Origin of the sequence: Streptomyces sp. NPDC006510 (assembly GCF_040611955.1) — a bacterium.
In the GTDB taxonomy this organism is placed as follows: domain Bacteria; phylum Actinomycetota; class Actinomycetes; order Streptomycetales; family Streptomycetaceae; genus Streptomyces.
Window position 1 is genome coordinate 1 of sequence record NZ_JBEXPH010000037.1, and the last position, 52352, is coordinate 52352.

Sequence of the window (52352 nt, forward strand, 5' to 3'; positions counted from 1 at the left end):
CGCCGACCTGCCGCCCGGCACCCGGGTCGGAACCAGCGCACCCCGGCGAGCAGCCCTCCTCCACGCGCTCTACCCCGAGCTGGTGCCGGTTCCGGTCAGAGGGAACGCGGACTCGCGGCTCTCCGGCCTTGATGCCGGAACTCTGGGTGTGGACGTCATGATTGCCGCGCTTGCCGGGCTGTGCCGGCTGGGGCTTGACGAGCGGGCCTCACAGATCCTCGACCCGGCCCAGTGGCTGCCTGCATCGGGCGCGGGAATCGTGGCCATCGAGCACCGTGCCGACGACCGTGACACCGGAAGTCTGCTGGCCACGCTCACCCACGGTCCGACCCGCATCGTGCTGGACGCCGAACGGGCCGCGCTCGCCACCCTGCACGGCAGCTGCTTGACCGCCGCGTCCGTCCACGCCGTCCACGACCCAGTGGCCGAGAGCGTGACCGTGCATGCCGTCCTCCTGGATCCGGACGGCGGCCCCCCGATCCGCACCACCACCTCGAGCCCCGCCACCCAGGCAACCCATACCGGACAACGCGCGGGCCACCAGCTCCTCGACGCGGGCGCAGCCGCCCTCCTGGGTGAATCGTCATGACAGGGCACACAGCCCCGCGGGAGCGCCGGTCGGTGTTCGCTCCACCTCAGGATCCAGCCGGCCAGGGCCCCGGATTACTCACCGGCGCCACCGTTGCTTCGCCCGCCAGCCTCATGCCCCATCAGGAGCAAGACAACGTGCCAGCACGCCTCCCTGTCGTACAGGTAGTCCTCCTGTCAATGAATGACAGGCCCGACCAAGAGCGCGCGGCTCAGGCCACGTTGATGGCCCAGCAAGGCGTCGATCTGCAGATCTGCGTTGTCGGCAACGGCTGCGCCCCCGACATCGTCCCTGCCGGGGCCCGCTCGGTGGCTCTGGAGACCAACGTGGGTATTCCCGGGGGCCGCAACACCGGAGCCCGCGCACTCGCCGATACAAGCCGGCCCGACGACTACCTGTTCTTCCTGGACAACGACGCGACCTTCCCCGCCGCCGATGTGCTCGCCCGGCTGGTCGCTGAAGCGGACCAGCACCCCGAAGCCGCCTACGTCCAGCCGCGGCTGACCGGACCGGACGATGTGACCACACCGCGCCGCTGGGTGCCCCGGCTACGGACCGGTGATCCGGGCAGGTCCGGAACGATCACCACGATGACCGAGGGCGTCGTCCTCGTCCGCCGAAACGTCTTCGACGCCCTCGGAGGGTGGGAGGCAAGCCTGTTTCTCTACCACGAGGGCCTCGATCTGGCCTATCGATGCTGGGCAGCGGGGTACACCGGCTTCTACGCGGCCGACATCCGCATGCACCACCCGGTGACCAGCCCGGCGCGGCACGCCCTGTTCCACCGGCTCGCGGCCCGCAACCGGATCACGGTCGCCTACCGCAACCTTCCCGGCTCGCTCATCCCTCTCTACCTGTCCGTCTGGACCGTCATCACCCTGGTGCGCTGCCTGCGCGGCGGCGGAACGCGCGAGTGCCTCGCCGGCATGCGGGAAGGCTGGGCCGGCCGCCGCGACCAGGTGCGCCGCCCGATGTCCTGGCGCACCGTGGTCCGGCTCACCAGAGCCGGCCGCCCGCCTGCCATCTGAACCACCCTGACGACAAGGAGCACACCCGTGACATCCCCTCCCCCTGTTGTGCCATCCCTGCTCGGTGTGTTCGGTCATCCGGACGACGAGAGCCTTCTCGCCGGCGGCGTGCTCGCCCGGCACGCCGCCGGACATGCGCGTACCGCTGTGGTCACCATGACGTGGGCGCCCGAGAGCCCGCGGGCCACCGAACTCGCCGACGCTCTGCACGTGCTCGGCGCAGGCGTACCGCGGATGCTCGGATACGGCGACGCCCGCAACCCGCATGCAGCACCCGGCCAGCCCCGGCTCGTCGACGCACCCTTGGATGAGGTGACCGCTGCCCTGGTACGCCAGATCCGGTCCTTTCGTCCCGATATCGTCGTAACGCATGACGCCGTGGGCCAGCTGACCGGTCATCCGGACCACCGCCGCACCCACCAGGCCACCCTCCTCGCCGTCCACGCGGCGGGACTCTCATGCTTGTACCCGGAAGCGGGTGATCCCTGGCAGCCGAGCGACCTGTACTGCGCCACACACCCGGAGTCGGGGGTCGGCGGCCTGGGGCCGCTGCTGAAGAGCGTGGGCAAGCAGGTGCTCGCGGTCCCGGACACGTACGCCACCACCGCGATCGACGTCACCCCCTGGCTGGAGCAGAAGGAAGCTGCAATCTTCGCCCACCGCGGGGAGGCCGCCCGTGAGCGGTCGCTGCCCGGGCTCCTCGCCCGCCTCGGGGAAGATACTCGCCGAACGGTGATCGCGACCGAGTACTTCACCCGGCTCACGCCCGGCCCCGTTCCAGGCATGCCGCATCAACTCACTTGACCCACACCTCCCTTGGCCCGAGCGGACACTTCTGATCGGAGAGACATGACGCCGACTACCCCTCCGGGCGAGCAGCCCCGCAGGCCGATGAGCGACGAGGAGTACGCAGTTCTGCGGGCTCGGGCCGCGCTGTGGGCCGGTGCGTCCGCGCTGATCACCAATCGGCTGGGAAAAGTGCTCATCCAACATGTCGACTACCGCGACACGTGCCTGCTGCCAGGTGGGTGCGTCGACAAGGGAGAGTCACCCGCCCACGCCGCCGCGCGCGAAGTGATGGAGGAACTGGGCATCGTCACCGTGGCCGATCGGGGCCTTGCCGTCGACTGGGTCTCCGCCGAGGGCTTCGGCGCGCGCCCGTCTGTGCGGTTTCCCGGCGAGATCGTGCACGTCTTCGACGGCGGCACCTGGGACGAGACCCGGATTGCGAAGATCCGCCTGCCCGATCACGAGATCACCGGTATCGAGTTCGTCGAGCCGGCCCAGCTCCCCGACAGGCTCTCCCCCAGCGATGCACGGCGGGCTCTGTCCGCGCTGCGCGCCCGGATCAACGCCGCCGGGACCGTGCTCCTGGAGAACGGCCTCCCGATCGCCCCCACCATCCTGGACCGCCTCGCCGTCCTGCGCACCGCCCGCACCGAGCTCCACTACCCGTGGCACGAAGGCCCATCCCCGCACGAGCGGACGGTGACCAAGGTCCAGGGATGGCTGTTCGCACCGGACGGACGCGTACTCGTCCTCCTCGAACCCGAAACCGGCACCGCCCATCTACCTGGAGGTGTGCCCGAGCCCCAGGACCAGGGCAACCCCGCGTCGGCACTGTGCCGCGAGGCCGCTAAGCACGCTGCAGCCCTGCTCAGAACACCGTTGCTCCTCGGACACCTCACCAATCCCCGCACGCGACACACCCACCTGCGCTACGCCGCGAGGTTCACCGACACCGGTGCCCCACCCGCCACCGGTCCGAACACGGGTCGCAGCCACACCCGGATCCTGGCCACCCCGGAACAGGCCACGCAACTCTTCGACTGGGGCGAGCAGACCACCACCCAGCTTGCCGCCGTCCACCGGGGCCGCCGACGCCTCGGCCTCCCCAGGGCCGCTCCCCAGCCCGTCACCGAACTCCCCCGGCCTTACCAGCAGTCCGCTGTGGCGTCGCCTCTGTGAACAGCCGTCCCGTCCGCGCGCTCAGTGCCATCAACGCAAACCCTGACCATCCGCACCAGATGCCCGGACCACGCGGTCACAGGCACCTACCAGCACGCCCCGCCCCCTGGAGGTCACCCCGCCATGACCGCTCTGCTACTCGTCGACGGCCACTACCTCCTGCACCGCGCCTGGTACGGGTTCGCCGCCCGCATCACCAGCCGGGACAAGTCCGTCGACCGTACGGGCGTCTTCGGGTTCACCGCACTCCTGCGCAAGGCCCAGGCCCAGCACGCCACGGACTTCGAGATCTTCGTGGTCTTCGACGCCGAGGACGGCTCACAGGCACGCGCCGGACAGGACGGCGCCTACAAGGCACAGCGGCCCGCGCCGGAGCCCGGCCTGATCGAGTCCCTCGCCCTGGTCAAGAACGCCCTCGACCACAGTGGCGTCCGGTGGATCGAACTGGACGGCTGCGAGGCGGACGACGTCATCGCGACCCTGGCCACCCGCGCCCGCAACGACGGCCGCGCGGTCGACATCATGACTACCGACAAGGACTACATCCAGCTCCTGGCCGACCCGAGCGTGCGGTTGCTGAACACCGGCCTCGCCCAGAACCACCGCTACACCGCCGGTGAGCACATCCTTCCCCGCTACGGTGTTCTTGCAGAGCAGTGGCCGGACTTCCGCGCGCTGATGGGTGACCCCGCCGACAACATCGCCGGCGTCCGAGGTATCGGTCCCAAGACCGCCGCCCGCCTGCTGGCCGACGGCCGCCGGCTCGAGAACATCCCCGCCGACGAGATCCGCCCGGACTGGGCCGAACAGTGGCCGCAAGTCCTGCGCTGGCGCGAGATGATCAAACTCGACACGAAGACAGACCTTCCCGACAACCCGCTCACCGCTGTGCACACCGGCCCACTGCCGAGAGCCGCGCACGTCCTGGAAGCGCTGGACCTGTGGTGACCTGGGTCCGGTTGCTGGCCGTGGGTGCCTTGGGAGAACTTCGGCTTACCCGGGGTCCAGAATCGCTTCGCCGATGACGTCGTTGTCGTCGGCGGGCGAGACGGCCAGAGCTGGCCCGGCCAACACAGCAGCACGTCACAGATCTTTGCGAAGTGCTCGGTTGACGTCGGGATTCCTGTCGGGCCGGTATGAGGTGATCGGCGTGTATCCCTGAGCGCGGTAGAGAGCAAGGGCCGCGGTGTTGGCGACGCCGGTCTCCAGTTGCGCGCACGTGGCACCCCTGAGTTTCGCGTCGGCTTCCAGACGCAGCAGGATCTCCCGCCCCAAGGACTGGGCACGGGCTTCAGGGCGGACGTACATCCGTTTGATCTCTGCGGTCTGGGTATCCATGAACCACCATCCTCCGCAACCGAGCCCGATCCCTTGTTCGTCTTGTACCAGCAGGAACAACCCGTGCGGGGGCACGAACCGGGAGATGGGCGTGTCGGCGGGGTCATCAGCGAAGCCGTACATCGAGCGCTGTTCGTCGTAGAGGCCCAGCAGCAGTTGTTGGACTCCCGGCTCGTCGTACGGAGCGGGAGTCATCGCCCACGCGGGCGGGAGACCTGGATGGGCGGAAGGTGTCATGGACCTGATAGTGCCCGGTCCACGGTGTCCAGGACATCGCTTCGCCCGGCGGATCGCAGGGGCCGGGTCTCGCTGCGACGGTCCCGATGTCCGGGGTGAGGCGTCCGGGGTGTGCGAGATGGATACCGTGCAGGACGGCAGACACCGCCCAGATTCACCAGCTTCGTGGCGCCTCCGAGACGGGCCATCGTCGCCGCCAGCACGGACGGGTGACCGTCCGGAGCGTCGTTCGGTTCTACGGCGGTGCGCCAGGGCCGCCCGCTCTGTGGACGACTGTCCGATATCGTCGTCGGATGGATACACGCGTGACCGGCATCGTCATGCAGCATGGCAGGCTTCTGGTGCTGGACCAGGACACCGGAGGGCCCAGAAACTGGTCTTTGCCCGGAGGTAAAGCCGAGGACGGCGAAACGCTGGAGCAGGCAATGGTCAGGGAAATGCGTGAGGAGACCGGCGCCGACGTGGAAGTGGGCCGGCTGCTGTATGTGTGTGACAACACTGATGCTGGTGTCCTGCACATCACGTTCGAGGTCCGCCTCGTGGGCGGGGGGATCGGGTCAGTTAAGGAGAACGCGGACACACGGCCGATCCGAGGTGTCGAGTTCGTTGGGCTGGAGGACCTGCCGGCCCTCGGATTCAGCAACCGGTTCGTAGAGTTGTGCCGGAACGGGTTTCCCGGAGCCGGGGCGTATATGGGGCCGAAGTCCGCCATCGGGCTGTGAGCCGGCGGGCGGACCTGGCCGCATCCCGTGCTCCTTCGAAGCCTCGGCCGTCGCCACTGCAGAGGCCGATGGCCTCATCATCACCAGCCACCGTCCCCCTCAGCCTGGCTCGCCTCCCCCGCTCCCCGGGCCCGTCCACCACCGTCCCGTGTCCGCTTTCAGTTGGCTGGGAGCGCGGGCCGAGAACTTCCTCACCTGGTCCGTGCCATGCACCGCGCCGGGCACCGGCCTCCGCGAGCGCCAGCAGGAGGCGTCCGCGCGGCTTGGTGGGATTATGGCCCGATACTGGCTGATCCTGTGGACTCAACTGACCGCGTTGACCTGTGGCGAGTTCAGGCTGCCGCCCGAAACGCGTACAGGAGCTGCTGGACGTCCTGCATTTTCTGGTGCGGCTCGTATTGGGGCATGAGGGTGGTGATCTGCCGGGTGCAACGGGAGGCTCCGATGCGCTGTGCGAGCAGGAGGGCTGCGTGGGCGGTGGCGGCGCTTTGGTCGATCTCTCCCTGTTGAAGAAGGCTTTCGGCCTGGTAGGTGAGAAAGACCGCTCGGGTCTTGTCCCGGGCGGTTGGCAGCAAGGCCATGCCTTGGGTGATCTGGTGGAGGGCCGGCCCGGTCTCGCCGAGGTCGATGAGGCATCTGCCGGAGTCCACAGCGAGGTCGGCGTGGCCGTACCAGGAGGCCCAGGCGGGTGGTGCGGCTGTGGCGGTGTTGAGGGCGTGTTCGGCGGCGCTGAGCGCGCGGCGGCAGGCTCGGGCTTCGCCGTTCATGGCCAGCGCGCGGGCTTTGCGGAGGTGGAGCAGGGAGCAGGCGGTGGGGTCCTGTGTGCGTGTCAGGGCGTGGTCGAGGACGTTGACGGCTGCGGTCGCCTGGCCGAGCCAGATGCTCTGGTAGGCCAGGTCCGCGAGGATGCCGGCGCCGCGGTCGGTGTCGCAGGCCTGGTGGGCTGCGTGGAGAGCGGCGCTCCAGTAGTGGCCGGCGGTGGTGTGGTGCTCGTGGTCGAAGCGGTGCCAGCCGATGGTCTGGGCGAGGGAGGAGGCCAGGGTGTGCAGGCGGGTGCCGGTTTGAGGGGTGTAGCGAGAGGTTTCGAGCAGGCCGACGACGGTGTCGTAGTAGCTGTCGAGCAGTTGTGCGGTGTGCTGGCGGTCGGCGGTGGCCATGCTCGTGAGGTGCCGGGCACTCGTCTCCAGCCAGCTGATCATTTCGGGGGCGACGGCTCGTCCTTCGGCGGCCGACGCGGCCAGGGCGGGGTCGAGCGTGGCCCACTGCTGGGCGAGGGCCGTGAAGGTGGCGGGGGCAAGTCCTAGGAGGGTGCGTCGGTTGAGCATGGCGCGGCGTTGGGCCTCTCTGAGTGCGGTGACCGTGGCCCCGGTGCCCAGGGGGATGACGGGCGCTTCGGTTCCGGGCAGCCAGTACGGCCATCCCATCGTGGTCACGTGGTCGTGGTCGACGTCGAAGACGTCGGCGATGAGCAGCTGAAACCAGTGGTCCGGCACGCGGCCCCCCGGGCGTTCCCACCGGTCGACTTGCTGCCTCGTCGTGCCGGCCCTGCGGTCGCGGTGACGAGCTGCCTGCCTGATTGCTTCAGCGAGGGCGCTCTGGGAAAGCCCGTGCAGATGTCGGGCGACGGCCAGCGGGTGCAGGGGGCGCGTTTCCACGGTTCCATCTCACCATTCACCAACGGGGCGAGAAGTCGAAACGATGCTTTCCGGATGACAGCCGGATGACACTCGAACACTGTTTCCACTGGCGGGAGTTGGGTGTACTCGCCTCCCCGGCACCGACGGTGCCCCATCGGACCCGATCGGAGGCCCGACGTGGATATCAGGACGCTGAACACCCTCACGCACGAGCTGGACGGCGCGGCCAGAACGGCACAACGCGGCATGGTGCTGCCCCACGCGGTGTTGCCGCTGGACGCGAAGCTGTCTGAGCGCTGGGATCGCTTCTACGCCCGGCCGGGTGAGCGGCTGCGTCACGTGGAGGAAGGACTGTGGCGGCGGACGCAGGATCCGCGCAACGCCGATCAGTCCGGGTGGGCCGATCCCGGCCATGCCCGGCGACGGATCCTGCACTACCGATACGAGTTTGTCGCCGACCCCACGATGGGGCTGGTGCTCGCGCAGATGTACGTCTTCCACTCCTGCGCCTATCCCGTACCGGAGGCCGCGGTCCACCACGACCGGGTGAGCCAGGCCCTAGCCGCCGGCGGGTGGGCCGAACTGGGTGAGGCTACGTGGCGGCGCGGGTCGCTGCGGTGCACGGTGGCCGTCCACGATGTGCATCCGCAGGACGTGCGCGCCGGGCGGCGTATGCCGGACGGCTACCGGCACGTGGAGGTGACGGTCCGTTCTGTCGGCTACCGGCCGGCCGGGCCGCAGGAGACGGAGTTGCCGTGGAAGGTCCTGGCCGGCGGTATGCGGGTCAAGGACCGGCGCGGGGATCCGGAGATCGCCGCGGACCTGTCCGGCCTGGCCGACTTCCTGCCGTTCCAGGTCGAGGTCGGGTGCGGCATGTCCGTCGAGGCGGGGATACCCGCGCTGCACCGGCTGCACGAGGTGTACCGGGTGACCGACCGGGCCGACGGCTCGTTCGTCCTGTCCCCCGGGGCGGACACCTTCCTGACCGAGTTGCTGGGCACTCCGCAGGAGAAGCTGCCGGAGCTGGTGGAGATGTTCGGTGCGTGCCTGGTGGCAGAGCCGACGCCGGGACACCGTGTGCTGCGCGCGCTCGCACGGGCCGGGCACCTGGTCGGGCCGGTCATCACCAACAACTTCGACGGCCTGTTCACCCGGCTGGGCATGCAGGAGTGCTATGTCCGCCGCTACGACGAACAGGTCCCGGATGTGCCGTTTCGGCCCGAGGCCCGGGCCCTGCTGGTGATCGGCAGCCACGCCGACCGGCGGCGGGTCCAGGCCCGCGCCCGCGAGCGCGGGCTGAAGGTGTTCTTCCTCGACCCCGAGGGCTTCGAGGAGAGGGGCATCTTCCGCCCCTACCCGATCGAAGGCGCCCGCGAGGGCGACGTGCTGTGCCGGCGCGAAGCGACCCCCGCCCTGACGGAGCTGGCCACGCTGCTCGGCGTGGGCAACTGAGGAGGACACCCGTGACAAACCACCCTGACCTGATCTGGCTCAATGACCGTATCTGCCCGTGGGACCAGGCCCGCGTTCATGTGACCTCGGAGACGGCGCTGCGCGGCGTGAACGTGTTCGAGGGGATCCGCGGCTACTGGCAGGCCGGACACGGCCGGCTCGCTGTCGTCCGCCCGGCCGCGCACCTGGCCCGCCTGGAGCAGTCCGCCGCGCTGATGCGCATCCCCCATGCGGGGCTCGACGCACAGGTTCGGGAGGGCATGACGGCTCTGCTCGCCCGGCTTGCCCCGCGCCACGACGTGTACCTGCGGCCCACCCTGTATGTGGAGGACGGCCGTTACACCGACGACCCGGACTCCGTCGTGACCGGCCTGTACATCACATGTGTGCCCGCTCCGCCTCGGCCCGGGCGGGCGGCGGCCTGCCGGATCAGCACGTGGATGCGGATCCCCGACCGGGCCCTGCCGACGGCGGCGAAGACCGGCGCCGCGTACGCGGCGTTCCGGCTGGCCCGGCTTCAGGCGCAGCAGGACGGTGCGGACGAGGCAATCTTGCTGAACGAGCGGGGATTGGTGGCGGAGACGGGCGGGGCGGCGGTGTTCGCCGTCATGGGAGGCACGCTGGTCACCCCGCCGCTCGGTGACGGGCTGCTGGACTCCGTCACCCGCGGCGTCGTGCTCGCTCTGGCCGACCGGCTCGGTTTCCCCGCGCAGGTGCGCTCGCTGCCTCCGGACGAACTGATCGGTGCGGACGAGGTGTTCCTGACCGGCACCTTGGACGAGATCCGGCCGGTCGCCTCGATCGACGGGCAGGCCGTCGGCGACGGCACCACCGGTGCGGTGACCGGTGCGGTGCGCCGGGCCTATCTGGCGATGTGCACCGGGCAGGCGGCGCCGCTGGACGCGATGTTCACGGAGGTCCTCGCATGAGCGGGCCTGTTCCCCAGGCAGTTCTGCTGGATATCGGCATGACGCTGATCCACCCCTCGGGCACGGTGATGGCCGAGGAACTCTCCGCTCACGGCTGGCCCGGGACGGACCCGGCCACGGCAAAGGCGGCGCTCGCGGCGGCGGCCGAGGCCCACCACACCGACTTCCCCCGCGGCCTCCAGCGGCGCACGAAGCTCGGCCACGCCTGGGCCGACCTGCTGAACGTGGACCGGGAGTCAGGGCTGGCGGCGTGGACGGCGGCCGAGGCCCGGCCGGATCTGTACGGCGACCTCGATCCGGAGGCCATCGCCGTACTCACCGCGCTGAGGGGTGCAGGGATCACGACGGTGGCCGTGTCGAACTCCGACGGCACCCTCGACGAGGAGCTGGACCGGTTCGGTCTGCTGGGCCTGTTCGACGCAACGGTCGACTCCACCGCCTTCGGCCGGGCCAAACCCGACTCGTCGATCTTCACCTCGGGCCTGGAACGCGCCGGATGCACCCCGCAGGATGCGGTGTTCGTCGGGGACGGGCTGATCAACGACGTCTTCGGAGCCCTCGCGGCGGGCATCGGCCGCACCGTGCTCTACGACCGGCACCGCGTGTGGCGCGCGCTGCCGGTACCGGTGATCCACCGGCTCGGGGACCTGCTGCCGCTGGTGGGCTGCTGATGCGTATCTGCCTGGTGTCCACGACCTACCGTCCCCGGACCGGAGGGATGGAGACCCACGTGACGAACCTCGCCGAACAGCTGGCCGGGCTCGGCCACCAGGTGACCGTCCTGACCAACAGGGACCACCACAGCCAGCCGCCCACCGCCACGGAGCACGGTGTCGACGTGATCCGGGCAAGTGCGCTGCTCAACGCCTTCACCGAGCACGGTGTGCCGTGGGAAGAGGCGATGTTCGGCCTGCTGTCCGACGTCGCTCCGCTCCTGGCGGACCGGCCGTTCGATGTCGTGCACACCCACACCCAAGCAAGCCTGCTACTGGCGTGCCTGTCGGGGCTGGCCGCGCGCAGCCGCTCGCTGGTGGCTTCCTTTCACGAGACCCGGCCCGAGACCGAGCCCTGTGGTGCCGAACGATCGCGGTTCATCGCCCATGCCTGCCAGCCCGACCTTGTGCTCGCCGGCAGCCGGCGCTTCGCCGACCAGGCCCTCTCCTTCGGCTACCCCGAAGGCCGTATCCGCACCGTGCTCATGGGCACCCCGGCCACCCCGGTGCCCGAGCCTCGCCGGCGGGCGGGAGCCCGCACGGAACTGGAGCAGCGGTCCGGCGTCCCCGCCGACGGCACGCTCGTGGTGTGCGTCAGCCGCTACACCCCGCGCAAGGCCCAGCACCGCCTTCTCGACGCTCTCCCCCACCTCGCGGGCGCGGGCGCGGGCCTGGTGCGGGTGCTGTTGATCGGTTCACGCAACGGCTCCGACCCCGGTTGTCTTGACCTGCTCCAGCAGCGGGCCGCCGAGGCCGGCGACGCCGTCACGATGCTGCACGACTGCCCCGACCCGCTGCGCGACCTCGCGTTCCGGGCCGGTGACATTCTCACCCAGCCCAGCACCCACGAGGGTCTCGGCCTGGCCGTCGTCGAAGGCATGCATCACGGCCTGCCGGTCGTCGCCACCGACACCCACGGCCTGAGAGAAGTCGTCACCGAACAGACCGGCATCCTCACCGATACCGCCGACCCCGGTACCTACGCCGCCGCCCTGGCCCGCCTGGCCGCCGACCCGCATCTGCGGGCCCGGCTCGGACAGAACGGACAGCGCCGGGCCGCCGAGCACTTCGGCATCCACCGGTGCGCCCAGCACACCCTCGACGTCTACCGCGAGGCGATCTCCCTCCGTACGGCAGGAGCATCATGAGTAAGCAGACCCTCGGCATCTACGGGCCGCTGCCCGGCGACCGCAGCGGCGTGGCCACCTACATCGCCGACTCCCTGACCTCCCTCGCCGCTTACTACGAGCCCGTCCGGGCCGAACCCGGCACCGACCCGGACCAGTTCGACCGGGTGTTGTACCACCTGGGCAACAACGCCATGCATGAGGCTGCGTTCGGGGCGCTCGCCACCCGGCCCGGGCCGGTGATCCTGCACGAGTACAACAACCTGGACTACTACCTCAGCAGCTGGGACCGGCTCTCGAACGGTGAGCAGGACCGCTTCCTCGTCCTCGCCGGCCGGTACCTCGGCCGCCGCTTCCGCGACCGCGCCGAGCTGGATTATTACCTCGACGCCCACTCAGAACTCGACCGCTACAGCATGGACATGGGCGTGGAGAGCATCGCCATCGAACAGGCGACCCAGGTACTCGTCCACTCCCCCGAAGCCCGCCTCGTCCTCGCGCGCCGCTACCCGAAGGCCCGCATCCAGCACATCCCGTTCGGCGTCCACCCCATCACTCCACCGGACCGGACCGAGCTGTTCGCCGCCTGGGGCCTGCCCGCCGATGCCTTCGTGTTCGCCACCTTCGGCTTCCTCGGCGCATACAAACGGATCGGCCCGCTTCTTCAGGCGTGGCGGCAGTGGCACGACCGGCCCGCCGACGCGGTCCTGCTCCTGGCCGGCGAGGCCCGCGACGGACTCGACGTCCCCGACGACCCCACGATCGTCCACACCGGCTACCTGCCCGACCCGGACTTCGACCAGTTGCTGGTGTCCGTGGACTGCGCGATCCAGCTCCGCGGCCCGTGGCTCGGCGAGAGTTCCGGCCCGCTGACCAAGCTCCTCGCCCACCGCCGCCCCGTCATCACCAGCGAGATCACCGGTCTGCGCCTCCTCGCCGATACCCACGACGTCACGTACGTGCCCGTCGGTAACAGCGAGGTGGACGGCCTGACCGACGCGCTGCGCGCCAGGTACGGCCTGCGTCCGCCCGTGCCCCGGTTCGACGCCGGGTATGACTGGAACATCTGGGCCGCCGCCGTATGCACGGCCACGTCCCAGGCGGCGCCGGTATGACCGCCACCGCCTTGCTCCCGCCCGAAAGGCCCGCTGAAGCCGTCACCGGACTCCTCCTGGACGCCGTCCACGCCGCTGGCCAACGACTGCTCGCCACCTGGCCCGGCGCCGGCGGCCGGCCGGCCGCGGCCACCAAGCCGGACGGCAGCGTGGTCACGGACGCCGACCTGGCCAGCGAAGCGATCCTCACGGCAGCCATCCGCACCGTCGCCCCCGGAGCCCACATCGCCGCCGAGGAGAACCCCGCAAGCCACCACTGTCCCGGCCCGGACACAATGGTCTGGTTCCTCGACCCGCTCGACGGCACCCGCCTCTACCTGAACGGCTCCGCCGACTTCGCGATCCTCCTCAGCGCCTGGCACGCCGGCCGGGCGCTGCTGTCCATCGCTTCCTTTCCCGCCGCCGGCATCGTGGCCGCCGCCCGAAACGGCACGGTCTCTTTCACCCCGTCCGGCCCGCCTCCTGCGCGGCTGCCCGTGCACACCTGCTATTGCGACCCGCCCGGCCTGCCCGGCGTGATCCCCGCGGATCTCTCCCACCTGGTCGACGCCTACGAGTCCACCCGTGCCCTCGTCGATGTCGCCCGCGGGCACGCCGCCGGTGCCGTCGCCCTGATGTGCGGGCACCGCACTTGGGATATCGCCGCCCCCGCTCACCTGATCACCACCGCCGGTGGAACCGTCACCGACGAACACGGCGCCCCGCTGCACCTGACCGGTTGCGACGTCACCGCCCGCTACCTAGTCGCCGCCACCACCCGGACCCTTCACCGCCGGCTCCTTGCCGCCCTCCCCCAGGAACTGAACCCGTGCAGCTGACCCCGTCTCCCGACCACTGGGCCGACACTTTCTTCGACGAAGGGTTCGAGGAGACCTTCGCCGCGCTCGGCAAGTACGACACCACCGCCCAGGACCTCGCCGCCCTCACGGCCCTGCCCGCGCTGCGCCCCGGCGCCCGCATTCTGGACGTGCCGTGCGGGGCCGGGCGGCACGCAGGCCCCCTGGCCGCCGCCGGCTACCGCGTCACCGGCATCGACAGCGCGCCCGTCCAACTCGCCAACGCCCGCCGCCTGTGGCCCACCGTCGACTTCCATCCCCTGGACATGCGCACCCCGCCGCCCGGCCCGTACGACGTCGTGCTGAACCTGTGGACCTCGTTCGGCTACCTGCCCACCCCGGCCGACGACGCTGACGCCCTGACCGCCTGGCGCCGCGTGCTCGCCCCGGGCGGCACCCTGGTCATGGAACTGACCACCCGCGAGCGGGCCGAACACGAAAACCGCCACGCGGGCGAGGCCATCAGCACGAAGACAGCCGTCGTCGGCACGGTCACTGAAACATCCTGGTACGACTGGACCGAGAGCCTCGCCCACGTCACCTACAGCCGCCCCGGATGGTCCCGTACCTGCCGCACCCGCATGTACACCCGCGCCCAGCTGCACACCATGCTGACCGCCGCCGGTTTCACCCGCATCGCCTTCCACGGCGACTTCCGACTCGGGCCCCCCGCTCCCGCCAACCGCACCGTCGTGATCGCCACCACCCCCGGAGCCACCCCGTGATCCACCGCCGCGACGTCAACGACATCACCGCCCAGGCCGAGCAGCAACTCCTGGCCGCCCATGGCCTCGGCCCCGGCGATCTCCTCGCCGCCGGCACCGAAGCCAAGGTCTACCCCCTCGGCGCCGACCAAGTACTGAAGATCTACGCCGACCCCGACGGTACCCAGGCTGCCCGGCTGCGGACCCTGAGCACCTTCTACGACCGGCTCGACCGCACCAACATGCCCTACGCACTGCCCGTGATCCACTCCGTCGAACGGCACGGACCGCTCCTGGCCACGCGCGAAGCACGCCTCGCGGGACGCCCGATGGGCGAAGTCTGCGACTTGACCGAACCCGGCAGCGAGGCCCTCTACCTCGACGCCGTCACCGCCCTAGGCACCCTGTCCCTGGCCGGCGGCCTGGGCCACCGCATGCTCCTGGCCAATCCCGAAACGCCGGGAGCCGAACCCGGGCTCGGCTGGCATCCGTTCCTCACCAGAATGCTCGACGACAAACTCGCCACCCTCACCCAGACCCTGGCCGCCGACGTCCCTCACCTCGACGCCGTCGTCAACGAACTGCGAGCCCGGCTGGCAGGCACCTACACCGGCCCCGAGGCCGTCATCCACGGCGACCTCTACCCCGACAACATCCTGATCGACGACACACAACGCATCACCGCCGTCATCGACTTCGGAACTTTCACCATGACCGGTGACCCGCTCTACGACATCGCCGGAGCCTGCGTCTACTACCGCCAGTACGACCCCGACCGGCTCACGGCCTGGCGACGCCTGCTCGACCAGGCCACCGACCGCGTCCCCGCCGGCCGCGCCCCTCTCCTGCGCGCGTACGCCGAGATCACCGCGATCCTCTCCTGCGACCTGTATCCGCAGGACGACCGGCCGATCCAGGCCACCGGCCACTACCAATGGGCCGTCGCCGTCCTGCGCGATCTGAACTGGCAGAACCCCTGATGGCCCTACCGTCCCGGCCCGGCCCCGACGCCGGCACATGGCTCCCGCCCGAGCAGTACATCCAGACCCTTCCCCGCGCGACCTCGTACGCATGCCTATACCTGCGGACCCCCAACGGCCTGCCCCTCCTCCTCCGGTCCCGGATCTACCGGGCCGACGGCAACAGGCAGATCTGGCAGTATCCCGGTGGGGACCTCGAAGACCAGGAGTCCCCCGGCACCGCCGCTGTCAGAGAGACCCATGAGGAAACCGGTCTCACCCGCCGGTGCGGCCGCCTCCTGGCCGTCCACTTCCACCCGCCTGAGCCCTCATGGCCCGCCACCAAGCACGGGTATGTGTTCGACGGAGGCACCCTGAGCCCCGCCGAACTGGCCGCTATCCGGCTTGACCCCACCGAGCACACCGAATGGGCCACCCGCCCACTGACGGAATGGGAACCCGTACTTCCACCACGCGCGTTCGACCGGCTGCGCCGCATCGACAAGGCTGCCCGGACCGGCACCACCGCCTACCTGGAACACACCCCCGACGACGCCGGCCCCGAGGGAACAAGCCCCTAGCCCAGCCAGCCTCGAACCGAGGCTACGGGCACAGATCATCAACCATTTGCCCTGTGCTATGCCCGAGGAGACGTCACAACGCTGACGGATCAGTACCTCGGACCCGGCTCACACTCGACTTCGCCTTCCACGTCGCCAATCTGCGGATTGGCTCAAGGCCCAGGTACCGAGCACCGGCGCAATCCGCGCGTACGAGAAGGCCGTCTTCCAGCACGTCGGCCCGATCCGCCAAGCCGGACACTGGTCCGGCAAGGTGTGCGACGAGATCGTGATGGACGCCGTGGCCGTGGAATGAGCACCCGGCTCACCGCAACAAAGAGATTCCCCGTACAGGAGGCAGCACCGCTGACTACGGTCGGCGTACCTCATCATCCAGAGCCATCACCAGGTGGAGGTCTGACCATGAAGCTGCGTGTCGTCTCGTTCAACTGCCTGTTCGGCGGCTACTCCGGGCACGGGTTCGGCGCGCCGGAGAGGTGGGACGCCCTGATGCGGTTCCTCCGCAGCCTGGACGCGGACATCGTGGCGCTCCAGGAGTGCAACGGATGGGATGTCCTGGGCAAACAGCGGCTGCACCGGGCCGTACGCGATTGCCGTCTTGCGGGCGGTGTACTGGCCGAGGCGAACGTGACCACCGCCGGCCATCGCTTCCACACCGCCATCCTTCACAGCAGCCGGGTCAACATCGCAGCTGATGGAGCCAACCGGCAGAAGTACCATCACGTGCTGGGATGGGTCGATCTCTATGTGCCGGGCCTGGAGAAGGTGTTGGAGATTCGCAATGTCCATCTGGACCCGTTCGACGCGGCCGGGCGCATCCACGAGGTCGAACCGCTGAAGATCCACGGGGCCACGGGCCGCTTGTCGGTGGTACTGGGCGACTTCAACACCGTTCCGCCGGCTGCGCCCCAGCCGCCCTGGGACACGCTGCCACCTCACGCGCAGCTGCACCACCGTGAGGTGGCCGACCCGACGCACATGGCCGGCACGGCGGCCGAGGTACTGGTCTCGGCCGGAATGGTCGACCTCGCCGCACTCAAAGGCCAGGCCCGGACACCCACAGGCGGATTCGATAGCTGCGATGTGGCTCGCCGCCAGGACCTGATCCTCCTCAGCCAGGACCTGGCCCCCCTCGCCACCGCGTACCACGTCTACATGGAACCGATCACGGACGAGTTCTCCGACCACGCTGCGGTCGGCGCGGTTCTGGACCTTGCGCCTTTGCTCTCCTGATCGCCCGGTCGCCATCGCGGTCCATGAACGGGTAATCGCCAGTATCTGCCCAGCGCGGGCCGGGGAGACCGATTCCGCTGCTTCCGCTTCGGGGTGAACGCAGCCACTGGTTCAGCGACTACAACACGCACCTGGGCAGGCCTACCGCTTGAGACCAACCCAGAGCCTTCTTCCGCCGGATGGACGAGCTGGAAGAGCCAAGGGGGCGCCTTCCGCGTGGGCCGGAGGGGAACCACCTGCGCACCGAGGCGGCGTTCTGTCAGCCTGAACGCGGCGGGCGCCTGGTCGGCGGGCATGCCGCTGATCCGTTCGAAGAGCCAGCGACAAGCGGTGAGCGGGCACCGGTCGTCTCCGGGAAAGTGGCCTGCTCGGCGACTGGGCGTCAGCCAGTCCTCCGTGGGCAGCAGCTTGTTGTTGTCGAGGTAGCGCCGACGTTCGTAGTCGATGGGCAGTTGTGATCGTCCAGGTAGCGGATCGACCCTCGCGCTGCCGGGCAGGCATTCGGAGAATTTCCTCCCACCGGCAGCCCGGGTGATGTCCCGCTCGTCTTTCTACCGAGGAGATGCCCGAGTAGGCCGTTATGGCGGGAAGCCTCAGGCCGTTGGTGGTGCACTTGCGGCGGTAGACAGCCCAGTGGGTGTCGTCGCCGATGGAGTAGCAGCCCGCCAGCATGGTCACCACCGCCACGGCGACGACAGGGGCCGCCACCTGCTGACGACGGCCTCGGAGAAGGGCATGCTCCGCATGTTCAGGTCCTGGTCTCAGGCCCGGGATTCCAGCAGTTCCAGAAGCGTAGTGGTGAGTCTCAGGCTGAGTTCCTCGATCGCGCGGATCTGGTCTCTCACGGGGCGTGGGAGGTGGCCGTGTTCCCAGTTGGTGATGGACTGGCCCGGTGGGCGGGCCGCCCAGGCACGTTCCAGGTCGGCGGCGAGGGCGGCCACCGAGTCCAGTCCCACGTGGGCGACCGCGTTGACCGCCGCGCCGAGCGGGTCCGAGACCGGGCCGAGCACGGCGTTCGAGGGCTGTGCTGTGAGGGTGAGCACGGTGGCCTGCACATGCGGAATCCGGACGATTCGCTGGATCCACATGGGGCCGTCAGCTCCGTCCGGCAGTGGCGGGTGATCAGGCTCGGCCACGAGTGTCAGATGTACGGCGCGGGCATACTCCTGGTGCGCCGGTGTCGGCTGCCACAAACCTGCCTGCACGGCCAGGTGCAGCCGTTCCACCTGCTCGGTGGCCCACCGGAAGTCTCCGGCCCACTCCGGCTCCAGGTCGGGGTTACCGGCGGCCCGTACCCTGCGCACCGCTGTCCCCAGTGCCAGGGCTCCGGCCGGCGTGCTGTCCCAGACACCCGTCAGATCCCGGCACTCCGTAATGGCTTGCGCGACAGCCGCGCTCACAACTTCACGTGCCCGCCTCCGGCTTCTGGTGTCCTCGGCCAGGCGCCGCCAGTCGCCGGCCTCCCGGTCGCTGTCCAGCGGACCGTCCGCCAGCCGGTGGGTGTGTACTCCGTCGACCCAGCCGAGCACCAGGGGCAGTTCGACGTCGTCGACCAGAACACCGTCCTGCCACGCGGCCCGACAGGCAGCCAGGGCCATTACTGCCACGACCGGCATCCACTCGCGGTCGAACTCCCTGGCATCAGGTGCGTCGGGGCGTTCCGGCCGCGGCCCGCCGGGCCCCCGCATCTCTCGACGGTCGTACCCGCAGTGGTGTGCAACCAGGGCACCGCAGGAGATGAGGCCCTGGCTGTACGCGAGCCTTCCATACACGTCGGTGTGCAGTTGCTCCCAGTCCCGCTGTGTCCCGCTCACAGCCCCTGCCCCCTGATATCCCGGATGCGTCTGCTGACGGTATCCGGCGTCAGGGGTTGTGCGGTACCCAGCTCGGTCGGCGTCGTTGAAGGGGCATGGCCCTTGACGTGGCCGGGCAACTGCCCGGGCTGCCGCGGATACGCGGACCGCGTGTTCTGCGCCAGCCCGGGCCCCCGGGCGTCAGCCACCGGTTCCACGGCATCGACGTACGGGTTCTGCGGACTCGGTTCGTGAGGAAGGCCGAGGCCCCCAGTTCTTGACCCCTACGTCCGTACGATATGACTGCTTGTCAGAGCTGTCAGTGGCCGCCCGGAGAACCGGCTGACAGGACCACTCGGTGGGGTTCTCCCGTTGTGCTCATGCTGAACTCCTCCATCAGTACGCGAGCCGCCCGGTCCGCCGTCTCTCCCGGCAGCCGCCCGTACTCATACACCCGCGAGACCAGGAACCCGGCAGCCAGTACGTCATCGGGGACACCCTTGCTCCACTGGTCCGCAGCTTCGGCGTACGTGGCGGCCGTCGGCAGCGGCATCTGTGCCAGCGCCTGCAGCAGGACATGTACGTGATCGCGGGCTCCCTGGTACGTGAGGTCGCCTATACCGAAGGCCGCTTCGCCATATCCGTCCCTGTCGGCCGTAGGCGGGTGAAGTCTGATCTGCATCCAGTTCCAGGGCATGGCCGAAGCCTAGAAGCGGTCGGCGTGCCGCACCGGGCGATCACCGGATTGAGTGAAGGAGTCGTTCACCGCCCTCGGAGGCGTGGTCAGGCCTCCATGTGCCGTCCGGGCGAGCCTCCGCTGCCCCGCGGGCGCAACCGTGGCAGGAATCGGCCGCGCTGGAGTCGTCGGGGAGGTGCGGCGGCCCCGCGTCACACGCGACTGGGCCGCGGGGCCACCGGCCGTTGTTCTGTCAGGAACGGCCTCCGCCCCGACGTTACGGCTTCTGCCCGGTCGGCGCATTTGGGACACGGTCACGCGGCCGGCGCCGAGACAGGAGATACACAATCGGCCTGTCCGGGCCTCCCGGGCACCGGGGCCGCACGGCCGTCCAAGACGGAGAACGGCAACCGAGTCGGGCGGCTACGTCGTTGCGGGCAAGGGGTTCGCGTGCGGGGCGCCAGAGAGGGTCGTCCGTCGTGTCCGGCTGGGTGAGGGAGGCCGCTACCGCCAAGCATCTGTGTCCATCGCGTACGCACTGTCGCTCCCGCTGGGGTTTGCGTAGATCAGCGTGTGGGGGGAGGCGGCGGAGGCGTGGAGGAATCCGCGCGCGGGCCTGTCGGGTAGTGCGCGCCGTCGGGCGTGACGGCAGGGCAGTCGAGCAGCCGGGGGCGCAGGTTCGCCGGTCCTTGGCCGAGACCGGCGGTGTATGCCTGGTCGATGCGAGTGCGGTGGAGGTGGACCAGCAGTGTCAGGTGGGCCAGGGCGCAGGCGTCGGCCCACTCCGCGGTGCCGCACTCGCGCAGCCGGGCGGCATCGGCTTCGCTGAGCGTGCCCATGATGCCCGGGGCGGGGTTTCGCAGTTGGTGCCGAAGCGGAGCCGTGGTCTTGTCGTCGGGGTTCAGGCGGGCGGCCAGGTCGGCCAGGTCGGTCCGCATCCATGTCTCGGGAGGTGCCGACGCATTGGTGGCGGTGTCGTGGAGCAGTTGCCACAGCACCATCGCAACCAGGCGGCCGGCGGGCCCTGCTCCGGTGGGCAAGGCGAGTCGTTCGACCAGCGTTGCGTGATGGGGCACCGCCCAGGCGAGCATCCCCCATGCGAGCAGAGCGGTGCGCAGCAGCAGCGGCTGTGCGGGATCACGTACCACGAGGTCGCCCAGGCGGCGGACGTTGAGGAGACCGGTGGTCACGGGAGCGGGCAGGCCGGCTGTTCCGGGTACGTCGGTGTCGGGCAGGAGCCACAGCCATACGCCGCGCACGGTCCGCGGAATCGCGAAGGGGGTATCGGCACGGACTCCGCCGCGGTGCGCGAGGACGTGAAGCTGGCTGACCATGGCGGTGGGCACGCATCTGTCGGTCCAAGCGTGGCCCTGGAGGCAGCGCAGGACTGCGTCCTCGACGCCGGTGCGCAGCGTCAGGCCGCGTGTGGTGAGGCACCACGGGCAGACGACGGGGCGGTCGAGGTCCCGCCAGGTCTCCGGGTGCTGCACCCGGACGGTGAGGCCTGCGGGCACTTCGATGGTGAGGTCTTGCGGCGCGAGCGAGTCTATCCACCCTGGTCCCTGCGTCACCTGCATACTCCTTGGGATGCTGGTTGGTACTGCGGTTGGCCGGGGCGGGTGTCGCCCCCGGTGCCGGATGCCGTCCTTCCGAGGCCGCTACCGTTCATGGGGATGCTAGCGCCGCCCGGCATCGGCGCCGGGCGGTGGCTGAAAGGCGCTCGGGTACCGGGCGGTGAATCGGTCTGCTTGTCCGGCACAGCCGCAGCCGACCATGATGGGGGTGTGCCGTGTCGGGGGCCGGACGGCTCGGGCGTCCCGCTCCGGCACGTCCGTAGTCCGGCGGCAGCATCGGAGGTACCGGTCGTGTCCGGCCTCCTTAGGGGAGATGTACGGGATGGGCAAGGACAGACAGCCGAGTGGGCAGCAGGCCGAACGGCGGTCACACAAGTGGGCGCAGGCGGTCGACCGTGCCGGTGAGATCGCTGCCCTGGGACATCAGCCGGCGGATACATGGGACGGGCGGGCAATTCGCGGAGTTCTCGCCGTGACGCTCGCCGGCCTGGCCGAGCGGCAGAACCTGACCGCTGCGGAGGTGGATCTCGGCAGCGTCCTGTGGCACCTCGCCCAGGGGCCCGCGACGGTGTATGCACTCGCGGACGAGCTGGGGCTGAGGGCCGAGGAAACGCCGAGGACGGGGGCGGTCGCGGAGTGGGCGTTCTTGACCCGGCGCTGGCCGAGTGCGCCTGCCCGGGACAACGGCGGTGGGATGCCGCGAGGCATCGCGCGGGGCTCAACGGAGCCCGCGGTCGAGGTGACCACCCCATGGGCCGCAACCGCGGTACGGGACGCACTCGTCGACGAGCGGCCGTCCGGACTGCTACCACGTACGCGGGTACGGGTGATCGGCGGTGACGCCCGGGGGCAAGTGGGTGAAGTGGTCGGCCCCGCCTGGTTGCTGGACGACGAACACCGCAACGTGGTACCAGGACCTCCCCCGGGATACGAAGTCACTCTCACGGGTCCTGCCGAGGCCGGGGAAGCGCGGCACGGCGTGGCGGCCGTCATCAGCGGCGGGATCAGCAAGGAAGCCCCAGGGCTTCCCGCCGAGCGCACGATTGTACGGGCGGACGACCTCGGCCCACAGGACGCGTGACGTCTGGGCAGGACCCAAGCCAGGGGCCTGCAGTGGCGGTGACCCGGCTCGCCGCTCGCGCCTCCAGTTTCTGCCCACCGCGGGCCGGGGAAGACCGATTCCACTGCTTCCGCTCCGCCCCGGGGCGAACACCGCCACCGGTCAGCGACAACGCCACGCACCTGAGCGGGCCCAGCGCTTGAGACCAAACCTGCAGGTCATGGCCATGCGATCCGCACCACCAGATAGGCGCCGCCCGTTGGCCCACCCCGCAGGATCCGCCTCTTCTCTCCGCCCCGAAGAGCGGAGTATCCACGGAGGAATCCGATGACCTTCAACTCGGACCGGCTGAGCGCCATCGCACGATCACTGAACCTCACAGAGTGGGAGCCGACCCCGGACGAAGTCACCTTCGGCAGAGCCTTCTTCCGCCGGACGGACGAGCTGGAAGAGCCAAGCCTCGCCTTTCCGCGTGGTCCGGAGCAGGGGAACCACCTGCACACCGAGGCCTTCGACGCCACCGCCCGGAAAGTCGCGTTGGTGCAGGACGAACTGCTGCCCGCATGGCGGGAGCGGCTGGCTGGCTCGCCGATGGTGGAGCTGGCCGAGCTGTACGTCAGCGCCGCCGCGCCGCTGCTGCCGCACGCGCAGCGATTGCTCACCGCCTGGCGCGGAGTCGCCCTGCCCTCGCCCACGGCCGAAGACATCGCCCGAACGGCGGCACGGAGGAGAATCTCCGCCGAACAGGCCGCCCTCCTCCTCCGGTTCGAGAACGCCGCCCAATGGGAGAAGGACACCAACCCCCGCGACCTGTGGACGGGGCTCTTGCCCGTCTGGGCCAACATCGGTTCGGTGCTCTCCACCATGACGGCCGCGATCACCAGGGACACGTACTACTGAGATGTGCCCGTGCGGGGAACCGGTGTCAGTGGGCTTCGCCCGCCAGCCATGGTGCTGGTCACGACCGTAGGGCTTGTCACGCGTCCCGTGCCCAGTCGTACTTCGGCCAGCACATCCCACTTGATCTCACGGCAGTCGTGCCACTCGGCCACCAGCGTGAGCGTGGTGACGGGCAGGGTGACCAGCCCACCGGGCAGGTCGGACAGCGATACCTTGAGCGCGACCCGGTCGGCGAGGTGCCCCTTGGCACCCGCGTACGCATGCGACACGTGCGGATACGACCCGCGGGCAGGGATCTTCGGCCACCTCTCCCCCACCACCGCCTGCTGCGCCCGCCAGGTCATCTCCCACAGGGCGCGGTGCGGAGCACCCGGGTAGCCCTTGGACTCGATGGCCACCGTGCCGATGTCCGGCCGTGAAAGCGTCAGGTCGTACGGGGCCATGCCGGCAGCGGACTTGGCGACTTCAGCGACGAGCTGGTCGACCTCGGCCGGGCTCGCACTTTCCTGAGGTCCGCCATGGAGAATTGTGCAGTGCATCCACTGCGGCTGGACGGGATGGAGGCCGGGCTGCTCGGCCAGCGTCCGGTAGGGCTCGTACAGATGCTCACGGGCGAAGTCCTCGCCGGGAATAATCAGCCAGTGCAAGTCCTTCCGGCCGGCGGGCCAGGCATGGGTACGGCTCTGGACCCGTGCGAAGAAATCATCCATCAACCAACTGCTCCTGAGATAAGGCGGTTTCGGATAAACGCTACCGGCCGTGGTGCAGTCGCGAGGACGAATCGGTTTTCCTCCTCGGGCAGAGGCGCGCGGTGTAGGCCGAGCCGCAGTGCCGCGACCGGTCAGTAGCTGTTGTCGTTCCGATCTTGAGGGTTGGGCGCCGAACGGGAGTCTCGATCGGGTGGTCGCGGCTGGCTGCGGGCAGGAAGGCAGGGCCTCTTGGCAGCCCGGGTTGCGAAGCAACCGAGATCCAGGAGGCCCTGCGAATTCGCCTTCGCCGCCACGAGCGGTGACGCCTGCACCTTGGCTTCCGCTCCGGCACCGCCTGGTCGCTCGGCAGCCACCACGTCGGCCGGACTCCCGACCGGCGCGGACAGCACCGCACCCACACGCTCGCGGGCGCTCGTCCACTCCACCACTCCTGCTCGGCCGTCGGGAGCTGGGCCCGGATCCGGTCGGCTTTCTCGCGCAGCCCGTCCACTCGACGACGGGCGGCAAGTTTGTACTGTCCCAGCAGTCCGACAACCGACGGCATTCGCGACCTCCACGGGAGCGACGACACGACGATCCATCACTCCCACACGGACGCCACATCTCCCCGTGAACAGCGAAAACGCAGTCGTCAGACTCGGAAAGACAACAGCTTCTCGGGGCGTCGAGAAATCCTGGTGGTTACCCTGCCGCACAGCAGGGCTTGCGCGGTGCGGCAGGGGACTCCGTGTCAGGCGAGGAGCCGTAAGAGCACTGCGAGCACAACGAGTGCGCCGCAGACCACCGCAGCAATCCGCCCCACGCGCTTTGGTGAAGGCAATTGGAGTACGTGCGGGGCCTTCGGTGTGGGGATGACGTAGTAGACCCGGTGCGGATGGGCTGCCACGGCGACCCGGGCTACCGGCAGATACTTGAGGTCGACGTGGCGTGCGATCTCCCCGTCGTGCTCAGCGAGTCTCGGCTGCAGGCTCGGGCCGAGGCGCCTCGCCTCCCGGTCCGGGAGTGGTTTCTCACTCGTCAGGTCTGTCTCACCCCAGGCACCCCTCTCGCGCGCCACGTGCCATGCGACGTAGGACACTCCGAAGCGCGGGAGTTTGACATCATCGGTGTGGGGCTCTCGGGTGATGGTGCCTTCTGTCCAGGTCACTGTCCTGCCGGTTCCCGCGCATCGTTGGTGAGGCACCGTTCCGGCGCGGCTGCAGTTGGGGCAGGGCCGGATTCCCTCGCCGTGGCAGGTGGTGCATTTCCGGCGTCCACGTCCGCGGCATGTCTTGCACGCGGCGTCCAGAGCGCCGCAGACTTTGCAGACGTCGCGTCCATCAGGCTCGTGTTCTACCGGCCCAGGCGGTCGCTCTCCCGGCTCGGTGGGCGGGTTGGTACGTCGGCCGGTGCCGTTGCACTTCAGGCAGCTGTCGACCCCGCGGCAGGCGTCACAGGACATGTGCGTCTCGCAGGGTAAGTCGCCGGAGCCTTTGCAGCGTTGGCAGGCGACATCGCCGTTCCCGCAGTCACAGGACCGGTCGATGACCGAGTCACGCTGCACCAGTGTCAGGGTGTACTCCCTGGAGGGATCCCGCGGTGGCGGAATGGGATGGCTGTAGATGGTGGTGTCGAACACCGGCTGTCCGGAAAGGTCAAGAGGGCCGGCGTGGAAGCGTTCCTCCTGCGTGCGAGTCTCAAGACATCGCACTACCGTGCCCTCAACGAGGCAGTGCCGAGTGACCCTGCCTGCCTCGGGCAGCGACCCTTCCACGGATGGTTCTCCCCGCTCGCGGATCAGCTTCTGCACGGCCTCGAAGGCACCCTCGTCACTCAGCATGCGTTTCTCCATCTGTTCACCGGAGACGCAGACCTCCAGCAGCGCCGCCCCGTCAGAGGAACAGGACCGTACCCAGATGTCGCTTGCCATGGTGGCCATTCGCCACATGTGCCCCTGTACGGGGTGAGGTTGGAGCCAGGCCAGTCCCAGGACGGGTGGCGAAGGCGGCTTGGTGCGCAGCGGCCGCCAAGGTGTCGTCATGAGCGAGTTCTTCGCCCGAGGCCCGGGGTCACACCAATCGCCGGGAACGAGTTCTTGAGTTCGCTACGGTGACTGCATGGACAGACGACTGGGGAGTGCAAGTGGCTGACGCGATAGCCCCTGACGACATCCTTCGGGCCTGCGGGTACTTGGAAGCGGTCTGGAAGCGCGACGCGGCAAGCATGGCGGCGCTCCTGGAGCACGGCCCCGCAGAGACATCCACGCCGGTCCTGGTCACCCGACTCGGCGATGACATCATGCAGCGCTTGCTGCCCAGCCGGTTCGGCATCCACGACGGTCTGCCCCCCCAGGAACTGCAGGACGCTGCCGCGGCGATGCACGCCGACCCAACTGTCCTGGTCTCGAAGCTCTTCATCGAGACGCTCAAGGACATCGCACCAACCGCGAGCTCAGCACAATCGGAGCACATCGCGCTGGCCGTCCTCAACTACATCGTTCTTGTCAGCGATGCTACGCCGGAGACCGTGCTGCCACTGCTCGCCAATTTGCGCGAGAGCACGCTTCAGCGCATGGGAAGGACGGGTCCGTGAAGTCCGTGACGTGAATGCGGCGCAGGAGTGTTCGTGTTGAGGACGGCCCCGGCGATGAGGAACTGGACCCCTGGCCGGGCTTCCGTCACGAGCTCGGCTCGGCCCACCCGTTCATCGTTGGGGAACGCAAAGGTGTTCCCCAACCACGCCCAGGTCGACTACACCACGACACGAAGTCTCCTGGCGCATCTACACGTGCGCCGTACGGCGGGCCCGCGCGGTCTGCGCTCCGGCCCCCGCTAGCAAAGGCCCAGCAGCGGCGAGCCCGACCGGCCACCCACGGACCACCGAGGCCCACGCGGCGCCAGCCGCCTTGACGAACATGGTGGCCACCGCCACTCCGACGAGGGCGGCCGCGGAGTCTGCGCCACCAGCGGCATGCGCGCCTGAACATGTTCGGTGGATCCAGTCCCCGCGGCGGACGGCGGATGTGCGGCCTCAGCAAGGGGACACCGGGAGACCTGGATGTGGTCGTTCCCGGCCTGGGAGGATGCGAGCACCGTTTGCCTGCCCGCTGAACCCGCCGCTTGGCCCGTCACAAGGGAGCTGATCGACGAATGGTGACCCTTCGCGACCTCGTCCAGGACGACGCCTCGGCGCTCACGCGTATCTACAGCGGGGCCGCCGTCCGCCACACCACCGGCCGGGAACTCACCCTCAACCAGGCGCACGAGAAGGTCCGGGCCACCCTGACCAGAGCGGCCGAGAAGCCGCGCGGGCAGTGGAGCTGGGGAATCACCGCGTCCGGCGAGATGATCGGCCTGATCGCCCTGCGGCGACGGTCCCCCTCCATGGGCAGCATCAGCTACATCCTCCGCGAAGACACCTGGGGCAACGGCTACGCCACCGAAGCGGTCAAGCACGTCGTTGCCTTCGCGTTCACTGCTGCCGGCCTGTCCCGCCTGGAGGCCATGCACCACCCCGAGAACCCGGCCTCCGGCCGCGTCCTGACCAAGACCGGCTTCACCCGCACCGGCACCATTGACCGGACCACCGACGACGGAATCGCCGTGGCCTACGAGCTCTATGCGTTGTCGACGCCCCCAGAATCCGGATTCGCAACCAGCCCAGCCACTCCCCCATCCTGAACGAATTCGCATCGCCGCCAGCAGCTCGCTGTCGGTCCGCCACTGCCTCGGCCGACCTTGGTGTGCGAGGCGGCCGGCTTCCCTGTTCCACCGCGGGGCGACGTGAGGCTTCACTACCGTGTACTGGCATGACGGTGCTGATCACCGGTGTCTGGAGGGGCAAGCCAGATGACTCAGAACGGCGAAGGCGAGGTCCCGGTTCCCGCTGCCCGGAGACACCGCGCGACTGGACCAGCTCGCGGCGCACTGGCGGGACGCCGGCCCGTGCGCCCGGCGCCATTACCACCAGCGCCACGGCGCCGACGTCCCGCGCGAACCGGTCCCCGACTGCCCCTGCGGCGATGCCCGCGACTCGTTCCTCCTCCAGCGCCGCCACGATCGCGCACCGCGGGCAGGGTCACCTCGGGTGGGCGTTCACCGCCGCCAGTGCGACGAGGGCCGCGCGGGCCACGTCCGGGTTCGCCCGGATAGCTGCGGCGACTTCGTCGGGAGTCGGTCCTGTGCCCTGGGCCGGCACGGTGTGGCACACGCGCTCCTCCAGTTCGCTCAGCAGTTTCTGGGCGGAGGCGTACTCGGCAACCGCCTCGTCAGCGTCGTTGAGATCGAGACACACCGTTTCCAGAGCAACCCGCAGACCGGACAGGGCCGCGCGCATCTGCCGAGTGCACCGAGCGTCGGCCAGATCGGGATGCTTCCGGGTCGGGGAATACGCCTTCTTCAAGGTGGCTGCGGCGGTGTCGAGGAATCGCGCGGTGTCGAACAGCGTCTCGGCGGGACTGCCCAGGGTATTCAGAGGGCTGTAGTCGCGCCCATCGCAGTCCTTCGCGAACTGCCGGTTGATGCCCAGAGCCCTCATCCCATGGACGGCGGCGAGGACCCCGACGGTGTGGTTCACGGTGTGGGCTGCGGTGGCGATGCCCTCGCCCATGCGAAGCACGGTGCGGCGGCGTTCCTTCGCGGTGGTCTTCTCGGCCTCGGCCATCAATGCCTGGTGCTCGGCCCCGAGGTTCTCGAAGACAGTGACCAACTGGGCCACCGTGAAGGGAATACGATCTTCGGATGCTGGATGCTGGGTGGCCATCGTCGTCCTTCGTCCGGCGCTGCTACGAGAGGTCACAGCAACGCGCGCGGTGACGCGCTGGTCGGCCGCGTCACCGCACACAACGGCGGGCACGCCGTCCGGACACGGCCCAGTGGGCACCACGGCTGGAAGCCTCCTGGTGTACGAGCGCGATGTCAGTGACGCCCGCTACGGTAGAAGCCGCACCACAACGGCACGCCGCATCGCCCCGCTGTCCGGAAGCTGGTGGCCTACACCTGCTGCGAGGGCCGACCGCCGAGACAGGAATTGCACGGCCGTCGGCTGACCGAGACGGCCCGCCGCTGGGGCGCGCGGCTTCACGCCCTGAGCCGAACTCGATGCGAGCGACGGCCCCGCCGCCCGCATTCGGCAGCACCTGCATGCCGAGAAGCACACCGATTCCCACAGCAACCAGCGACAGACCTCCCCGCTGATCAGCCTGAACACAGTCCTGCACTGCATCACCCCCTTCTGAGGCCCAGCCTCGCAACTGCCACTGCCTGCCCCCTACCCCACGGCCAAAGGAGATCCTTCACGCATGGCCAGCGCAGTGGTCGACAGCCTCGACCGGTCGGCCAGCCACGTAGTCCCCACCGCGTCGAGGCCACTGCAGGGATACCCTGGCCCAACTCGGGTTCGATTGAGTGCCTTTGCCGCACGAAGGAGACGATCAATGAACAATTCCACGCTACCCGCACCGCCTCCTTCGAGCGCACATCCCGCCCGTGTCTACAACGCCTGGCTGGGCGGTAAGGACAACTACCCGGTGGACCAGGAGGCAGCCGAACTCGCTGCCCGGGCGAACCCGACGATCGTGCCGTCGGTCCAGGCCAACCGGGCCTTCCTCGGCCGCGCCGTACGTCACCTCGCGGCAGCCGGGATCCGCCAGTTCCTCGACATCGGCACAGGCATCCCTGCGGCCGAAAACACCCACGAGGTGGCGCAGCGGGCCGCTCCCGACTCGCGTGTCGTCTACGTCGACAACGACCCGATCGTTCTCACCCACGCGCGGGCGCTGCTGGTCAGTGGCCCCGAGGGACAGACGGACTATGTGGAGGCGGATGCGAGGGACGTGGACACGATTCTCGACTCGGCTGCCCGCACCCTGGACCTGGACCAGCCGGTCGGCCTCATGCTGGTGGCGATCCTGCAGTACATCAAGGACGCTGAGGACCCGTGGGACGTCACCGCCCGGCTGCTGAACCGCCTCGCCCCGGGCAGTCACCTCGTCCTGTCCCATCCGGCCGCCGACGTCACCGCTCCCGAGGTCGCCGAATCCATGCGGATCTACAACCAGCGAGCCGCCAGCCACGCCTCCGCCACCCCCCGCACCCACCACGAGGTGCAACGATTCTGCGATGGCCTGGAGATCCTGGAACCTGGCGTAGTCACCCTGACCCGCTGGCGTCCCGGACCGTCCGACACCCCGAATGACACCTTGCCCATGTGGTGCGCCGTCGCACGCAAGCCCTGACCCTCCAACGGCTTCGGGCCCCGACTACGGTGCGCCCCTTCCTAAGTGTCCGCGCCGTGCCGCCCGGCACTTCGTGCCGGGCGGCACGGCGCAGGACCAGTCGTACGAGTTCGGTGCAGAAACTGCACGTAGGGCCCCGTTCTGAAGAAGTCAGTACGGTGCCTGGTCCGCAATGTCGTTCGCCACTTCTCAAGGTTGACGAGCAAGGACTCGAACCGCCTCGCCCGTGTTGACGCTGATCGTGCTCGTCTCGTTGCTCACGGCCGTCACGAGGCAGTCAAGCATCAGTTTCTCGAACGCCACGGCCGTCTTGAGCAGAGCGGCTCAGATATCCAGGTCGTTGCCTGACCTGGAGTTTGGCCCCTCCGCTTCCAGGACGAACTGCCAGATCCGCGCGGACGATCTATTGAAGGTCTCAAGCTGCGAGCTTGCACTGCGAGGGGCGGCTGAGGGCCTCCAGGTACGCTCGTGGCGGCTGGCAGAAACGTTTCGTCGGGCAGGTGAAGATGGCGGGCTGCGAGGAGGGCGTCATGGGAGAAGCGCTGGTGATTGAGGCGGACGGCTCGGTGCGCGGCACCGTCCTGCCGGAGGATGCCGCCGCACACCGTGCCGCCGTCCAAGGCCTGGTGGGCGGATTTGCCGATCAGGGCCGCTACCACCGGCATGTCCTGCTCCACGTGCGGGGCGACGGCGCCCCCCAACCGAATCTGGTGGCGTGGGCACTGGCGTCGGCGTGGCGCGGGGCCGAGCTGGACTACTGCCTGTATGGCACCGTGGTGGTGACCGGCAGCGGGATCGGCGAGTCGCTGCCGTTGGAGGTTCCGGGACAGGTACACGCGGCCAGCGGAGCGGTTGCCGCGATCGCGGCGGAGTGGCGCGGCCGCCGCCCTGCCTCCGAGCGGGCTGCTCTGGCCGAGCTTCTCGCCGACGTCCGCCACGCGGTCCTCAGCACCGTCTGACCCCGGTCGGCTGCTACGCCTCGTTGTCCGCGGCGGCGACACCCGCCCCGGTCACGCGCACCAGGTCCTCCAAGAACGCGGGGTAGCTGGTGGCCATGGACTCTCACCCCGTGATCAGAGTTTCGCCCTCAATGGCACACGCCGCGGCGACGGCGGCCGCCACCCCGAGCCGGTGGTCTCCGTGACTGTCCACGATGCCCGGCCGGAGCTTCGCGCCGTCCTCGGTCACTGCTACCGTCACGCCGAACGCGCGAAGCATGCCGCAGGTGTGCGCGATCCGGTCGCTCTCCTTGGCCCGCAGCTCACCGGCGCCCGAGATGACCGTGGTGCCCTACGCGACCGCCGCGGCGACTGCGAGCACCGCCACCTCGTGCACGATGCCCGGGATGTCGGCTGCTGTCAGCTCCACCGCCCGCAGTGGTGACGACCGCACCGTCAGTGTCCCCGCGGCTGTGTCGAACTCGATCGCGGTGCCCATCCGCCGCAGCACGCCGACGAAGTCGGACCAGCCGAACCCGGTGTAGAGGTGCGCTTGTCAGCAGGCGACGCCGGCCTTGCGCCATGCCACCAGGACTCTATCGAACGCGTTCTTTGCTTCCGGACCGAAAGTTCCTGGGCTCAGCACGAGGGTGGTCATCAGCGTGCGGGCGGCAGGCAGGTCGAGGGTGAGCACCGCAAGGACTCTGTCCAGGGCCTCGATCACGCTGCGCAGATCGGTGCTGTGGAAGCATTCGAGACAATACGACAGCAGGTCGGCCAGGTCCGCGCTGCCGACAGCGATGCCCGCATCGCTGTCGGTGACCTGGACGAGTGCCGTCCGGCAGGCCCACAACGCGTCCAGGGTGTGAGCGGGCAGGGACATGGCCCGCACACGCTCGCAACGGTGGTCGGTGGTGTCGCAGTCACCGACCAGCTCGGCGGCGATCTGCCAGGTCAGGGCTGGCTCCACGTAGCGGGTGTCATCGAGGATGCACGCAGCAGCCGACCCCACGGTCCCGAGGACCCCGCCGACCAGGCGGACATCGGCGGCCCAGGCGAAGCTGGAGGGAAGAAGGACAGGGTGGTCGGGGCTGCTCATGAGGGGCGTCCGGTCCGGTTCGGCATGGTGGCCGCTTCGATGCACTCATAGGGCCCGGGTCCATTCGCCGGGGCGTCCTCCGGCTGGACCACACACGCCTGATCCCACGCCACCCGCACCGTACCAACCTCAACCCGTGCTCCACGTATCGCCATGCCCGCGAAGCTATCCGCGCCTTCCGGCCGGAGAAAGGGCGACGCCAAAGCCTCACCCGAAGGTGTGACGCGGCCTGTCCCGGCATCGAGCCGGACAGCTCAGGTGTCGGGATCGAAGGCGGGGCGCAGCTGGCGCCAAGAGGGTTGGCGCAGCGGTCCGTGCTCCTGACGCGACCCGGTTGCGCCCGTGGCCGGGCCCGTCAGGCGGGATGATGGCGTGCTTCTTCGTCTGCGCGGCTGGTCCCGAGGGTCGCCGCGGGGACGGAGGTGCTGCCGGGCTCGGCCATCGGCTCCTCGGGCGGCTGGGGTACGGAGAACTTCACGGGCAGGTCGACGCCAAGGTCGGCACGGCTTCCGAGACACGTCGTCGGGTCCGGGTCGCTCGGCTGGGGCGTCGGCTCGGACATGAGGTTGCCCCGCCCGGCTCGCATTCGGGGTCGAAGATGTTGCAGCCAGCAGACCGCGGTGCGGGCCTATCGGCGGTTGTCGTTGATGAGTTCGAGGTAGCGGGCATAGTGCATGTCCGATCTGTCCCGGTTGCGGATCAGGGTGCCCTCCTCCATGCGGTAGGTGCGGTCCGGGTCGCCCTTGAAGGAGAGCCAGTTGAAGGAGGTGGTCACCCAGGCGTCGTCGAAGAGGAGGATCTTTGCGTGGTTGCTCTTGAGACGTACCACGTGCAGCTTCTCGGGGTATCGCGCCGCGAGGTTGTTGAGCTTTCTGACGGCATTCGGGTCGGTTCTGTTCTCGCTGTCGTCGTAGCCGTAGGCGATGTCGACCTTCACGCCCCGCTGCAGTCGGCGTTCCAGTTTGGCGACGAATGCCGTGGTGACGATCGCGCCGGTGATCCACGGCGAGATGATCAGGATGCGTTTCCGGGTGCTGGTGAGGGCTTCGTCGAGGAGCTCGGGGTGCTCGAAGACGCCGATTGCGCGGATCTCCTCTGCCTGCGGCTCTTGGGCCTCAGGCTCTGAGGGGAGGGGTGTCGGGGAGTTGAGCTGGACGGCGGCCTGCTCTGCGCGTTTCTGGGTGACCTCCTGCAGGGGGATTCGGGCCTTTTCGAGGTCGGGTTCCAGCAGGGGGCGCTGAGGTTCGGGCTCTACGTTGATGCCGAGGCCCTTGGCGCCGCCGAGGCCGATCAGTTCGATTTCGTGGCGGTCGCTGAGTTCGCCGTCGATGACGACACCGAGTTCGATGTCGGCGCGTTCGGCGTCGGCGTAGACGAGGAGCTTGACGGGCAGGACGTGGTGGGTCCGGGTCTGGGTGATGCTTTTGACCTGCAGGACTTCGCGGGTGGTGGTTCCGTTCTCCTGAAGGAAGGTGGTGATCTCCTCGGCTGTCACCTCACCGTCCTCGATGGGACCGGACCGCGCGGCGGGCAGCGTGATCATTCCGGCTTCGGTGGCCACGTCCCGGGCGATGGTGCTGCGGCGGCTGTAGGGGGAGGCCCGCCACAGCATCTGGTCGAAGACGAGGGACTGGCTGACCCGGACCGGGACGATGGCGGCCGCCTTCGTCGCGGTGAAGCGGCCCTTCTCGGTCAGGCGCAGCCGTGGAACGGGCGCTGTGCCGGGCACGGGAGCGGTCCAGCGCAGGTCGTCGGAGCCGAAGAGGACCGCCACGGTCTGGTTGACCATGGCGACGTCCAGGCCGAGGAACCCGGCGATGGATTCCGGTGTCCTCGCCCCTTGGTCAACGAGCCGCAGGACGTACTCCTCCAGCAGGGGGATGTCCTTGCTGTCCTGGGCGAGGACCTCGGCGGTGATGCGGGCGACGGGCAGGGCCGCGTCGACGATGCCGACGAGGTCGAAGCCGGTGCGGGCATTTCCGAAGCGGACGGCCAGCAGGCTGTCCTCACTGAACGGTGGCATCGCGGATCTCGCAGTCTTCCGGGTGGCTGCTCATGTAGTCGAGGACGTTGCGCAGGGCGCCGGGTTTGCTGCGGCAGAAGCCGGCATCCCCGACGATGATCAGCCCGAACCGGGCGCGGGAGAGGGCGACGTTGATGCGCCGCCAGTAGGGCTGCCCCAGGAACCCGAACCGGCCGTCGGAGTTGCTGCGGGTCACGCAGAAGACCGCGAGGTCGCATTCGCGGCCCTGCACGGCATCGACGGAGAGCACCTCGGGCGTGAAGTGCCTCAGATTCTTCTTGGCCAGCTGCTTCTTGAGCGTCTCGACCTGACGGCCGTAGGGCGCGATGACCAGAACCTCCAGGGGCTTGCCGGCGGGCGGCTGGACAGCCCCTTTCCCGATTGCGTAGTCGATGACCTCCAGACGCTTCTCCGCGATCTGCGCTTCGAGCCGGTTGGAGACACTGGTCTCTGTGCCGGACCGCTCCGTCTCACGCCGCCCCGGATGAAAGCTGGTGTCCATCCAGAGCATAGGCCGGTTGATGCCTCTGTACCCGTCCAGCTCGTGCGGGTTGGGGGAGAGCAGCTCGTTGTCGTAGAAGCAGCTGCTGATCATGTTGCCGATGGCGGGCGTCATCCGGTACTGCTCGCGCAGCAGGTGCTTGACCGGCGGCTGTGTGTTGTCCGCCAGGTGCTGGAACAGCGTCGTCTGTACGATCTCCGGGGTCAGCTGGTGGTCTTCCATGGCCTTGCCGTTGCGCAGCAGGTCCTCGTCGATCGGTGGGAGCTGCCTGGTGTCCCCCACGAGCACCCACCGCTTCGCACGGGCCAGCGGGACCAGCGCCTCGGTCGCGGTCGCTTTCGATGCCTCGTCGAAGATGCACAGGTCGAAGTCCAGGGTGCGTGCTGCCGGATGCCCCAAGAAGCCCAGGGCTGTGCCGCCCACCACGTTGCGGGTCCGCAGGAAGCTGGCGATCAGGTGCGGGTCGCTGCCGATCCGATTGAGCCATTCGCCCTGCAGGCGCAGCAGGCGCATGAGAGCCTGTCCGGCGCCGGCTGCCGGAAACAGGGCCTCGACGGCGTCCCGGCATTCCCGCGCGGTCATGGCCTCGCGCAGGGTGAGGTCGCCGTCCAGGGCGCTCTGGATCTCGGCGACCAGGGTCGCGCGCTGTTCGAGGAGTGTCTCCTTGCGGGCGCCGGCGGTGACCGCTTCCTCTCCCAGTTCCCTTGCGGAGGTGGTGCGGTCGGGCAGAGGCTGGGCAGTCAGTTCCGCGAGCCGGTCCTCGACGTGGGCGAGGTCGGCGGCGACGGCGGCCGCCTCCTCCAGCAGGAGTGCCGCCTTCAGGTGTCGTGACTCCAGCTTCTGCCGGGTCGCGACCGATTCCAGGTGTCTCTCCGCCCGGGCCCGAACGCTCTGCGTCCACTTCTTGACCTGCCGGTCCAGCAACAGCGTCTGCGCGGCGGGATCGATGCGCGGATCGTCGGGGCGGCCCAGGCGCACCAGGCCGTCGATACCCGCCTCTTCCAGACGGCGCAGCGCGTTGTCGATGGCGATGTGGGTCTGGCTGACGATGAGGATCCGTGCGTCCGGCTTGCGGCTGAGGGTCTGCTCGACGATCTCCGCGATCACCGTGGTCTTGCCGGTGCCGGGTGGGCCCTCGACCAGGACCAGGTCCTGTGTCCCCAGCGCGTGCGCGACAACATCGCGTTTGCTCTGGTCGAGGTCGGTGCGCAGCCAGGTGGTGACCTCGGCCGGAGGCAGGACCGGCATCTCCTGCGGTTTCTCGATGATCTTGCCCAGGTGGGGGTTGCTGCTCTGCTGGGCGGCGACCATGGACAGCGCGTCGCGCTGCCGGTTGATGGCGCTCTGGCTGGGGCCGAGGAAGGGCAGCAGGTAACCGCGGCGCGGCAGCGTCGTCTTGGCGCGAGTCATCCGGAGCTGGACGGTGTCCTCGGTCCGACCGGTGACGACACCCCGGTCGATGGGCCGACTGTAGGGGTATTCCACGACCGACCACTCGTCGCCGATCTCCACCACCGTTTCGGTGGCGCCCAGGCGGAAGGACCGCGTGTACGAGGTGCCCTCTGTCCTGTCGTAGGCGACGGGCTGCCGCCCGTTCGCCGCGATCTCCTCGCGGGCGTCCAGGACGTGCCGCCATCCGTCGAAGAGTTCCCCGAGGTTCTGCCGCCGGTCCTCACGGCCCTTCTCCTGGCGGGCCTCCACATGCGTGTCGAGGCCCGCGAGCAGTACGTTCAGCCCGCGGTTGGCGGGGTCCTCGCCGGGATCGTAGAAAGTCCAGCTCAGAATCGGATCAAGCTTGAGCGCAGACTCCCGGCGCTTCGCCAGCCACTCCTCCGGCCGCTCTTCCGCGGACACGATGACGCGCCTGTCGGAGTTTTTGTCGTCACCGACCATGCGCAGGAACAGCTTCCGGCCGAAGACCCGCACCATCTGGGTATCGGCCTCTTTCGTGGCCGGGTTCCAGCCGTAGTCGACGTGCACCGTGCCCGAGATGTCGGACGCCACCTCCGACTTGGCGCGCGCCATGACCTGGTCGAGGTTCAGTTCCTCCCCCTCCGGCACGGTGACGAGCTTCTCTGCGGCACTCTTGGTCATCTTCAGCCACACCGAGTTGCGCTGACGCGCGTCACGATTGCCGCACCGTCGCTCCGCCTCCAGCAGCTGGTGTTCCAGCACGATGGCGTTGGCCGGCCTGTTCCGCGGTTCGAGGTCGATGCAGGACTTCAGAATCGCGCGGACATCGGTGTCCATCTCCAACTCGTCCAGAGCGGACAGCAGCCCGGGATAGTCGCGGGCTTTGCTGTTGGACAGAACCTGGATGGCCAGCACGGCGTACGCGTAGACGTCCCTGACCCAGCCAAGGCTGCTCTTCTCCAACGGCTTGTACAGGTTGGAACCGTAGTCAGCGACCGTGTGGTCCGTCGCGGGCGCCGCCGCCGTCTCCATGACCTTCGCGATCCCGAAGTCGGCTAGCTTGACCGTTCCGTCGCTGGTCAGGAGAACGTTTCCGGGCTTGATGTCCCGGTGCTCCACCCGCTGCTCGTGAGCGTAGGCGAGTGCGGATGCCAGCGGCCGGCCGATCCGGGCGAAGTAGGCAGGCCAGTCCAGCGGCCGGCCCTCGCTCATCTCGTCCTTCAGACTCCTGTCGACCCACTCCAGGACGATGAAGTACTGCTTCATCCCCTCGTCCCAGCCCGAGTCCAGCATCCGCACGATGTTCGGATGCGTCAGCGCCCGCAACGAGGCCGTCTCACGGTCGAGGAAAATCCGCGTGCTCTCCTCGTCGTCGCGCCGCTTGAGCAGTTTCACCGCCGCGTAAGCGCCCTCCGCGCTCAGGACATCCACCGCCTTGCGCACCTCGGACATGCCGCCCTGGCGCTTCTCCGCCTGCGGCAGCAGATGAAACCGCCCGTTGATCATGCCGGTCACACGCGGCTCCTCACCCATCAACTGCCAGTCATCCTGCCGTCCTTGACCATCATTTCAGTAGATCACCGTCTAGGGTTCGGCTTCTTCTCCAAACGGCAAGGAATGATCCATCAGGAACGGGCGGCATCACCCACTACCGCGCGCCCTCCGGGACTGCTGCGGTTGCAGACGCGGCCGCAGTGCTCATCACGCTCCACGCATAGGTGATTTCGACTCGCCTGGACAGGCTTTCAGACATCTCCTCGAAGGCTGTCGAGTTGTTGCTCTGTCAGCGCCAGTGCAACCTCCGACTGGTTGAGCGCGTGCTCGCCGTCCTTGATGCGCCACAACAGGCGCTGCACAGGTGAGGCGTCCGCTTCTTGGAGCGCCAGTTCGCCGAACTCGTGCAGTTCTGCGTACGCGCCCTGCAGTTGCTCTTCATGGTGTGCCGACCGGACTCTGAGTCGGCCAGCCCGCTCTTCCCACCAGTGCACCCGCGACTCGCGGTCGAGCGCGGTCCTCCCTTCGATCCAGGCACGGAGCTCGGCCTGGTCGACGTCACGGGGAAGTCCTGTGCCGAAGGGTCCTTCGGGTTCCGGCATGTCGATGGGGATGTGCGCCAGCAGCACCGCGGGGGTCGTGTTGAGCGCATAGGCGAGCGCTACGAGGTCGTCGACTGTTACGGGGCGCGCGCATCGCTCCATCTCTGCAATGGCGTCGGCCGGGATCGGGTGGCCGAGCACCAGGAGTACGTAAGCCAGCTCATCACAAGTCAGCTCACGCAACTGGCGGTAGTGAGTGATGGCGTCGGACACAGCAAGGGATGTCGGAAAGGGCGACGGCATGCACCGATCGTAAACGAGCACAAAATGACCTTTGAGCCGCAGGACGGCGGGCGACGCATTGCAGCTGGACGCAACCCCCCGACCTGGGACCGGAGGCCGATGGCGTGCGGAGTCTCAGCGACGGCAGCGCCAGTGGACGCACCGGAAGGCCATCTCGCTTGGCCGGGCGCGGCGTTGCTCGTGGGCACTTCTGAACAGCTGACACCTGACGACACATGCGAGCTGTTCGAGTGGATGGTGCCGGAGGTGCCGTCGCGGCCTCCGGGTTGGGGTCGCTTCGCCACGCCGGATCAAACATAGAGGCCGACTGGACAAGCAATCAGCAATAACACTCACAGGACACACGACGCCATTGACGAGTTGATACACGAGTCTATAGGCTTTAGGAATAAGCATTGATAGGTGCGTATCGGAAGCACCCACTCGTGAGGACTTGGCATGCCCCCCACGCTCCACATCAGAGGCCGGAGCTATGGGCGGTCCGGCTTCACGACGCGTCGCAATTCGCACCTCACGTTTCTAGCTGACCGCGACGTGTCGGACGCTCCGCGCCGTCCTCGCAGTCACCCCGATCGACTGCCGACTCCTTGCCCTGGATGAGACCCGGCAGGGAAGGAGAGACATGACAACCCCCAGGAAGTCGAATCCCGTCCTTGAAGCGCACTACAACATCAAGGCCGCGACGGTCCTTCTCGGACTGGCCACTGAGGACCCAAAAGACAAGCGAGGGCAGAGGTGGTTGCGCGATGGGGTCAACCAGAAAGTCGACCCCTTCCCACACACCCGCATGTCTGGCCAGCTGGTGTTCACCGAGTCCCACCTCGCCGAAATCTCGGTGCGCCACGAGAGCCGGGTCCACGGCAATACCGGCAGGCGCAAGAGGCGCGCGATGAGCCCCCGGTCTGTGGCAAAACCGGCAAGCGCAAGAGGCCGGCAGCAAGCCACCGGTCCACGGTAGTGCTGCGCCCGCCGCCCCCAGGTCACAGTGAGGCCGCCCAGCACGACCAAGCCCGGAGCGGCCTCCGAGGGCTATCCACCGACACGACAGAATTGGGTCCTGTGGAGTGCTGACAGACAGGAATGCCTGCACGCGCTCCGCAATCCAAATCGACAGTGACAAGGGGTACGTATGCCGTGGATAGAGTGGCGAGGGAAAAGCTGCCGAGTCCGATGGGAAACCGGGAAGGTTCATCCCGAGACAGGCAAGAAGCTGGTCGACTCGAAGTCGAGTACCGAGTGGACCGAGGACGAGGCCTACAACTATGGACTCGACCGTGAGTCAGATGTCCGCAACGATCGGTACCTCTCGCGTCGTGACGGGTCCGTCCTGATGCAGGAATACTGTCAGACCTGGCCCGACACCCTCGACGTCGGGCACCTCCGGGACAAGGCAATCCGTTCCATGATCCGTCTGTACATTGTGCCCCGCTGGGGAGAAACAGCCGTGGGCGACATCAAGTCTTCCGCCTATCGGGCCTGGAGGAAACAGCTCAAGGCGCTCCCCAACGTGGGCGAAAAGTACGGGGAGGAGATCCTCACGGTCTTCTCGATGCTCATGGACGACGCCGTCGATGATGAGCTGCGGACTTCCTCCCCTGTACCGAAGGCGGCGAAGCAGAAGCGCGGCAGGTACAAGAAGAAGAAGCGGGAGAAGAAGCGGGAGATGCGCATCGAGGATGTGCATCAACTCGCCTGCAATGCACTGACCTTCTGGGGCTTCCCCGGCTACGTGTTCATCTGGACGATGGCCATGACCGGGATGCGGCCTGGCGAGTTGTACGCACTCCGTCGCGAGTTCTGTCACCCAGCCTGGCCAGCGGCCGATCCAGACCCTGACCGGCGAGAAGAGGCGCTGGAGCGTTACGCCGGCCCGGACGCGATGCCGGCGGTACGGGTGCAGTGGCAACATCAGCGGGAACGCGGCCAGTTAAAGCTGTTTCCACCGAAGTACGAGTCATACCGTGACTTGGTGATTCCACGGTTCCTGGCGGACCTGCTGGAGATGCTTTTGAGCAGCCATGACAGCGAATGGGTCTTTCTGTCCATACGTGGTGGTCTGCTGGCGAACGCGAACTTTACCTACCACTACTGGAGGCCCATCGCCGACGGAAGGTCGGTCCATGAGAACTTCGACAGGACCAGGCTGGGGCGGAAGCAGAGGGTGCGCTCGCCTCGGCCGCTGCCCAGGATTCCTGCGACGCCATACGCGCGCAAGCGCCTGTACCTGGTGCGGCACGGGCACAAGGAGTGGATTGACGAGGTTGGCGGTGGGCACGCCCGGGTGGCGGTCGAGTCGCGGATGGGGCATGAGGTCGCCGGTGTTGAGGGGCTGTACAGCAACGTCACCACGACGATGGAGCGCCGCATGATGGAGTCGTTGCAGATGCGGTGGGAGCGGTTCGTTGTGACGCTGGACCCCGAATGGCTGCCAGTACCTCCCACTTCCCTCCCAGTCGATCTTGAAGAATGGATGAAAGCCCAGGTCAAGGCGGCAAAGAGCGATGACTGATGAACTGGTTCATGAAGTTCATCACGACCAAGAGCTTCATGCCGTTCGTCATCTACCGTGTACTGCTCGGCGTACTGCTGTTTGTGCTGGTGGCCGCAGGTGTACTGAGCCCGCACGCGGGTGAGTCGGCGGGCTAGGGGACCGATGGGGGCACTTTTCAGTGCCCGATCCCACGACTCCAGGTGAAGATTATTAGCTGCCAGGGCACCCGCTGCGGTCTCGGCACAAGCTCCCCCGGGAGAAGGACGCGCCGCCGAAGGCCGATGCCATGCTGTTCGCGCCGCTCAGCTGCACCAGCCTGAACAAGTGGGGCGGAGGCATCTCGGACACACTCGCCATCGGGCTCATCTCCGAGGGCGTACACCTGGGCGTGCCTGCGCCGGCGATGCCCTACTTCAATCAGGTGCAGGGCGGCCGGCTGTGGCCCGCAGCATCGCCGACCTCCGCAGCCAACGTGTGGTCATCCTCGACGGGCCTGACGGGTACGAGTCGCACCCTCCGAAGCAGGGCAACCCGCAGGCCTGCTCCTGGCATCTCGCCCTCGACGCGGTCGGCACCATTGTCAGTCCCTCGCCGTAGCCTGTTCCCATGCCGATCACGCCTTCGCCCACCACCCCTGTGCGCTCCCCCGCCGCGGTGAACTCGGACATCCGCGCGCTGTGGGCGGCCGGCCCGCTGTCGCCGGAGGGCGAGGCGGAGTATCAGCGGCTGCTGGTGGAGTGGGAAGCTGCGGTCCGGGCGGATGTCGTCACAGCAGCGTGATGCACGTCCGCCCCGTCCGGGCGCTGTTCCGGGCGGGGCGGTCTCGTAACTGCGCCCAGCCACAAACTCGAATGCGATGAGTCCACGGTGCTGGGCCGGCATGACAACCGGCGCGGCCCGCCGTGACGGGGGTGACACGGCGGGCCACGGCCGGTGTGACAGGGGCGGCCGAAGCTCGCAGAGGCCCCAGGAGAGACTTAGAATCGAACGTATGCCCGATAGTTCGTCGCGCCTGGTCACGCTGCGCTTCCCCCAGAGAGTGCAGGAGTAGGCCGCTAACAGAACCGGTCGAAGGCTCGGTCGTAGCCGTCGCCGTAGCCGTCGGCGTAACCCCATGCCCAACGATTGTCCTGCTGTACGCTCCGCTGGAACAGGAACCCGGAACGGTCGCAATCGTCCCGCGCGTCCGCAAATCCGTTCCGGAAGCCCTGACGGTAGCCGTCCCGGTAGGAATCGTTGACAGCGTCGTGCACGGCTACTGCCTGCGCAGGTTTGGGGGCGGCCGACGCCTGTGAGGCGAGCGCCGGTGCGACTGCCAGGCTGCCGACGACCAGAGCTGAGCTGAGAACCGCGAACGCCTTGTTGGTGCGCATGGATTTCTCCTTGGGTCTGCGATTACAGGCGTGCCTTTTCAGGCTCCTACGGACATGGCCTCGGCGCGACCTCACTCCGGGCCACCTGGGCACTTCGGTCCGTGCTTGGAAAGGTGGCCCCGACATCAAACGGTGGGGGGTATGTCTGCCCGCCACATGAGCGTGTCGACGCCCCGTCACCGTGCGGGCGACGGGGCGCCTGTGCTGCATCGTCAGGTGTCGACGCCCGTCATGACGCCAGGGCCGGCGCCGACCGACGACCCGCACTGGACCGAATGGTGCGGCGGCCAGTCCCTCATGAGTGCCTTGCACAATCAGCTCGTGGATGAACGCGGCGGCCGACCAAATACGTAACCCGGTCGAAACTGCCTTGGCTGCCGCACTCGACCACGCCGCGGCGGTCGCCGAGGCCATCGACTCCGAGTCGGGCCAGCAGCAGCTACTGGCGGCGCTCAGTGTCGCTGAGACGATCGACGCAGCCGGCAGGGGTGCGCTGCGGTACGCGGCAGCGCTCGGGCTGGAGCCGGGGTTGCTCGGGCCCGCTCCGTCCAACAGGTACACGGGGCAGCCGATTGGCGTCCCTGCCGTGCCCCAGCCGATATCATCTCTCGCACACTATTCGATCACAAATCCGTCACTTCTGGAGCGCATGCCTCATCCGGCCGAAAGGCCCGGCTGCGGTCACTCCTCCATGAACCATCCTCGGGGGGACAACTTGAGCACCCGCACAGTCACTGCCGCGCTCGCTTGCTTGGCTGCCATCGCCCTGGTGGGCTGCGAGCCGGCCACCACGGCCCAGCAGCCCACCACTCCGCCGCCTTCCGTCGCCGCCTCGGCCAGTGCACTGCCGGAGAAGGACGACAAACCTGCCGAGCGCGCCACGGTCGCGAACTTCGTCGGCATGGGACTGCAGTCCGCACAGGACAAGGCGCAGGCCGACGGCTTCTATCTCCTGGCATCCCACGACAGTGCGGGACGCGACCGCATGCAGGCCTTCGACCGGAACTGGAAGGTCTGCTCCCAGAACTACGCGCCGGGGAAGAACATCCCGGTCGACACCAAACTCGACTTCGGCGCGGTGAAGCTTGAGGAGTCCTGCCCGTCCAAGGACGAGAAGGATCCTGCTCCGGCCGGGAACACCATGCCCAACTTTGTCGGAAAGTCCGTCAAGGTGGCGCGAGGAGCTCTCGATTCGGGCGCATCGATCACAGTCACTGATGCCGGCGAAGACCGCATGGTCCTGATGGAGAGCAACTGGAAGATCTGCACCCAGGACCCGAAGCCTGGAGCCGCGCTCAACGGACAACCTGTTGAATTCACTGCGGTCAAGTTCGAAGAGTCCTGCCCGTAGGTATCAGGAAAGCCCTTCCCGCCGCAGCGGGAGGGCGTTGGCACTCGGGATCGTCGTCGAGGGGCGGGGTGCCGGGTTCGAGGAACTGTCCGGCGTACCGCGGCACTGGCTGCTCTCCGGCGAGACCGAGATCCACGAGCGTCCCCATGTCCGCGTCACTGTCGTCGACGGCGGGCTGAGTGCGGCCGGCCCGGCCAACGGGTCAGCGCCTCGCGCGGCGACGGGACAGGTAACCGCCCAGTACCAGCCCGACGACCAGGGTCACGGCGAGTACGCCCCAGAGCGGCAGGGTGACGGTGGGGATCCACAGTTGGATGGCGACCGCCCCGGTGTTCACGGCGATGAACCAGATCGCAAGCCCCGCCAGCGCCACGATCCCGATGGTGCGGATGCGTACGTTCCGGCCCTTGACGGTCAGGGTCGGCGGGGCTTGCGGCCGGGCCTTCTGTGCCATGCGTCCAGTATCGAGCGGTTCAGGGGATTAGTCGCGATGGGCCGGATCCGTCGTGCGCCGGGGCGTGGAGTCGTCGGCAGTGCCCGGCCGCACCCGTACGCCCCGGGGCGACCCGGCCTGCTCCTACGGGTCAGGGTGTGTCGCCCCGCCAGTCCCAGCGGTCGGGGTCGCCGTCCCGCGGCCCGTACTCGGCTCTGCCGCCCGGGCCGAATCGCCCGATCTCGGTGTTCAGCGCCGCTCCCTCGCGCAGCGCCCTTGGCGTCCAGCCGGTCACGTCGAGAAGCAGGCCGTCCAGCGGGCCGCCCACCAGCTCCCGGTAGCTGTGACCCGGCCGGGGTCCCGGGTCGGGATCGTCATGGTCGGCGCCGTACACGCGCCGCTGCCGCATCAGCTCGTCCATGGGGGCAGGATCGCACCCGGCACTGACAATCGCAGGGGCGGAAAGCCTCATGGACCGAACCTGCGCACCAGGTGCGCCTCGATGCCCGCGACCGTCGCCGTGTTGTCGGTGAACAGGAGCCCCCGCATGCCGGCCGCCTCCGCGGCAATGACGTTCACCTCGACGTCGTCGACGAAGAGGCAGTCCGCGGGCCGCACCCGCAACCGGGCGCACGCCAGCTCGTAGGCCCCCGGTTCGGGCTTGCTGATGCCGGTCTCGTGCGAGTACACGATGTCGTCGACCAGATCGCCGAAGCCGTACAGCTGCTGCTCCCTCTCCCGGGCGCCGACAAAACTGTTGCTCAGGATGCCGAGCCGGCAACGGGTGCTGAGGCTCCGTACGTAGGCGATCAGGTCCTCGTTGGGGCTGCCGAGGTACTCGTCCCACAGATCGGCCATGAACGCCTCGGTCCGCGCCGCGTCCAGGCCGAGAACCGCCGCGACCCGTGCCCGGACCTCGGGCTCGGTGATCCTTCCGGTGCTCCCCGCCTCCCAGACGTCTCCCAGCCGCCGATTCATGGACCCCGCCGGCAGGCCGAGCCGCCGCTCCCACTCCTGGTCCCACCCCGTTGCCGGGGTCGTCTCCAGCACCCCGCCGATGTCGAACATGACGCAACGCGTTTCCATCCGGGCCTCTCCCTCTCCTTGGATCCGGGCGCCCACGCTGGGGCCTGCCCGGAGGGGAAGGTCAAGGACCGAGGCAGCGGGCCCCTGGGCGGCAACCGGACCGGACGCGCCGCCTCCGGCGTCAGCAACGCCGTCCGCCACGGCCGACCCGGGTGGGGTGCGTCCCGGATCTTCCAGGCAGATAGGGTCGAAAGTCCCTGCCGCGCGCTGTCCGCGTGTACCAGCCTGGGACATGCACCGCCGGAATCTGGAGGCACTTCATGACCAGCACCGACCATCCCGTGATCGCCGCAGTCGACGGCTCTCCGCACAGCCGCGAGGCACTCGACTGGGCCGCCCACGAAGCCGTACGGCGAGGGCTCGGGCTGACGATCGTGCATGCCCGGACGCCCGACCGGCGCGTCGACCAGCACACACTGCGGCGCGAGGCGGAGGAGCTGCTCGACCGGTCCGCCCGAAGGGTCACCGAGATCGCTCCGGAGCTGAGCCCGTCGACGCTGACCCCGCTGGACTTCCCTTCGGCGGCGCTCACCTCGCTCAGCCACAACGCCTCGCTGGTGGTCGTCGGCTCGCGCGGTCTGGGCGGCTTCCGGTCCCTGATGCTCGGCTCGAACAGCCTGGCCACCGCGTCGATGGCCGCGTGCCCCGTCGTCGTGGTCCACAGCGGACCGTCGGACGAGGACGCCGCGGAGGCGGCGGGAACACATCCCGACATCGTCGCGGGGGTGGCCGCCGACGAGAGCAGCGAAGCGGTTCTCGAGTTCGCCTTCGAAACCGCGGCCTCCCGGCCCGGTGCGCGACTGCGGATCGTGCACGGCTGGACGATGTTCTCCTCGATGCTCTCCGGCGGCCCCGTCTTCGACCGGGACGCGGCGGCGAACTCGGCCGAACGGACCCTCGCGGAACTCACCGCCGGGTGGCGGGAGAAGTTCCCGCAGGTCGAGGTCGTCCGGGAACCGGTCGGCGGCTCCGCCTCACGCACCCTGGTCACGGCATCGGCGACCGCGGCGCTGACCGTGATCGGGCGGCGCCGGGGCGGCGAGTCGCTCGGGCTCGGGCTCTCCCCCGTCGCGCAGACCACGCTCACCCACGCGCTCGGCCCGGTAGCCGTGGTGCCCTGCTGACGACAGCGCCACCCCGCCGTGCGTGCACGCCCCTTGGCCTCGCACGCCGGCGGGCAGACACTGACCCGATGACTCAGCGCGTGGATCTCGCGACCGTGATGGACCGGCTGTCCATCGATGCAGTGATCACCGGCTACGCGGTGGCGGTGGACGACGGCGAATGGGCGGACTACCGGGCCCTGTTCACCGCGGACGGCCGCGCCGACTACCGCGGCGCCGGTGGTGTCGAAGGGCCGGCGCCCGAGGTCGCCGAGTGGCTGGCGCAGACCATGCGGCTCTTCCCCGTACGTCAGCATCTGATCGTCAACCGCCGGCTCGAACTCCAGGACCTGGGCGGTTACCCGGGCGACCGCGCCGAGGTGCGGGCCGACTACCTGAACCCGATGCGGCTGGAGAGCACCGCGGACGGTGGGAGCGGCTCGGAGGCCGGCGACGCGGAGGTACGGGAGACCGCGCCGAACTTCGTCTCCGGCGGGCGGTACACGTTCACGCTGTCGCGCACGGACAGCGGCTGGCGGATCCGTACCGTGACCGTCCACGAGAAGTGGCGCGGCCCCGCAGGTCCCTTCCCCGTGTCCCCCGTGGGCTGAGCCGGTCCACCGGCGCTTCCGCTTCCCGGCGCCGGGAAAGAACTGCGGAGCGGAGCACCAGGGGGGAGACTGCTCATCAGACAGGACGAGGAGGCGCGGCATGCGGATTCCGGCCGGTCGGAGCGGACAGTGGGCACGGATGCTGCGGTCCGGCCGGTGGCGCGGCTGCCTCGCGCTGCTCGCGGGCGCGCTGCCCGCACTCGCGTTTCCCGCCCCTTCCCTGTGGTGGCTCGCCGGGGTCGGCCTGGTTCCGTGGCTGCTGCTGATCCGGTCCGCCGGTACGGGGCGCCGGGCCGCGCTGGACGGCTGGCTCGGCGGCATCGGCTACATGCTCGCGGTGCATCACTGGCTGATGCCCAGCCTCCATGTCTTCATCGTGATCCTTGCGGCCCTGCTCGGTCTGCTGTGGGCTCCGTGGGGGCTGCTGGTCTTCCGGATGCTGGGCGGGCCGGTGTCCGCAGCGGCTGTGATCCCCGCGCTCGTCGTCGTGCCCTGCGGCTGGCTGATGATCGAACTGGCCCGTTCCTGGGAGGCGCTCGGCGGTCCCTGGGGGCTGCTCGGCGCAAGCCAGTGGCAGGTGGCTCCCGCGCTCCGGGTGGCGTCCGTGGGCGGAGTGTGGCTGGTGAGCCTCGTGGTGGTGGCGGTGAACACCGCTGTCGCCCTGCTGTTCGTGACCGCGGCCGCCCGGGCGATGGCCGCGGTGGGCATCGTGGTGTGCGGTCTGGCCGTGGGAGCGATGGCGAGGTGGGCACCGCAGCCCGAGGAGTCGGGGGTGGCCAGGATCGCCGTCGTGCAGCCGGGGGTGGTTTCCGGGGCGCACAGCGCCGAGCGCCGGCTCGCCCTCAGTGAGCGGCTGACCGGCTCGCTGGCCGGGCGCGATCTCGATCTGGTGGTCTGGGGCGAGAGCAGTGTGGGGGTGGATCTCGCCCGGCGCCCGGACGTCACCGCCCGGATCGCCGCCCTCTCGCGCCGGGTGGGCACGGACGTGCTGGTCAATGTGGACGCCCGGCAGACCGACAGCTCGGGCCGGACGGGGATCTTCAAGTCGGCGGTGCTGGTGGGTCCGGACGGACTGACCGGGGACCGCTACGACAAGATGCGGCTGGTGCCGTTCGGCGAGTACATCCCGGCCCGGTCGGTGCTCGGCTGGGCCACGTCCATGGGCCGGGCGGCGGGCGAGGACCGGTTGCGGGGCACCCGGCAGGTGACGATGACGCTGCCCGGGACCGACGGCGGGAACGGCCTGCGTATCGGACCGCTGGTCTGCTTCGAGTCCGCGTTCCCCGATATGAGCCGTCGGCTCACCCGGGACGGTGCGCAGCTGCTGGTCACCCAGTCGTCCACCTCCTCGTTCCAGCACGGCTGGGCACCCTGGCAGCATGCCTCGCTCGGGGCGCTGCGGGCCGCCGAGAACGGCCGCCCGGTGGTGCATGCCACGCTCACCGGCGTCAGCGCGGTGTACGGCCCGCGGGGCGCACGGGTCGGTGCTCCGCTCGGTACGGACACGAGCGGGGCCGCCGTGTTCGACGTACCGCTGGCGACCGGCACCACGCTCTATGTGCGGCTGGGCGACTGGCCGGTGCAGGGGGCGGCGGCGGTGCTGGTCCTGTTCTGCGCCTCCGAAGCGGTCCGGTCACGCATGAGGCGTGGCCGGGTCGGGCCGGCCGGGGTGACGGGTGAGGCCGCTGCGGAGGCCGCCGAGCCGATCGTCCGCTCGGGGCCGTGAGCCGGGAGCGAGCGGCCGGACCGGACAGTGCGGGGCGGTACCGGCCAGGACTATCCGGGGCCGTTCACCGAGACGATGTTCCCCCGGGCGTCGACGGTGAGCGCGACCCGCTCGACCTTGTTGGTCACGGCCAGCGCCAGCCACACGGCGCCCCAGAGGAAGCAGGTGAACACCATCAGGATGGCGTGCAGCACATGGTTCAGCCGGTTTCCCCGGACCATGACGACCTGTGTCCGGGAGCGCGATTCCACCCGCCAGCCGTCGGCGATCCGCTGGTTGACCGCCCAGTCGAGGATCAGACCGCGCTGCATCGCGTCGGGCGGCCGCCCGTCGGCCGAGTAGTAACCCGGCGGCGGCTGGAGCGCTCCCCAGCCCTTTGGTTCGTCGTGAGGTCTCACGAGGTCACCTCCACGGGCCGGTGGTCCATCACCCCAGCCTGCATCGGGGCAGGGCCCGACGCATCCGGAAACCGCCGGGCCCGGCTGCCGCACAAGGGCGCAACGCCGCTGCCTGACAGCCCTCAGACGCAGTCCAGGTCGCGCAGGATGCGTTCGCACAGTTCGTGTGTCCGCAGGGCGTCCGCGGCGCTCAACACCTTTCCGGCGCGTACGGCGTCCAGGAACGACAGCACGCTCTGTTCGATACCGCGCTGACGGGCCACCGGCACCCAGTCGCCGCGCCGCCGTACGGTCGGCTGCCCCTTGTGATCGATCACTTCGGCGAGGTTGACGACCTCGCGCTTGGAGTCCTGGCCGGAGACCTCCAGCCGTTCCTCGGTCGAGCCGCTGAGCCGGTTCATCGTGCCGATGGCGGTGAACCCGTCACCGGACAGCTGCAGCGCGACATGGTGCATCAGGCCCTCGCGGATCCGGGCCTGTACGGCGGTGTGCTCGACCGGCCCCGGCACCAGGAAGCGGAGGGTGTCGACGACATGGATGAAGTCGTCGAGCACCATGGTGCGCGGGTCCTCCGGCATGCCCACCCGGTTCTTCTGCATGAGGATCAGCTCGCGCGGGTGCTCGGCGCACTGTGCGTAGCCGGGCGCGACCCTGCGGTTGAAGCCGACGGCGAGGCTGGTTCCGCGCTCCTCGGCGAGGCTCACCAGCCGCTGGGAATCGGCGAGTTCGTAGGCCAGTGGCTTGTCGACGTAGGTGGCGACGCCGGCCTCCAGCAGCCGGGCCACGATCTCCGGATGCACGGCGGTCGGAGCGTGGACGAACGCGGCGTCCAGCCCCTGGGCGATCAGCGATCCGAGGTCGGTGTGGCGCTGCCCGGCCGGAATCCGGTGGGCCTCGGCAACCGCGGCCAGGGTGGCGGGTGTACGGGTCTGCAGATGCAGTTCGACCCCGGGCAGGGTGGTCAGAACCGGCAGATATGCCTTCTGCGCGATGTCGCCGAGCCCGATGCAGCCGACCTTCACAGGGGTCTCCCTCTCACTGTTCGGTGCCCGCCGGCGCGGTGTCCACCTCGCGAGGGGCAGCATACGTGTGCTGCGGCGGCTGCCAGTCGGCTATCCCGTCGAAGGTGCGCAGGACGATGGTGGGCCCGAAGCGCGATACGGCGGAGAGCAGCGCGTCACGCATCGCGACGGCGGGTGCGCTGGTCAGCCGCATCAGGCGCGAAGTCGTCGCGGCCTTGCGGACGATGGCCGAAGTGCGGGGCAACCGGTCGGCGGTGTACCCCGCCGCCCCGGCGCCGAGGTCACCGCCCGGCGTCAGATGGTGGGCGAGCACGATCGCGTCCTCGACGGCCTGGTTGCCGCCCTGACCGAGGCTCGGCGCCATCGCGTGCGCACAGTCGCCGACGAGGACGGTGCGGCCCCGGTGGAAGGACGGCAGGGGATCGATCAGCTGGTGGACGTCGTTGCGGAGCACCTGTCCGGGATCGGCCGCGGCGATGATCGCCGGGATCGGGTCGTGCCAGCCGCCGAACCGGCGCATCAGCTCCGCCTTCTCGTCGTCGGCGGCATGGGCCCCGGCTGGGGCGACAGCGGCCCCGTAGGCGTAGATCCGGCCGTCCTTGAGCGGCTGGGTGCCCCAGAGTGCGCCGCGCCCCCAGGTCTCGTGCGGGGCGAAGGGCCGCTCGGGTGCGGGGACGACGATGCGCCAAGTGGTGAATCCGGCGTACGAGGGTCCGGGGTGGTCCGGGAAGAGCGTGCTTCGTACGGACGAGTTGATGCCGTCGGCGCCGACGACGAGGTCGGCCTCGATGCTCCCGGCCGCCGTCCCGACCACGGCGGGCGCACCGTCCGCCGTCCCCGGGTCCAGCAGCTCCGCGGCGGTGCCGGTCCGGACGGTGCCCTCGGGCAGCCGGGCCACGAGTCGGTCGACGAGGACGGCCCGGTGCAGCAGGACGATCGGGCCGCCGAACCGCTCGGCCGCGGCGGCGCTGTCCGTACGGGAGAGCCAGCGGCCGCCCGGGACCCGCATGCCACCTTCGCCCTGCCAGGCGGCGAGGGCCCTGATCTCGTCGCCCATGCCGATGACGTCCAGGGCGCGCTGGGAGTTGGGTGCGAGGGCGATCCCGGCCCCGACGGGTTCCAGGGAGGCCGCCCGCTCCAGGACGGTGACCCGCCAGCCGCAGCCGTGCAGGGCCACCGCCGCCGTGAGGCCGCCGATTCCACTGCCGATGACGACGGCATGGGGCTTGTCCATGATTCCTCCACGATTTCTCGGGATCCACGGAACTCCGGAGCTCCGTAACTACATCCGTAGTAACGGCTTCACCGTACTACGGATGTAGTTCCGGAGGTAGGTTGGCCCCATGGCCACACGCACCACCGGTACTTCCCGGGCCGATCTCATCGCCGATGCCGCCCTCGCACTCCTCGCCGAACGCGGGATGCGCGGGCTGACCCACCGCGCGGTGGACGAGCGCGCCGGACTCCCCCAGGGCTCGACGTCCAACCACGCGCGGACCCGGCAGGCCCTGCTGGAGGCGGCGGTACGACGGCTGGCGGTACGCGAGGCGCGCGTGCTCGCCCCCGGCGAACTCCCGGTTCCGGGCGCCACCCCGGAGAACGGCCCGGCCACCCCGGGGAACGCCCCGACCGCCGGGGCAGAGGCGCTGGTCGCCGGTCTCGCCCTGGCGCTGCACCGCTACCTCACCCGCCACCCCGAACTGCTGCTCTGCCGCTACGAGTTGGCCCTGGAGGCGACCCGGCGCCCGGAACTGCGGGAGTTCTACGACGCGACGGGCCGGCAGTTCCGCGAACCGCTGATGGCGCTGATGACGGCCGCCGGGTCGGCCGAGCCCGAACGGCATGCCCTGTCCCTGGTGGCCTGGTGCGAGGGCCTGATGTTCTCGTGCGCCGCGGGGTCGTACAACCGCTCCGTACCGAGCGAGGAGGAACTGCGGACCGGCTTCGCCGAACTGCTGAGCGGGATGCTGGGGCCACACTGGGCGCTGCGCTGACTGGGCGTCACTCTTGCGGGCCAATCCCGGCCTCCCGGCTCCGCGGAGCCGGGTCCGCACAGCAGAGTTGATCAGGTGCAACGAACCAGAATCACGGTGAGCCTCCTGGTGGGCATGGCCGTCACGACGCTGTCCGGCTGCGTTTCCGTACAGCCGCAACCCGACCTTCCGCCCCGGCCCCGAGCCAGTGGGCCCGCCCAGGACCTGGCACCGCAGATCGTGCTGCCACCCGTCCACGACTCCCTGGAAGACGTGCCGGCCCCCGAGCCGTCCGCGTCCCGCCCGGCGAACGGCGCACCGCCGGACGTCCGCCACCCCGCGCCTCACGCACCCCGGCAGCGGTACCCGGCCGCCA

General features: G+C 69.1%; 51 protein-coding genes and 3 pseudogenes. 32 read left to right on the forward strand and 22 right to left on the reverse strand.

The window, feature by feature from the left end; all coding sequences use genetic code 11:
* From ABZY11_RS14450 to ABZY11_RS14470, 5 genes and pseudogenes are all read left to right on the forward strand, one after another.
* Positions 1–589: pseudogene (locus ABZY11_RS14450) on the forward strand (hydroxymethylbilane synthase); the annotation flags it as partial.
* Positions 590–813: 224 nt separating this feature from the next.
* A complete protein-coding gene (locus ABZY11_RS14455) occupies positions 814–1617 on the forward strand; it encodes a glycosyltransferase family 2 protein (RefSeq protein WP_356479433.1) in 804 nt (267 codons plus the stop codon).
* A gap of 27 nt (positions 1618–1644) precedes the next feature.
* Entirely contained in the window at positions 1645–2421 is a 777-nt protein-coding gene (locus ABZY11_RS14460) for a PIG-L deacetylase family protein (protein ID WP_356479434.1), read from the forward strand.
* Between the two features lie 45 nt (positions 2422–2466).
* A complete protein-coding gene (locus tag ABZY11_RS14465; RefSeq protein ID WP_356479435.1) occupies positions 2467–3585 on the forward strand; it encodes an NUDIX hydrolase in 1119 nt (372 codons plus the stop codon).
* A 123-nt stretch (positions 3586–3708) separates the two neighbouring features.
* A complete protein-coding gene (locus tag ABZY11_RS14470) occupies positions 3709–4533 on the forward strand; it encodes a 5'-3' exonuclease H3TH domain-containing protein (RefSeq protein ID WP_356479436.1) in 825 nt (274 codons plus the stop codon).
* Positions 4534–4668: 135 nt separating this feature from the next.
* Here the strand turns inward: ABZY11_RS14470 and ABZY11_RS14475 are convergent, their stop codons facing one another.
* Positions 4669–5160 carry a GNAT family N-acetyltransferase gene (locus ABZY11_RS14475; RefSeq protein WP_356479437.1) on the reverse strand — a complete coding sequence of 164 codons (492 nt, stop codon included), beginning with the start codon at positions 5158–5160 and terminating at the stop codon, positions 4669–4671.
* 305 nt (positions 5161–5465) lie between these two features.
* On the opposite strand from ABZY11_RS14475, the gene ABZY11_RS14480 reads away from it, so the two are divergent.
* Positions 5466–5882, forward strand: a complete 417-nt coding sequence (locus tag ABZY11_RS14480) for an NUDIX hydrolase (protein ID WP_356479438.1) — start codon at positions 5466–5468, stop codon at positions 5880–5882.
* 332 nt (positions 5883–6214) lie between these two features.
* Here ABZY11_RS14480 and ABZY11_RS14485 read toward each other — a convergent pair whose 3' ends face one another.
* Positions 6215–7375: an XRE family transcriptional regulator gene (locus ABZY11_RS14485; RefSeq protein ID WP_356479439.1), complete on the reverse strand. Its 1161-nt coding sequence runs from the start codon at positions 7373–7375 to the stop codon at positions 6215–6217.
* Positions 7376–7696: 321 nt separating this feature from the next.
* On the opposite strand from ABZY11_RS14485, the gene ABZY11_RS14490 reads away from it, so the two are divergent.
* From ABZY11_RS14490 to ABZY11_RS14535, 10 genes are all read left to right on the forward strand, one after another.
* Positions 7697–8971 carry a hypothetical protein gene (locus ABZY11_RS14490; RefSeq protein WP_356479440.1) on the forward strand — a complete coding sequence of 425 codons (1275 nt, stop codon included), beginning with the start codon at positions 7697–7699 and terminating at the stop codon, positions 8969–8971.
* Between the two features lie 11 nt (positions 8972–8982).
* A complete protein-coding gene (locus tag ABZY11_RS14495; RefSeq protein ID WP_356479441.1) occupies positions 8983–9900 on the forward strand; it encodes an aminotransferase class IV in 918 nt (305 codons plus the stop codon).
* The gene (locus tag ABZY11_RS14500) at positions 9897–10571 is read left to right on the forward strand and encodes an HAD family hydrolase (protein ID WP_356479442.1); all 675 of its coding nucleotides are present in this window, start codon (positions 9897–9899) and stop codon (positions 10569–10571) included. Before ABZY11_RS14495 ends, ABZY11_RS14500 begins: the two co-directional genes overlap by 4 nt.
* Entirely contained in the window at positions 10571–11761 is a 1191-nt protein-coding gene (locus ABZY11_RS14505; protein ID WP_356479443.1) for a glycosyltransferase family 4 protein, read from the forward strand. The genes ABZY11_RS14500 and ABZY11_RS14505 overlap by 1 nt, the downstream gene beginning before the upstream one ends.
* Positions 11758–12855 (forward strand): hypothetical protein, encoded by a 1098-nt coding sequence (locus ABZY11_RS14510; protein ID WP_356479444.1) that lies wholly within the window; start codon positions 11758–11760, stop codon positions 12853–12855. The genes ABZY11_RS14505 and ABZY11_RS14510 overlap by 4 nt, the downstream gene beginning before the upstream one ends.
* Positions 12852–13673, forward strand: coding sequence for an inositol monophosphatase family protein (locus tag ABZY11_RS14515; protein WP_356479445.1), 822 nt, complete (start codon positions 12852–12854; stop codon positions 13671–13673). Before ABZY11_RS14510 ends, ABZY11_RS14515 begins: the two co-directional genes overlap by 4 nt.
* Positions 13664–14416 (forward strand): class I SAM-dependent methyltransferase, encoded by a 753-nt coding sequence (locus tag ABZY11_RS14520; protein ID WP_356479446.1) that lies wholly within the window; start codon positions 13664–13666, stop codon positions 14414–14416. The genes ABZY11_RS14515 and ABZY11_RS14520 overlap by 10 nt, the downstream gene beginning before the upstream one ends.
* Positions 14413–15375: a phosphotransferase gene (locus ABZY11_RS14525; protein ID WP_356479447.1), complete on the forward strand. Its 963-nt coding sequence runs from the start codon at positions 14413–14415 to the stop codon at positions 15373–15375. Before ABZY11_RS14520 ends, ABZY11_RS14525 begins: the two co-directional genes overlap by 4 nt.
* The gene (locus ABZY11_RS14530) at positions 15375–15935 is read left to right on the forward strand and encodes an NUDIX domain-containing protein (RefSeq protein WP_356479448.1); all 561 of its coding nucleotides are present in this window, start codon (positions 15375–15377) and stop codon (positions 15933–15935) included. Before ABZY11_RS14525 ends, ABZY11_RS14530 begins: the two co-directional genes overlap by 1 nt.
* A gap of 402 nt (positions 15936–16337) precedes the next feature.
* Positions 16338–17168, forward strand: coding sequence for an endonuclease/exonuclease/phosphatase family protein (locus ABZY11_RS14535; RefSeq protein WP_356479449.1), 831 nt, complete (start codon positions 16338–16340; stop codon positions 17166–17168).
* A gap of 761 nt (positions 17169–17929) precedes the next feature.
* Here ABZY11_RS14535 and ABZY11_RS14540 read toward each other — a convergent pair.
* The 3 genes from ABZY11_RS14540 to ABZY11_RS14550 form a co-directional block, all read right to left on the reverse strand.
* The gene (locus ABZY11_RS14540; protein ID WP_356479450.1) at positions 17930–18982 is read right to left on the reverse strand and encodes a hypothetical protein; all 1053 of its coding nucleotides are present in this window, start codon (positions 18980–18982) and stop codon (positions 17930–17932) included.
* Between the two features lie 298 nt (positions 18983–19280).
* Complete coding sequence (locus ABZY11_RS14545; RefSeq protein WP_356479451.1) at positions 19281–19658, reverse strand: hypothetical protein; 378 nt, start codon at positions 19656–19658, stop codon at positions 19281–19283.
* A 545-nt stretch (positions 19659–20203) separates the two neighbouring features.
* Positions 20204–21208, reverse strand: a complete 1005-nt coding sequence (locus ABZY11_RS14550) for a hypothetical protein (protein WP_356479452.1) — start codon at positions 21206–21208, stop codon at positions 20204–20206.
* 475 nt (positions 21209–21683) lie between these two features.
* Between ABZY11_RS14550 and ABZY11_RS14555 the strand changes: the two genes are divergently transcribed.
* The gene (locus ABZY11_RS14555) at positions 21684–22292 is read left to right on the forward strand and encodes a hypothetical protein (protein WP_356479453.1); all 609 of its coding nucleotides are present in this window, start codon (positions 21684–21686) and stop codon (positions 22290–22292) included.
* A 306-nt stretch (positions 22293–22598) separates the two neighbouring features.
* Positions 22599–23171 carry a hypothetical protein gene (locus ABZY11_RS14560; RefSeq protein ID WP_356479454.1) on the forward strand — a complete coding sequence of 191 codons (573 nt, stop codon included), beginning with the start codon at positions 22599–22601 and terminating at the stop codon, positions 23169–23171.
* On the opposite strand, the gene ABZY11_RS14565 is transcribed toward ABZY11_RS14560, so the two are convergent.
* Positions 23165–23881, reverse strand: a complete 717-nt coding sequence (locus tag ABZY11_RS14565) for a hypothetical protein (RefSeq protein ID WP_356479455.1) — start codon at positions 23879–23881, stop codon at positions 23165–23167. The two genes, ABZY11_RS14560 and ABZY11_RS14565, sit on opposite strands and share 7 nt — an antisense overlap.
* A gap of 730 nt (positions 23882–24611) precedes the next feature.
* Positions 24612–25790, reverse strand: a complete 1179-nt coding sequence (locus tag ABZY11_RS14570; protein WP_356479456.1) for a hypothetical protein — start codon at positions 25788–25790, stop codon at positions 24612–24614.
* A gap of 212 nt (positions 25791–26002) precedes the next feature.
* Here ABZY11_RS14570 and ABZY11_RS14575 point away from each other — a divergent pair, with 212 nt between their 5' ends.
* Both ABZY11_RS14575 and ABZY11_RS14580 read left to right on the forward strand, forming a co-directional pair.
* Positions 26003–26452 carry a hypothetical protein gene (locus tag ABZY11_RS14575; protein ID WP_356479457.1) on the forward strand — a complete coding sequence of 150 codons (450 nt, stop codon included), beginning with the start codon at positions 26003–26005 and terminating at the stop codon, positions 26450–26452.
* A gap of 557 nt (positions 26453–27009) precedes the next feature.
* The gene (locus ABZY11_RS14580; RefSeq protein WP_356479458.1) at positions 27010–27540 is read left to right on the forward strand and encodes a GNAT family N-acetyltransferase; all 531 of its coding nucleotides are present in this window, start codon (positions 27010–27012) and stop codon (positions 27538–27540) included.
* A 397-nt stretch (positions 27541–27937) separates the two neighbouring features.
* On the opposite strand, the gene ABZY11_RS14585 is transcribed toward ABZY11_RS14580, so the two are convergent.
* Complete coding sequence (locus tag ABZY11_RS14585; protein WP_356479459.1) at positions 27938–28702, reverse strand: hypothetical protein; 765 nt, start codon at positions 28700–28702, stop codon at positions 27938–27940.
* 592 nt (positions 28703–29294) lie between these two features.
* Between ABZY11_RS14585 and ABZY11_RS14590 the strand changes: the two genes are divergently transcribed.
* Both ABZY11_RS14590 and ABZY11_RS14595 read left to right on the forward strand, forming a co-directional pair.
* Positions 29295–30095 carry an SAM-dependent methyltransferase gene (locus tag ABZY11_RS14590; RefSeq protein WP_356479460.1) on the forward strand — a complete coding sequence of 267 codons (801 nt, stop codon included), beginning with the start codon at positions 29295–29297 and terminating at the stop codon, positions 30093–30095.
* 530 nt (positions 30096–30625) lie between these two features.
* Entirely contained in the window at positions 30626–31054 is a 429-nt protein-coding gene (locus ABZY11_RS14595) for a hypothetical protein (protein ID WP_356479461.1), read from the forward strand.
* A 103-nt stretch (positions 31055–31157) separates the two neighbouring features.
* Here the strand turns inward: ABZY11_RS14595 and ABZY11_RS14600 are convergent, their stop codons facing one another.
* The 7 genes from ABZY11_RS14600 to ABZY11_RS14630 form a co-directional block, all read right to left on the reverse strand.
* Positions 31158–31373, reverse strand: coding sequence for a hypothetical protein (locus ABZY11_RS14600; protein WP_356479481.1), 216 nt, complete (start codon positions 31371–31373; stop codon positions 31158–31160).
* Positions 31374–31385: 12 nt separating this feature from the next.
* Positions 31386–31532: a hypothetical protein gene (locus ABZY11_RS14605; RefSeq protein ID WP_356479462.1), complete on the reverse strand. Its 147-nt coding sequence runs from the start codon at positions 31530–31532 to the stop codon at positions 31386–31388.
* A 57-nt stretch (positions 31533–31589) separates the two neighbouring features.
* The gene (locus ABZY11_RS14610) at positions 31590–32132 is read right to left on the reverse strand and encodes a hypothetical protein (RefSeq protein WP_356479463.1); all 543 of its coding nucleotides are present in this window, start codon (positions 32130–32132) and stop codon (positions 31590–31592) included.
* A 355-nt stretch (positions 32133–32487) separates the two neighbouring features.
* Entirely contained in the window at positions 32488–32694 is a 207-nt protein-coding gene (locus ABZY11_RS14615) for a hypothetical protein (protein WP_356479464.1), read from the reverse strand.
* Positions 32695–32760: 66 nt separating this feature from the next.
* A complete protein-coding gene (locus ABZY11_RS14620; RefSeq protein WP_356479466.1) occupies positions 32761–34155 on the reverse strand; it encodes a phospholipase D-like domain-containing protein in 1395 nt (464 codons plus the stop codon).
* Positions 34139–37576, reverse strand: coding sequence for an AAA domain-containing protein (locus tag ABZY11_RS14625; RefSeq protein ID WP_356479482.1), 3438 nt, complete (start codon positions 37574–37576; stop codon positions 34139–34141). Before ABZY11_RS14625 ends, ABZY11_RS14620 begins: the two co-directional genes overlap by 17 nt.
* A 239-nt stretch (positions 37577–37815) precedes the next feature.
* Entirely contained in the window at positions 37816–38379 is a 564-nt protein-coding gene (locus tag ABZY11_RS14630) for a DNA-binding protein (RefSeq protein WP_356479467.1), read from the reverse strand.
* 1159 nt (positions 38380–39538) lie between these two features.
* Between ABZY11_RS14630 and ABZY11_RS14635 the strand changes: the two genes are divergently transcribed.
* The 4 genes and pseudogenes from ABZY11_RS14635 (at position 39539) to ABZY11_RS14650 (ending at position 41680) form a co-directional block, all read left to right on the forward strand.
* The gene (locus ABZY11_RS14635) at positions 39539–40918 is read left to right on the forward strand and encodes an integrase (RefSeq protein WP_356479468.1); all 1380 of its coding nucleotides are present in this window, start codon (positions 39539–39541) and stop codon (positions 40916–40918) included.
* Positions 40915–41055: pseudogene (locus tag ABZY11_RS14640) on the forward strand (undecaprenyl-diphosphatase); the annotation flags it as partial. The gene ABZY11_RS14635 and the pseudogene ABZY11_RS14640, both read left to right, overlap by 4 nt.
* Positions 41056–41338: 283 nt before the next feature.
* The gene (locus ABZY11_RS14645) at positions 41339–41497 is read left to right on the forward strand and encodes a hypothetical protein (RefSeq protein WP_356479469.1); all 159 of its coding nucleotides are present in this window, start codon (positions 41339–41341) and stop codon (positions 41495–41497) included.
* Positions 41498–41506: 9 nt separating this feature from the next.
* On the forward strand, positions 41507–41680 hold the full coding sequence (locus ABZY11_RS14650; protein ID WP_356479470.1) for a hypothetical protein: 174 nt from the start codon (positions 41507–41509) through the stop codon (positions 41678–41680).
* A gap of 275 nt (positions 41681–41955) precedes the next feature.
* Here ABZY11_RS14650 and ABZY11_RS14655 read toward each other — a convergent pair whose 3' ends face one another.
* Complete coding sequence (locus ABZY11_RS14655) at positions 41956–42273, reverse strand: hypothetical protein (RefSeq protein ID WP_356479471.1); 318 nt, start codon at positions 42271–42273, stop codon at positions 41956–41958.
* 691 nt (positions 42274–42964) lie between these two features.
* Here ABZY11_RS14655 and ABZY11_RS14660 point away from each other — a divergent pair.
* Positions 42965–43624, forward strand: a complete 660-nt coding sequence (locus ABZY11_RS14660; protein WP_356479483.1) for a hypothetical protein — start codon at positions 42965–42967, stop codon at positions 43622–43624.
* Between the two features lie 202 nt (positions 43625–43826).
* On the opposite strand, the gene ABZY11_RS14665 is transcribed toward ABZY11_RS14660, so the two are convergent.
* From ABZY11_RS14665 to ABZY11_RS14675, 3 genes are all read right to left on the reverse strand, one after another.
* Entirely contained in the window at positions 43827–44078 is a 252-nt protein-coding gene (locus ABZY11_RS14665; RefSeq protein ID WP_356479472.1) for a LapA family protein, read from the reverse strand.
* Positions 44079–44208: 130 nt separating this feature from the next.
* Positions 44209–44478 (reverse strand): hypothetical protein, encoded by a 270-nt coding sequence (locus ABZY11_RS14670; RefSeq protein ID WP_356479473.1) that lies wholly within the window; start codon positions 44476–44478, stop codon positions 44209–44211.
* Positions 44479–44525: 47 nt separating this feature from the next.
* Positions 44526–45143, reverse strand: coding sequence for an HAD family phosphatase (locus ABZY11_RS14675; RefSeq protein ID WP_356479474.1), 618 nt, complete (start codon positions 45141–45143; stop codon positions 44526–44528).
* Positions 45144–45403: 260 nt separating this feature from the next.
* On the opposite strand from ABZY11_RS14675, the gene ABZY11_RS14680 reads away from it, so the two are divergent.
* From ABZY11_RS14680 to lnt, 3 genes are all read left to right on the forward strand, one after another.
* A complete protein-coding gene (locus ABZY11_RS14680; protein ID WP_356479475.1) occupies positions 45404–46267 on the forward strand; it encodes a universal stress protein in 864 nt (287 codons plus the stop codon).
* Positions 46268–46335: 68 nt separating this feature from the next.
* Positions 46336–46857: a nuclear transport factor 2 family protein gene (locus ABZY11_RS14685; protein WP_356479476.1), complete on the forward strand. Its 522-nt coding sequence runs from the start codon at positions 46336–46338 to the stop codon at positions 46855–46857.
* Positions 46858–46996: 139 nt separating this feature from the next.
* Entirely contained in the window at positions 46997–48583 is a 1587-nt protein-coding gene (gene lnt / locus ABZY11_RS14690) for an apolipoprotein N-acyltransferase (RefSeq protein ID WP_356479484.1), read from the forward strand.
* A 50-nt stretch (positions 48584–48633) separates the two neighbouring features.
* Here lnt and ABZY11_RS14695 read toward each other — a convergent pair whose 3' ends face one another.
* From ABZY11_RS14695 to ABZY11_RS14705, 3 genes are all read right to left on the reverse strand, one after another.
* Entirely contained in the window at positions 48634–48981 is a 348-nt protein-coding gene (locus ABZY11_RS14695; RefSeq protein ID WP_356479477.1) for a hypothetical protein, read from the reverse strand.
* Between the two features lie 122 nt (positions 48982–49103).
* A complete protein-coding gene (locus ABZY11_RS14700) occupies positions 49104–50003 on the reverse strand; it encodes a Gfo/Idh/MocA family oxidoreductase (RefSeq protein ID WP_356479478.1) in 900 nt (299 codons plus the stop codon).
* Between the two features lie 13 nt (positions 50004–50016).
* A complete protein-coding gene (locus tag ABZY11_RS14705) occupies positions 50017–51237 on the reverse strand; it encodes an FAD-dependent monooxygenase (RefSeq protein WP_356479479.1) in 1221 nt (406 codons plus the stop codon).
* 109 nt (positions 51238–51346) lie between these two features.
* On the opposite strand from ABZY11_RS14705, the gene ABZY11_RS14710 reads away from it, so the two are divergent.
* Together ABZY11_RS14710 and ABZY11_RS14715 are read left to right on the forward strand one after the other, a co-directional pair.
* Positions 51347–51997: a TetR family transcriptional regulator gene (locus ABZY11_RS14710; RefSeq protein WP_356479480.1), complete on the forward strand. Its 651-nt coding sequence runs from the start codon at positions 51347–51349 to the stop codon at positions 51995–51997.
* 75 nt (positions 51998–52072) lie between these two features.
* Positions 52073–52352 (forward strand): annotated as a pseudogene (locus tag ABZY11_RS14715) (hypothetical protein); the annotation flags it as partial.

Bases quoted from the DNA above. Each gene is read 5' to 3' on its own strand.
- ABZY11_RS14455 (WP_356479433.1), top strand. From the start codon at position 814: ATGGCCCAGCAAGGCGTCGATCTGCAGATCTGCGTTGTCGGCAACGGC.
- ABZY11_RS14465 (WP_356479435.1), top strand. From the start codon at position 2,467: ATGACGCCGACTACCCCTCCGGGCGAGCAGCCCCGCAGGCCGATGAGC.
- ABZY11_RS14470 (WP_356479436.1), top strand. From the start codon at position 3,709: ATGACCGCTCTGCTACTCGTCGACGGCCACTACCTCCTGCACCGCGCC.
- ABZY11_RS14475 (WP_356479437.1), bottom strand. From the start codon at position 5,160: ATGACACCTTCCGCCCATCCAGGTCTCCCGCCCGCGTGGGCGATGACT.
- ABZY11_RS14500 (WP_356479442.1), top strand. From the start codon at position 9,897: ATGAGCGGGCCTGTTCCCCAGGCAGTTCTGCTGGATATCGGCATGACG.
- ABZY11_RS14505 (WP_356479443.1), top strand. From the start codon at position 10,571: ATGCGTATCTGCCTGGTGTCCACGACCTACCGTCCCCGGACCGGAGGG.
- ABZY11_RS14510 (WP_356479444.1), top strand. From the start codon at position 11,758: ATGAGTAAGCAGACCCTCGGCATCTACGGGCCGCTGCCCGGCGACCGC.
- ABZY11_RS14515 (WP_356479445.1), top strand. From the start codon at position 12,852: ATGACCGCCACCGCCTTGCTCCCGCCCGAAAGGCCCGCTGAAGCCGTC.
- ABZY11_RS14530 (WP_356479448.1), top strand. From the start codon at position 15,375: ATGGCCCTACCGTCCCGGCCCGGCCCCGACGCCGGCACATGGCTCCCG.
- ABZY11_RS14535 (WP_356479449.1), top strand. From the start codon at position 16,338: ATGAAGCTGCGTGTCGTCTCGTTCAACTGCCTGTTCGGCGGCTACTCC.
- ABZY11_RS14545 (WP_356479451.1), bottom strand. From the start codon at position 19,658: ATGCCCTGGAACTGGATGCAGATCAGACTTCACCCGCCTACGGCCGAC.
- ABZY11_RS14560 (WP_356479454.1), top strand. From the start codon at position 22,599: ATGACCTTCAACTCGGACCGGCTGAGCGCCATCGCACGATCACTGAAC.
- ABZY11_RS14565 (WP_356479455.1), bottom strand. From the start codon at position 23,881: ATGGATGATTTCTTCGCACGGGTCCAGAGCCGTACCCATGCCTGGCCC.
- ABZY11_RS14570 (WP_356479456.1), bottom strand. From the start codon at position 25,790: ATGGCAAGCGACATCTGGGTACGGTCCTGTTCCTCTGACGGGGCGGCG.
- ABZY11_RS14580 (WP_356479458.1), top strand. From the start codon at position 27,010: ATGGTGACCCTTCGCGACCTCGTCCAGGACGACGCCTCGGCGCTCACG.
- ABZY11_RS14590 (WP_356479460.1), top strand. From the start codon at position 29,295: ATGAACAATTCCACGCTACCCGCACCGCCTCCTTCGAGCGCACATCCC.
- ABZY11_RS14595 (WP_356479461.1), top strand. From the start codon at position 30,626: ATGGGAGAAGCGCTGGTGATTGAGGCGGACGGCTCGGTGCGCGGCACC.
- ABZY11_RS14605 (WP_356479462.1), bottom strand. From the start codon at position 31,532: ATGGGCACCGCGATCGAGTTCGACACAGCCGCGGGGACACTGACGGTG.
- ABZY11_RS14610 (WP_356479463.1), bottom strand. From the start codon at position 32,132: ATGAGCAGCCCCGACCACCCTGTCCTTCTTCCCTCCAGCTTCGCCTGG.
- ABZY11_RS14615 (WP_356479464.1), bottom strand. From the start codon at position 32,694: ATGTCCGAGCCGACGCCCCAGCCGAGCGACCCGGACCCGACGACGTGT.
- ABZY11_RS14620 (WP_356479466.1), bottom strand. From the start codon at position 34,155: ATGCCACCGTTCAGTGAGGACAGCCTGCTGGCCGTCCGCTTCGGAAAT.
- ABZY11_RS14625 (WP_356479482.1), bottom strand. From the start codon at position 37,576: ATGATCAACGGGCGGTTTCATCTGCTGCCGCAGGCGGAGAAGCGCCAG.
- ABZY11_RS14635 (WP_356479468.1), top strand. From the start codon at position 39,539: ATGCCGTGGATAGAGTGGCGAGGGAAAAGCTGCCGAGTCCGATGGGAA.
- ABZY11_RS14650 (WP_356479470.1), top strand. From the start codon at position 41,507: ATGCCGATCACGCCTTCGCCCACCACCCCTGTGCGCTCCCCCGCCGCG.
- ABZY11_RS14655 (WP_356479471.1), bottom strand. From the start codon at position 42,273: ATGCGCACCAACAAGGCGTTCGCGGTTCTCAGCTCAGCTCTGGTCGTC.
- ABZY11_RS14660 (WP_356479483.1), top strand. From the start codon at position 42,965: ATGAACCATCCTCGGGGGGACAACTTGAGCACCCGCACAGTCACTGCC.
- ABZY11_RS14665 (WP_356479472.1), bottom strand. From the start codon at position 44,078: ATGGCACAGAAGGCCCGGCCGCAAGCCCCGCCGACCCTGACCGTCAAG.
- ABZY11_RS14670 (WP_356479473.1), bottom strand. From the start codon at position 44,478: ATGGACGAGCTGATGCGGCAGCGGCGCGTGTACGGCGCCGACCATGAC.
- ABZY11_RS14675 (WP_356479474.1), bottom strand. From the start codon at position 45,143: ATGGAAACGCGTTGCGTCATGTTCGACATCGGCGGGGTGCTGGAGACG.
- ABZY11_RS14680 (WP_356479475.1), top strand. From the start codon at position 45,404: ATGACCAGCACCGACCATCCCGTGATCGCCGCAGTCGACGGCTCTCCG.
- ABZY11_RS14685 (WP_356479476.1), top strand. From the start codon at position 46,336: ATGACTCAGCGCGTGGATCTCGCGACCGTGATGGACCGGCTGTCCATC.
- lnt (WP_356479484.1), top strand. From the start codon at position 46,997: ATGCTGCGGTCCGGCCGGTGGCGCGGCTGCCTCGCGCTGCTCGCGGGC.
- ABZY11_RS14705 (WP_356479479.1), bottom strand. From the start codon at position 51,237: ATGGACAAGCCCCATGCCGTCGTCATCGGCAGTGGAATCGGCGGCCTC.
- ABZY11_RS14710 (WP_356479480.1), top strand. From the start codon at position 51,347: ATGGCCACACGCACCACCGGTACTTCCCGGGCCGATCTCATCGCCGAT.